Here is a 57671-nt window from a genome sequence, read left to right as displayed (position 1 = left end):
TGGCATCAGGCTGGAAAAGGTGCCAGAGAAGAAACGCAGAAAAAATATGAAAATTCAGTCAAATCTGAATTCAAGGTGACTGAATTTATTGATGATATGGCGCAAGCCTATGCGTGGGCTGATATTGTCGTATGCCGCTCTGGTGCGCTCACGGTCAGTGAAGTTTCCGCCGCGGGCTTACCGGCGATTTTTGTTCCTTTCCAGCATAAAGATCGCCAGCAATATTGGAATGCCTTGCCTTTGGAAAAAGCGGGAGCAGCAAAGATACTCGAACAATCCGAATTTACCGTTGATGCTGTCGCAAAATTATTAACTCAGTGGCAACGCCCACAGCTGTTAGAAATGGCAGAAAAAGCCCGTTCAGTCGCCATTATCAATGCCACTGAACGTGTAGCAGCAGCCTTGATCGATGCTGTAGAGAATTATTCAGGCCGTTCCAGATAGAGCGGTGACGTAAACATAACGAGTGAAGATTAAAACGTGAATACACAACAGTTGGCGAAATTAAGAACTTCAGTGCCTGAAATGAGAAAAGTCAGGCATATCCACTTTGTTGGCATCGGTGGTGCTGGCATGGGTGGTATCGCCGAGGTGTTGGCTAATGAAGGTTATCAGATAAGTGGTTCTGATCTGGCTCCCAATCCTGTCACACAGCAATTGATTGCATTGGGTGCAACGATTTATTTCAACCACCGTCCAGAAAATGTGCGGGGTGCCAGCGTTGTGGTGGCATCCACGGCCATTTCGACGGAAAACCCGGAAATTGTGGCTGCGCGTGAAGCCCGAATCCCTGTGATCCGCCGTGCAGAAATGTTGGCAGAACTGATGCGTTATCGCCACGGTATTGCGATTGCGGGAACCCATGGAAAAACCACGACAACGGCAATGATTGCTGGCATTTATGCACAGGCGGGTCTTGATCCTACCTTTGTTAATGGTGGGCTGGTCAAAGCGGCGGGCACACATGCTCGTTTAGGCAGCAGCCGCTATCTCATTGCAGAAGCCGATGAAAGTGATGCTTCATTTTTGCATTTGCAGCCCATGATGGCGGTTGTCACCAATATTGAAGCCGACCATATGGATACTTACCAAGGGGATTTCGAAAACCTAAAGCAAACGTTCGTTAACTTCCTGCATAACCTGCCATTTTATGGGCGTGCGGTGATGTGTATTGATGATCCGGTCGTGAAAGAACTTCTCCCCCGGATTGGACGTTATATCACGACCTACGGTTTCAGTGAGGAAGCAGATGTACGTATTACCCATTATGAGCAAAAGGGCGCACAGGGATTTTTCACCATCAGCCGATCTGAATTGCCCGATTTGCATGTCGTGCTAAATGCCCCTGGACGCCACAATGCGCTGAATGCAACGGCTGCTGTCGCTGTGGCGACAGAAGAAGGTATTGATGATACCGCTATTCTTGCGTCCCTGGCCGAATTTCAGGGAACCGGACGCCGCTTTGATTTTCTGGGGGATTTCCCTCTGAAACATATCAACGGCGAAGAAGGTAGCGTGATGTTGGTCGATGATTATGGTCATCATCCAACGGAGGTTGACGCCACAATTAAAGCCGCACGAGCGGGTTGGGGGAATAAGCGCATTGTCATGGTATTCCAGCCACACCGTTATACACGAACTCGTGATTTATATGATGATTTTGCCAATGTTCTGAGTCAGGTAGATGTTCTATTAATGCTGGATGTGTATGCCGCAGGTGAAGCGCCGATCCCTGGTGCGGATAGCCGTTCTCTATGCCGTACTATCCGTAGTCGTGGCAAGTTGGACCCGATTTTTGTATCAGATCCTGATCAACTTTCAACCATTTTGTCACAGGTGATAGAAAACAACGACTTAGTTCTGGTACAGGGGGCCGGTAATATCGGTAAAATAGCGCGCAATTTGGCTGAAACAAAATTACAGCCATCTTTTTATGAGGGAGGACATCATGGTTGATAAAGTTGCTGTTCTGTTGGGCGGAGCTTCTGCTGAACGCGAAGTTTCATTGCAATCAGGACAGGCGGTTACGGCAGGGCTGAAAGAAGCGGGTATTAATGCTTTTTCAGTTGATACAAAAGACTTTGATGTGACTAAACTCAAAGAGGAAGGATTCACTAAAGTCTTTATCGCACTGCATGGTCGCGGCGGTGAGGATGGTACGTTGCAAGGTTTGCTGGAGTTTTTGCAAATTCCTTATACCGGCAGCGGAGTGATGGCATCTGCCTTATCAATGGATAAATTGCGCACAAAACAGTTATGGCAGGGAGCAAAACTGCCAGTTTCACCTTATGTCGTAATTAATTCTCAAAAATTTGAACAACTTAATGATTTTCAACTCAAAGAGTATGTTCAAGAATTAGGTCTACCATTAATGGTTAAACCGAATCTGGAAGGCTCCAGTGTAGGCATGACCAAGGTGAATGGGTATGCCGAATTGCGCGGCGCATTGGCGCTGGCATTTAAATATGATACGGATGTGTTGGTTGAAAAATGGATGTTTGGCCCTGAATATACCGTAGGATTTTTGGGCGATAACGCGCTTCCCTCCATCCGTATTCAGGCTCCAGATACATTTTATGATTACGATGCGAAATATATTTCCGAGCAAACACAATACTTTTGTCCAAGTGGCTTGAGTCAGGAAAAAGAACAAGAGCTATTGGATATCGCATCAAAGGCGTATAAAGCGCTGGGATGTCGTGGTTGGGGGCGAGTCGATATCATGGATGATGGTCATGGTCATTTCTGCCTGTTGGAAGTGAATACTTCCCCAGGCATGACTAGCCATAGTCTTGTCCCCATCGCTGCACGTCAGGCTGGACTGAGTTTTTCTCAACTCGTCGCGAGAATTTTGGAGTTGGCTGATTAGTATGTCGCAAGCAGCCCGGAATAGCCGGGAGCGGGAGAGTGAAGCTCAGGGATCGCGTCCGAGTAATGGTTACTATCTGGCAGGGATTGGCTTCTTCTTGATGGTGGTAGGCACCATCATGTGGGGGGGCTGGATGACGCTAGACTGGATGAAAGATCCCAGCAGGTTACCGCTTTCAAAGCTGGTGTTGACGGGTGAACGCCATTACACCACAAATGATGATGTAAGGCAGGCTATTTTATCCCTGGGAGCGCCCGGAACGTTTACGACTCAGGATGTCAACGTCATTCAGGAAAAGATTGAACAACTGCCATGGATTCGGCAGGTCACTGTTCGTAAACAATGGCCTGATGAACTTAAAATTCATCTGGTAGAATATGTGCCTTATGCGCGCTGGAATGATACCCAACTGTTGGATGCTGAAGGTCGGGTATTCAGCTTACCGATAGAGCGCAGTGCCAATGGGCAGTATCCGATGTTATATGGGCCAGAAAGCAAAGAAAAAGACGTATTGAATGAATACCAGACAATGGCGGCTTTTCTTAAAAAACACCAGATGAAGTTAAAAGCAGTGATCATGACAGCACGTAATTCCTGGCAGCTAATCTTGGATAAAGATATCCGTTTAGAGCTTGGAAATCGAGATAAAATGACACGAATGAAACGTTTTGTTGAACTTTATCCTGTGTTACTGAGAAATACGGAAAAACGCGTGGATTATGTTGATTTACGTTATGACAGCGGTGCTGCGGTAGGTTGGGCTCCTTTATTAACTGATACGCCGGTTTTAATGAACGGGCAAGAAAACAAACAGTGACTGGTAATAATACAGAGACAGGCAGAATAACGATGATCAAATCAACGGACAGAAAATTGGTAGTTGGCCTTGAGATCGGTACAGCAAAGGTATCTGCCCTGGTTGGTGAGATTCTGCCCGATGGTATGGTGAATATTATCGGAGTAGGAAGTTGCCCATCCCGCGGCATGGATAAAGGCGGTGTCAACGATCTTGAATCGGTCGTCAAATGCGTACAACGTGCCATTGATCAGGCTGAACTCATGGCGGATTGCCAGATTTCCTCAGTCTATCTGGCACTTTCCGGCAAGCATATCAGTTGCCAGAATGAAATTGGCATGGTGCCGGTTTCGGAAGAAGAAGTGACACAGGATGATGTGGATAGTGTTGTCCATACCGCTAAGTCAGTTCGTGTTCGTGATGAACACCGTATTTTGCATGTGATCCCACAGGAATACGCGATTGACTATCAGGAAGGGATTAAAAATCCAGTTGGGCTATCTGGTGTGCGTATGCAGGCGAAAGTCCACTTGATTACCTGCCATAACGACATGGCGAAAAACATCGTGAAAGCGGTTGAACGTTGTGGATTGAAAGTCGATCAACTTATTTTTGCAGGACTGGCAGCAAGTTATGCTGTGTTGACAGAAGATGAGCGTGAATTGGGCGTCTGTGTCGTTGATATCGGCGGCGGGACAATGGATATCGCTGTCTATACTGGCGGTGCATTGCGTCATACCAAAGTTATTCCTTATGCCGGCAATGTCGTGACCAGTGATATCGCTTATGCGTTTGGTACTCCCCCAAGTGATGCTGAAACTATCAAGGTTCGTCATGGCTGCGCATTGGGTTCGATAGTCAGTAAGGATGAGAGTGTAGAAGTCCCCAGTGTGGGAGGACGCCCTCCTCGTAGCTTACAACGTCAAACACTGGCTGAAGTGATCGAACCCCGTTATACCGAACTGCTGAATTTAGTGAATGATGAAATTTTGCGATTGCAGGAGCAGTTGCGGCAGCAGGGAGTGAAACACCATCTGGCGGCAGGGATTGTCCTGACAGGGGGAGGAGCCCAGATTGATGGTCTGGCCGAGTGTGCTCAGCGGGTATTCCATACCCAAGTTCGCATTGGTCGTCCTCTGAACATCACTGGATTGACAGATTATGTGCAGGAGCCTTGCTACTCAACAGCGGTTGGACTTCTGCATTATGGCAAAGAATCCCAGCTTGGCGGCGATTCTGATGCCGATAAAAGAACGTCAGTGAGTGGCTGGTTTAAGAAAGTCAGCAACTGGCTGAAGAAAGAATTTTGATTTTTTATACAGAGGCCACGGCCTCGATATAAAGGCACAAAACGGAGAGAAATTATGTTTGAACCACTGGAATTAACCAACGACGCGGTGATTAAAGTCATCGGCGTCGGCGGCGGCGGCGGAAATGCTGTGGAGCACATGGTGCGTGAGCGTATTGAAGGAGTCGACTTCTTTGCGGTTAACACGGATGCTCAGGCACTGCGTAAGACGGCTGTTGGTCAGACTATCCAGATTGGCAACGGCATTACAAAAGGATTGGGCGCTGGTGCAAACCCTGAGGTTGGCCGTACTGCCGCGGAAGAGGATCGCGAATCACTGCGTACTGCACTGGAAGGCGCTGACATGGTATTTATTGCCGCCGGTATGGGAGGTGGTACGGGAACGGGTGCAGCACCTGTTGTGGCTGAAATTGCCAAAGAACTTGGCATCCTGACAGTCGCAGTCGTGACTAAGCCATTTAATTTTGAAGGCAAAAAACGGATGGCCTTCGCGGAGCAAGGGATCACTGAACTGTCCAAGCATGTGGACTCATTGATCACCATTCCAAATGACAAGCTATTGAAAGTACTGGGACGAGGTATTTCATTGTTGGATGCATTTGGTGCAGCCAATGATGTCCTGAAAGGTGCGGTTCAGGGTATTGCTGAACTGATTACTCGCCCAGGTCTGATGAACGTTGACTTCGCTGACGTACGTACCGTGATGTCGGAAATGGGTTATGCCATGATGGGTTCCGGTATCGCACAAGGTGAAGATCGTGCGGAAGAAGCCGCAGAAATGGCGATCTCCAGCCCATTGCTGGAAGATATTGATCTGTCTGGCGCCCGTGGCGTTCTGGTTAACATTACAGCAGGCTTTGACCTGCGTCTGGATGAATTTGAAACGGTGGGTAACACTATCCGTGCATTTGCTTCTGATAATGCAACGGTGGTTATCGGTACGTCACTGGATCCAGATATGAATGATGAGCTGCGTGTTACCGTTGTGGCAACGGGCATTGGGATGGACAAACGTCCAGAAATCACGCTGGTGACCAATAACAAGGCTCCTCAGGCAAACACGATGGATCGCCGTTACCAGCCGATGTCTGGCGGTATCTCTTCATTGCCTGATGAGAACAAAACAGCCGCAAAAGTTGTCAATGACCAAAACACACATACGAGCAAGGAGCCTGATTATCTAGACATTCCTGCTTTTTTGCGTAAGCAGGCTGACTAATTACTAATAAATTGGTTTCTCCGCTTTTTGTGTTAAACTATCCTGCCAGTCATACATTATAGTGATTGGCGGGATAAGTAACATTGCGAGATATAAACGATGATCAAACAAAGGACACTAAAACGTATTGTTCAAGCGACCGGCGTCGGTTTGCACACCGGTAAAAAAGTCACGCTGACAATGCGTCCAGCGCCGGCCAATACCGGGGTCATCTATCGTCGTACTGACTTGAATCCTCCAGTTGATTTTCCAGCAAATGCCAATTCTGTGCGTGATACTATGCTCTGTACTTGTCTGGTGAATGAGCACAATGTGCGTATTTCGACCGTTGAGCATTTGAATGCAGCGCTGGCAGGTTTAGGGATCGACAATATTGTTATTGAAGTCGATGCACCAGAGATCCCGATTATGGATGGCAGCGCTAGCCCGTTTGTTTTCCTGTTATTGGATGCGGGTATTGAAGAGCTGAATGTCGCGAAGAAATTCGTGCGAATGAAAGAAAGCGTTCGTGTGGAAGAAGGCGACAAATGGGCTGAACTGGCACCTTATCATGGTTTCAGTCTGGATTTTACTATCGACTTTAACCATCCGGCAATTGATGCCAGTTCACAGCGTTATAGTCTGGACTTTTCTGCGGATTCATTCGTTCGCCAAATTAGTCGCGCACGTACTTTTGGGTTTATGCGCGATATTGAGTATTTGCAATCTAAAGGCTTGTGCCTCGGTGGTAGCTTTGATTGTGCGATTGTTGTTGATGACTACCGTGTACTCAATGAAGATGGTTTGCGTTTTACCGATGAATTTGTCCGCCATAAGATGTTGGACGCCATCGGCGATCTGTTTATGTGTGGCTATAATATCATTGGTGCCTTTACTGCGTTCAAATCCGGTCATGCACTGAACAACAAGTTGCTGCAAACTGTCTTAGCGCAAGAAAGTGCCTGGGAATTTGTCACATTTGAAGATGAAGCTGAAATGCCATTGGCCTTCCGCGCTCCATCATTGGTGTTGGCGTAATGATTCACATGTGTATTGATAAAGAATGTTGAGAACATTCCTATGATGCATCAATGGGTTATGTTGTCTATTACGCTCATTTCGCTGATGTTTTTCGCTCAGCGTTAGCGCTTCTTTTTGGCTGTACTGGTATCCTCTCCGGCCAGCGCAGCCAACCGCTCCAATTTCCTTTTCAGTTTATCAGGGCAGTTTTCAGCCAACATCATTAATGTTTTTGCACTTTCATGAGTAAGCTGGCGCTTTGGTAATTCCTGATTATCATTACTGAATGCTTTTGTTGATAATATTGAGAATCCTTGTTCATTATTATCACACTTAACCATTAATGATGGGTTAATCCTGATGTCGATTGAGGATAAAGATGGTAGAATTTCTTGTCTTAAAGTAGACAACAAGACAGGAATTTCATAACGAAGCCGAGTCATCCAACTGGCATTTCCTGCTTCCAGTACCAGAATTTGTTTGCGATAATTGGCAACCCTGCACCACGGGTGCAATTGCGCAGGAAGCAAACTGAGAACGGCACGGTTGAGTTTCAATAATGCGATGGCATGTTGTTGAATAATTTGAAGTGGGCTTTTTCCGACAGTTGCCGCGTCTTCAAACAGCTTATCCAGTGATTGTGGGCGGCTATCTCGCATAATAGAGGCAGTTCCAGTATTTATTAATGAAGGATTAATGAGTATTTTAAATCTTTGGCGACAATTTGGTAGGCGTTATTTTTGGTCTCACCTTTTACTGGGCATGGTTGCTACAGGAATTGGTGTTCCTACTGTTTTCGCTGGAGTGGCAGAAAGCCTGCATCATACAAACACTTCTTCTGCCCAGGGAAGCCGTCACCAGGCACTTTCCTCCTTTGAACACTTATTTAAATTACATTTACTCCAATTAAAAAGTGTCCAGCGCCAACCCGCTAATTACTTAAATTACTGGCAACAACATGCTGTTCGTAATGTGATCCGTCAACTTTCTTTTGCTTTTTCGGTTGCAGAGCCAGTCAAATACGAAGGCGCAAAAGAAAGTCATCAGATTTCTTCTCCATCCATGCAACAACTGATGCTAGATACGTTGCATGCCATGCTGACACAAACACCAACGCTATTTGAGGCGATTATCGCAGATGTTGCGATGGTCGCTCTTGTGTTGCCTGATATCCATACTCCAGCGCTCTGGGTCGCTAAGATCCAGGGGATTAGGGCTGGGCCAATGTCCAATCATCTATTTTGCGTTAATACTGCTGTCTTATTTTAATCTAAATTAAATAAGACAATTTCTAAGGAATGATTGGTTGGCTACAACGATAGCCCTATCTGAGATGTACTAATTATGTTGATTAAATTACTGACAAAAATTTTTGGTAGCCGTAATGACCGTACCTTGCGCCGTCTGCGCAAAGCGGTTGATGAAATCAACCGCATGGAGCCGGATTTTGAAAAACTCTCTGATGAAGAACTGAAAGCGAAAACCGAGCAATTTCGTGCCCGCTTAAAAGAGGGAGAGTCGCTGGATAAAATTCTGCCAGAAGCGTTCGCGACTGTGCGTGAAGCCAGTAAACGTGTATTTGGTATGCGTCACTTTGATGTGCAGTTGTTGGGCGGGATGGTATTGAATGAACGCTGCATCGCAGAGATGCGTACCGGTGAAGGTAAGACATTGACTGCAACATTGCCAGCTTATCTTAACGCCCTAACTGGCAGAGGCGTTCACATTGTTACCGTGAACGATTATCTGGCACAGCGCGATGCGGAAAATAACCGCCCACTGTTTGAATTCCTTGGCTTGAGTGTTGGCATCAACTTACCCGGCATGCCAGCACCCGCAAAACGCGAGGCTTATGCTACAGATATTACTTACGGCACTAATAATGAGTTTGGTTTTGACTATTTGCGTGACAATATGGCATTTAGTCCAGAAGAGCGAGTCCAACGCAAACTGCACTATGCGCTGGTGGATGAGGTTGACTCGATCTTGATCGACGAAGCGCGTACCCCATTGATTATTTCGGGACCGGCGGAAGACAGCTCTGAACTTTATATCAAAGTGGACACACTGATCCCGAAACTGGTTCGTCAGGAAAAAGAGGACTCAGACACCTTCCAGGGGGAAGGACATTTCTCTGTTGATGAAAAAGCACGCCAAGTTAACCTGACAGAGCGTGGCCTGGTATTGGTTGAAGAGTTATTGGTGGATGCGAAATTAATGGATGAAGGCGATTCCTTGTATTCACCGACCAATATCATGCTGATGCACCATGTGACAGCCGCCCTGCGCGCCCATGTCCTGTTTACCCGTGATGTTGATTATATCGTTAAAGAAGGTGAGGTCATCATCGTTGATGAACATACCGGGCGTACTATGCAGGGGCGGCGCTGGTCTGATGGTCTGCATCAGGCTGTGGAAGCCAAAGAGGGTGTCGACATTCAGAATGAAAACCAGACGCTGGCTTCAATCACATTCCAGAACTATTTCCGTATATACGAAAAATTGGCCGGGATGACAGGAACGGCCGACACGGAAGCCTTTGAATTCAGATCCATTTATAAGCTAGATACCATTGTCATTCCAACCAATCGCCCAATGATCCGTCAGGACTTACCGGATCTGGTCTATATGACAGAGGCGGAAAAAATTGAGGCGATCATTGAAGATATCAGGGATCGGACCAATCGCGGTCAGCCTATCTTGGTAGGGACAATCTCGATTGAAAAATCGGAGCTGGTGTCCAAGGCATTAACGAAAGCGGGTATTGTGCATAACGTTCTGAATGCAAAATTCCATGCACTGGAAGCTGACATCATAGCGCAGGCTGGCCAGGCCGGCACAGTGACTATTGCAACCAACATGGCAGGACGTGGTACAGACATCATGTTGGGAGGAAGTTGGCAGGCGGAAGTCGCTAAATTGGAAGAGCCAACGGAAGAGCAAGTCGAGAAAATCAAGGCCGAATGGCAAGAGCGTCATGATGCGGTATTGGCCGCGGGCGGCTTACATATTATCGGTACAGAGCGTCATGAATCACGCCGTATTGATAACCAGTTACGTGGTCGTGCGGGACGTCAGGGGGATGCAGGCTCTTCACGTTTCTATCTCTCGATGGAAGATGCCCTGATGCGCATTTTTGCCTCTGATCGTGTGACGGGCATGATGCGTAAATTGGGTATGCAGCCAGGTGAAGCGATTGAACATCCGTGGGTGACTAAAGCGATTGCGAATGCCCAACGTAAAGTTGAGAGTCGTAACTTTGATATTCGTAAACAATTGTTGGAATATGATGACGTTGCGAATGATCAGCGCCGGGCGATTTATGCCCAGCGCAACGATTTGCTTGATGTGGGCGATGTCAGCGAAACTATCACCAGCATTCGCGAAGATGTCTTCAAAGTCACAATTGATGCTTATATTCCGCCACAATCACTGGAAGAAATGTGGGATGTTGAAGGCCTGCAAGAGCGTTTAGCCAACGATTTCGACTTGAATTTGCCAATTAAGGCGTGGTTGGACAAAGAGCCTCAATTACACGAAGAAACATTGCGTGAACGTATTCTTGAAAAGGCGATTGAAGTTTATCAGCAAAAAGAAGAAGTTGTCGGTACAGACATGATGCGTAATTTTGAGAAAGGCATCATGTTGCAAACTCTGGACACATTGTGGAAAGAGCATTTGGCCGCGATGGATTATTTGCGTCAAGGTATTCACCTGCGTGGTTATGCACAGAAAGATCCAAAACAGGAATACAAACGCGAATCTTTTGCCATGTTTGCCAATATGCTGGAATCGCTGAAATATGAAGTGATCAGTACCTTGAGCAAAGTTCAGGTCAGAATGCCAGAAGAAGTCGAGGCACTTGAACAACAGCGTCGTGAAGAAGCTGAGCGTTTGGCAAGACAACAACATTTGAGCCATGAAGTCGAGCAGGGTGCGTTGATGTCAAAAGCCGAAGCTCAAGTGGCCGCGGGAGAGCGTAAAGTCGGTCGCAATGATCCTTGTCCATGTGGCTCTGGTAAAAAATATAAGCACTGCCATGGTCGCTTATAAGTAAAGTGAGTGTATAAATAAAAAAAGTGTCAGTGGAAATCACTCATTCAGTGAGCATTGGCACTGATTGATGTAACGAGAACCCTCAAATTTTATTCTTTAATAAAACGTGCTTAAGGAATAGATTTGGGGGTTTTGTTATAAAACTAACTCCTGCATATTCCCCACACTTTCAATAAACTTATCGTCGTGGGAAATCAGTACCATCGCGCCCGTATAATCATGTAGTGCTTTTTGGAGTCGTTCACGTGACTCAATATCCAGATGATTGTCTGGTTCATCCAATAACAGCAGGGCTGGCGCATATGGTCCACAAAACAGGCAAGCCAGCGCAACCTTAAGTTGTTCTCCTCCACTGAGATAACCGACAGGTTTCAAGGCTTCATCACCACGAATACGTAATTGTGCCAATCGAGTACGGTAGTGATCTTCACTCCAGCCAGGTGACTGTAATTGAAAGTTATACAGCGCTGACTGGCTCTTATTGAGGAATGAAAAATGCTGATCCATCAGACTGTGGGATGGGGTGATACGACAGATACCCTGTTTCGGAACCTGTGAACCCGTCATGACCTTTAATAAGGTGGATTTTCCGCTGCCATTTTTACCTGTGATAGCGAGGCGATCACCATTATTGAGGGTTAAACTGATGGGCGTACCGGAGCCGAAGGGCAGAATGACATCCTGAAGATAAAGTAACGGAGAAGTTGCGGCTTGTGGCGTCGCAACAGCGATTGACAGCGGATCGATAATTTCGAGTTTTTCTCTGGCTTCTGTGGCTAATGAAGATCTGCGTTGTAATCGTTCTTCATTCTGTTTTGCTGTCCGTGATAATGTGGCTTCGGAGCGTCCTAGTGCATGATCAAGAAGGATTTTAGCCTGATTAGAGTTTTCCCGCCGTTGCTTACCCTGACTTTGCCGTTTGCTGGCTTTTTCACGATCTTTTTGCTTATCACGCAAAACTTGTTTCAAATTTTTTCTGGTTTGATCCACTTCACGTTGCACACCTAGCCGTAGCTGCTCTTTACTTTCCAACCAGGTTTCCCATCCACCGATACTGCGAGATAACCCTAACCCGTTGAGTTCGTAAACAACCGATACATGCTGTAATAGCTGAGTATCATGAGTGACCAGCAAAACGCCACCACTGAAATTTTCCAGCCATTGCGCCAGCCAAAAGCGGCCTTGTCGATCAAGATGATTGCTTGGTTCATCCAGGATCATAAAACCCGCACCCTGGCGTTTCAGTGCCAACAACCTAATCCGTGTTTGTTCTCCACCGCTCAGGGAATTAAAAGGTTGATTTAACACGTTTGGATTAAGTTCCCCCTCTGCCAGTAAAGACTCAACCTGAAATTGCCAATCCCAGTTACCCTCCATAACCTCAAAATCTGCTTCGTCCCCAATCCCCGCCAGAACACGCTCATTGGCTTTCATGATCTTAGTCAATCCCAGCATATCTGCGGTATTGCCGGCGAAAGATGACAAACCTTGTGACAAATAACCGACATCACAAAAATATTTTATGCTGCCTTCTGTGGGAGGGATTTGCTGTGCCAGTATTGATGCCAGCCAGGATTTACCAATACCATTGCGCCCAATTAGCGCATGTCGTTCTGTATTTAAAAACATATCAATACCAGAAAACAGAGGTGTTATTTCATCAGAAAATTGGTAGGTGATTTGCTTTGCTTCAATTAATGATTGAGCATCAGTTAGCATAGGCTGCACTTCCTTAATTTTTAAGCAGTTGAGTAGGTTAGATTATTACACTGTTTGCTGCTTGTTTTTTCATGCTAAGTTTTTTGCAGAGATAATGAGTAATAAAAAGTGATTACATTTTGGATGAAAGACAAATTTGCGGCTTAAACTCACTTTAATGTAATCTGCAAGAGATAGTTATTTAAGTTGAATAATAAACTGTAAGAAGAACGGTTATGGAAAAAAAACATCTGCATATTGCAGCAGGTATCATTAAAAATAGTCATGATGAAATTTTTATCACCCAGCGTAGTGCCGACTCACATATGGGTGGCTTTTGGGAGTTCCCTGGGGGAAAACTTGAAGGGGGAGAAACGCCAGAACAAGCATTGATTAGAGAGTTGAAGGAAGAAGTTGGGATCACGGTAACACACTGCGAATTAATTGATACCGTTAAACATGATTTTCCTGACAGAAGTATCACTCTTGACTTTTTTCTGGTTGATGAATGGAAAGATGAGCCATTTGGTAAAGAAGGGCAACCTTCCCGTTGGGTTTTACAATCAAAATTAGTTGCTGATGAATTTCCTCCAGCAAACCGTGGTATTGTCGATCTTCTGACCCGGAATGGTTTATATTAAAGAGTTATTAATAAATTAAGGTGTTTTAATTATTAAATATACCAGTCTCCTTTCAAGATGCGTCTTATATCTCCCCGCGCCGCGGGGAGATATAAATACTCTCATGGGTTTGCAACCTGCAACTTGAAGTTGGATTGGTATATACCGCGGCACCCAATAAAATAGGTGCCGCTAGTGATAATGTTACCTGTATTGTTCAGGCTCTTCGCTCCAGTTATCATTTTCTGCGCTGTCACTTTGGCTTGGTATTATTTTTTCCTCACTGGCCCATTCGCCCAAGTCAATTAATTGGCAGCGTTTACTGCAAAATGGGCGATATGGGCTAATTTCCCCCCATATTACCGTGTTGTCACAGGTTGGACATTTGACAGTCAATACTTCAGACATATTACTTTCTCCCGCTTGGTGTGAAGGCCGTACCCTCTATTTTTTATATCGCAGCTTTTTGGGTTTAACTCACTGTTTTAATGGTATATGTATAAATACAGAGTCATGTAAATACAGAATTAGCCATGCTATTGGGAATTCATTCCCTTCATTATCGTGCTGCAATTTGAAATTTATTGGGCATATATTAGCAACAGGCCAATTCAAATGACAAATGGGCAGGTACAACACCATGCTCACTATCCATTGGTAAGAAGCGGATGGCGAAACGCGTCTTATAACCGGAGATTTGTGGATAAACCAATGCACTTGGCTCAACGTCCAATTTCAATCTCAGCAAATCGGCTTCATCTGAATTCCCTTGATAAAATCCGTTGTGGCTGGTTTTTGGGGTGAAGATGGCAGAGTGGCGTATGAGTTTCAGAATGCTTTCCAAGGCTTGGTGTAATGGACGAAGGCTGTCTAGCCAAGCCTTGACAGATTCATCCCTGACAGATTGCGGTAAATGCAGCCATAAATGCAATGTTGGCAAGTCAAAACTGCAACAGCCTCCAGGAATACTGAGTCGCTGACGTATCATGCTGATCATACGATCTTCTTTAATGTATTGACTAAGCCGAGGGGCTTGGTTCAAGGTCGTACTACGTTCTTTAAGTTGCTCTGTCAAACTATGGATCATAGCCGTATCGGCATTCGGAGAGCTGAGCCATAGTTTTAATTTCGCCTGCTGGCGATCCAGCTCTTTCAGTAGCTCAGAACGGACTTCACCTCGTTCTAGGATCTCAATTAATTCGGCAATTGTACGGAAAAACGAGAGGCTACTGGCCTGAGAATCCAGATTGCGTTGTTTTTCTAACTGTTGCAGTGAAGACTCAATCCTCAACCATGAACGCATTTTTTCATTGAGTGGATGTTCGAAAATAATAGTGGAGGTTGCATCACTCATTACGGTTTTCCTGTCTGACTGATATTGCTTGTTTTAAATACTGTTGATGCAGTTCGACCACACGAGAGGTAATATCCTGTTCGCTGCTGTGGTTAACGATGACATCATCTGCCTTTTCCAGTCTATCCTGACGGCTGGCCTGTGCAGCCAGAATATTTGTTACTTGCTCACGGCTCACTCCATCACGAGCCATGGTGCGGTTAATCTGCACTTCAACTGGGACATCAACAACTAAAACACGGTCTGCCAAATGTATTAAATTATTTTCAATTAGCAAAGGAACGACCCATATGACATAAGGGGCAGTCACCTGGTTTAATTGCCGTTGTGTTTCTGCTTGGATCAGTGGATGTAAGAGGGTATTGAGCCACTGTTTTTCTTCTGGAGCCGCAAAAATTTTTTCACGCAACATTGCACGATTAAGGCTGCCATCGGGCAATAGTGTGTTGAACCCAAAGTGCTCTGTGATTGCTTGTAATGCGGGAGTGCCAGGAGCGACAACTTCTCTGGCGATAATATCTGCATCAACAAGCGGGACACCAAGGGATGAAAATACATTAGAGATAGTCGTTTTACCGCTACCAATTCCACCTGTCAGTGCAACAATATAAGTCATTCTATCCCTTTAAATATCTCTGATAGCATAATTAAATTGTAACCCAAGGGAAGCTAATGGGCTATAAACAAACACGTACAATCCCTGCTTTTGCAGCCTTGAAAAAAGATAACGAAATATGTAAATACCTTGTTAAGTTAATATTGTGCCTAATTGAAAAATAGGCAGGTACATAGCCAACAATAATAAACCGACAATCAAGGCCATTATCAGCATTAACAAAGGTTCTAATGATTGAACCAAACTGTCAGCAAGGTTGATTGATTTTTCTTGATACCATTTGGCAAGATTGAATAAAAATAATTCTAACTCTCCTGACTCTTCACCTATTGTGACAAATTGTTGGCATAGTGAAGGGAAATAGGCTGTTTGTTTTAATGCGTCACTCATTGGAATGCCTTGCTGAATTTGCCTGTGCAGGCTTTTCACGCCGGCGATAAAAACAGGGTGCTGGGTGGCGTTTAAGGCACATTCAAGCCCAGCCATCAGTGTCAACCCCGCTTTCTGTGTCATGAACAGGATATGAAATATCTGATTAGCCTGTTGATAAATTGTGAGTTGTTTAAAAATAGGGAGCCGCAGAAAGAGCATTTTTTCTTTTGCTTTAAATATGGGGAAACGGTGGCGCAACCCTAGATAACCAGTTAACAATGTAAATAGAATTAACAGGAGTAATACGCCATGGTGGAGTAATAAATCAGAACCTGATAAAACCCACTGCGTTAACAAAGGCAAAGTGGCATTTAATGAAGAATAGACTTGTCGAAATTCGGGTAAAACAAAAACTAACATCAGAATAATAACCAACAGGCTCACAAAAGCGACAATTAACGGATAGTGGTAAGCCTTCTGAATTTTCTTTCTCAACGTATTTTGCTGTTCCAACCGATTAAGGATTAATTGACAACAATTTTCAAGTTGCCCAGTTTGTTCTCCTACTGCGATAAGTTGGCAGAGCAAGGGGGAAAATAGCTTCGGATAATGTTCGAGTGTTGTAGAGAATGATTCTCCCTGACGAATTTTCTGAATCATATCTGCCAATACACATCGCCAGAGAGCATATTTACACTCTTGCAAAAGAATAGTCAGTCCTTTGAGTAAAGGGATGCCAGAAGCCAGCAATGTGCTTAATTGGTGAATAAAATGCAGGCGGTATGCAATTTCTTTTTTGCTGTAATAGATGATTTTTTTACATTTGATGGCATAGGGTTGAAGTTCGAGGTGGCTAAGGCGCTGAAATATATTTTTTTTGCTATGGCCAATACTCTCGCCTGTTATGGCTTTTCCATTCTTATTAATTGCCTGCCACTGGTAAATATATTCTATTTTCATACGATTTCATGACCTGTAATCTGATAAATTTCGTCAAGAGTGGTTATTCCTTTTTCCACTAATGTCAGTCCTGCTGAAAAAAGCGTTGCATCCTGTTGTGAGGCAAGTAAATGTGGGAGGCTAACGTTAGAACGTTCAGACAAGGCTTGCAGGAGTTCAGGTTTTATTTCGAGAAATTCATAAATGGCGGTTCTGCCATAATAACCAGAAAAACAGTGGTCACAACCAACCGCATTCCATTTTTTTATAGAGAACGATTGTTTTATAACCCCCGTTCTTACAGAAATAGACTCCTCTGTTGAGACAGTCATATTGGGGATCACCGTGGGAATACTGTCTTGTTGTCGGCAATGGGGACAGAGCTTACGAACTAATCTCTGTGCGATAATCAATTTCACACATGAGGCTGTGGTATAACCAGAAATTCCCAGATTGAGCAGACGGGATAACGTATCAACAGTGGAATTGGTATGCAGTGTTGATAAAACCAGATGGCCAGTTTGGGCGGCTTTCATTGATATTTCGGCAGTTTCATTATCACGGATCTCACCGACCATAATGATATCGGGATCTTGTCGCAATAATGCCCTAAGGACTTTGGCGAAATCTAGCCCAATTTTATTATTAACCGGTGTTTGGTTGATGCCATTTAAAGGAATTTCAACAGGATCTTCGACACTACAGATATTCTTTTTAGCCCGGTTTAAATATTGCAAGCAGCTATACAGTGTGACGGTTTTTCCGCTGCCAGTTGGACCAGTGACTAAAATCATCCCTTGTGGTAAATGGAGTTTCTGTTTTAACAGTTGTAATTGTGGTTCAGGCAGGCCCAATTGTTCCAGGGATAATTGGTGTATGGTATTTAAAATACGCAGGACGATTTTTTCTCCATGCAGTGTAGGTAGTGTTGATATACGGATAGCATAACGGTTTTTGTTATCACTCCAGTCGAATTGTCCATCTTGTGGTTGACGTTTTTCTGCAATGTTGAGCTTTGACATGATTTTTAAGCGGGCAGGAATACTCGCATTTATTTGAGGAGGTGGTGCCTGCATAGTATGCAATACACCATCAACCCGAATACGTATTTGATAGCCATGTTGAGACGGTTCAAAGTGAATATCTGAAGCCCTTTTTTGTATTGAAGTTAATATCGTCTGGTTAATTAATTGAATAACCGGTGTGTCTATTTCCTCATCATGGAGATCATTTTTTTGTCTTGCATCATGATAACGCGCATAGTTGCTATCATATTGATCTATATGGTACGGTTTCTCTTCATCATTTTCTGAGCAATAATTTGTTGCTGACATCAATGAATTTTCTTGCGTCAGCATCGATTCTATTTTTGCTTGTGGCCAAATATCGATATTAACGATCAAACCTGAAATAAATCTTAGTGCCGCGATGAAGTCTTCATTAGGTGCTCTACTACAGGCAATTGTGATTGTATGTAAATCTTTTTTTATAATAATAGCCTGGTGTCGTTGGCATAGCTCTTTTATTTCTTTTTCCAACAAAAGATGATCTTTATTTATCATTATTTTTATTCCTTGAGTATTGGTGTGAATTCATTGTTGTTTCTACAAATTAACGTTTATTTGGAATGAAAAGAGATGTTTAAAATTTCAGGGTCTCCTGACATTTTAGTTTTAACGATTCATCGTTAGATTCACAAATTGCTTTCCATTGAGTAAGACCTGTTTTGGTATCTTGAATAGGTTTTAACGTGGTGTGAAGCCCGTTGAGGTTTTGCTGGCCGACTATAGTTATCTCTCCATCTTTTACGGATATGGTACTGATATAGCGGCTATTATGGCCTGATGGAATAGAGGGATGACCAGAGTGGCAATTTTTGTAATTTTCAGCTTCAAAGCGGCATAATTCCACGCCAGATTTATAAGGCACAATAGCTTGTAGCACATCGGTTAACGCGGCTTTTTGGATATATCCCTGGTAACTGGGAATGGCAATTGCACCGAGAATAGACACGATAGCCATAACAACCATGACTTCAATTAATGTAAATCCTTGTTGCTTCATTTTTTCTCCTTGTATCTGTATTTGAATTGCTTGGCATGTTCAATGGCGGGTATCCTCTTCACCCTTTAAATTGCCATTTATTGGGTATGAATGTTGGTGCCAATAAGCATTGAAGAAAAAGGGAAAAAATAAAACAGGGTCAATAAAATTTATGAAGTTGGCTCGGAAAAATAATTTTGTGTTACATTTTTTTGCAAAAAATTTTCGAGCCTGTCCGTAAATAAAAAAACACCCGATTTATTGGCCGACTGAAAGTGCTAACATGCTCACTTGTTACACTTTAGGCGACCGTATTATGCTTAGAGAAGGTGATATTAAATATTAAGGGGGGAGTAAAAGAATGCAGCTACATGAAGGATGGATTGATAGTGCGAGAAAAGTTATTTCCCCACATTGTGATCTGCGTCCAGAAGGGGAAACACCATCATTACTGGTTATCCATAATATCAGCTTACCTCCTGGCAAGTTTGGCGGCCCTTATATTGACCAATTATTTATGGGAACACTCGATCCTAAAGGTGATCCTTTTTTTGATGAGATCAAGCATTTGCATGTTTCAGCTCACTGTTTAATCCGGCGTGATGGTGAGATTGTGCAATATGTTCCTTTCAATAAAAGAGCTTGGCATGCTGGTGTTTCCTGCTACTGTGACCGTGATAGATGTAATGATTTTTCGATAGGTATTGAGCTGGAAGGCACAGATTATGAGGAATTTACTGGCATTCAATACACTAAGTTAGCGGAAGTGACTGAGCTGCTTATTAACCAATATCCTGATATTCGGGACAATATTGCAGGACACAGTGATATCGCTCCGGGTAGGAAAACCGATCCTGGGCCTTATTTTTATTGGGAACATTACCATCAATTATTGAAGGAGCGAGTTGGATGACTCTCTTTATTCTATTGTTAATACTGGCATGGGAACGTGTTTTTAAGATGGGAGATCACTGGCAACTGGAATGCTATTTAGCCCCGTTTTTTGCCAGATTCAGATCACATGCACTATGGGGTAGTCTGGGCATGGCCTTTCTGGTCGCCTTATTGACATGGAAGCTGATTGATATTTTTGGCTCTGTTGCTTTCGGTATTCCCGCGATTGTGCTCGGTATCATCATCAGTCTGTTATGTATTGGCGCGGGTGGGTTGCGTCATGATTACCGTGGATATCTTCAAGCCGTACGTCAAGATGATCCAGAACAGCAGAATATGTATCTTGCTCGTCTGACAATGATCCAGGGAACATTGCCTGACACCACAAAAGATGAGCGATTGCGTGAGATACAGAATTCATTGATTTGGATAAACTTTCGCTATTATCTTGCCCCTATTTTCTGGTTGGCTATATTGGGTAAATTTGGTCCAGCCATTTTGATGGGATATGGTTGCCTCAGGGCTTATCAAGGCTGGTTGGCACAGCACGCAACGGCAGTGCAGAGGGCACAATCGGGAGTTGATGGCATACTGCATTGGCTGGATTGGCTCCCTGCGCGTTTGGCGGGTATTGCCTATGCTTTGTTGGGACATGGTGAGAAAGCCCTACCCGCTTGGATTGCATCACTCACTGATTTTCGGTCATCACAATACAAAGTAATCAGTCAATTGGCACAATTTGCATTAAGTAAAGATCCTCATCTTAACCCAATAAAAACGCCTGTTGCTGCTGTAACGTTAGCGAAAAAAGCGACCTTTACCATTGTGATTATTGTCGCATTGTTGACGATTTATGGGACATTAGTTTAACAGAAGAGATAGAGGGCTATATACCAGTCGCCTTTCAAGATGCGTTTTATATCTCCCCGCGCAGCGGAGAGATATAAGCACTTCCATTGGTTTGCAAACTGCAACTTGAAGTTGGATTGGTATATGCCCTTTATCTTTCTGGTTTGCTTTTTAAAATTATGTTGTTCTCAATATCCTGAATAATAGAGATGGGCATAAGGGCGCTGATATTAAGGAAATTGATACATTATTCTGGCAACAAGGAAAATGCTGAGGCATTTTTATGGATAGTGACTTGAGCTTACCAGTGGCATTGGGGGGCGCTATTTAAGTTTGGTTATTTTGGTTGACTTATAAGTTGCCTATATCAACTATTTTATTGAATTTTAATGCGTATTTTTTGCATATTTTTGGGTTTTTTATCTTGCTGTAACGTTTCGTTTTGCTTATGTATACGTTTAAAAAACGTTAAATCTCTCTTGTTTTTCCGCCCTTACAATCCTTTTTGGTTATAATTTTCTGATAAAATTTAAAATAATTTGTTAAAATTTGCAGATTTTTATGATTTAGCCCAAGGTCTTTATAGACAGCTAGTGAATACTTTGTTACTTTAAGACCCTGTATTCTAAATTGGTATTACCAATTGACTTTGACCCGTAAACTGGGCTTAATGCCTAAAGTTTAGTCACTAGGGCTGGGCTGAGTAGGGCATAGTCCGAAGCAACATTTACTTATTGAATGGCTTACAGCAGATATGGCCTATAGCAAGATTCGTCAACCAAAGTTATCAGATGTGATTGAGCAGCGTCTTGAACAGCTCATTCTCGAAGGTTCGCTACGCCCAGGAGAAAAACTGCTGCCTGAACGTGAGCTGGCGAAGCAGTTTGAAGTATCACGTCCTTCATTGCGTGAAGCCATTCAAAAACTGGAAGCCAAAGGCTTTCTTTTCCGTCGTCAAGGGGGAGGAACTTTCGTACAGAACAATCTGTGGCAAAGTTTCAGCGACCCACTTGCCCAACTTATTGCAGAAAATCAAGAATCCCAGTTCGATCTCCTTGAAGCACGTCATGCGTTAGAGGGGATTGCTGCTTATTATGCTGCCCTTAGGGGAACTGATGAGGATTTCAAACGCATTGAACAAACCCATCTTGCCATTCAAGAAGCCCAACAAGGTGGTGATGTCAATGCGGAATCTGATGCTGTCCTGCAATACCAGCTTGTTGTCACGGAAGCTGCCCATAATGTGGTATTGCTGCATTTATTGCGCTGTATGATCCCAATGTTAGAACAAAATATCAGGCGCAATTTTGAGGTCATCTATACCCGTAAAGAAATGTTGGCAGCCGTTAGTGACCATCGGGCTGAGATTTTTCGCTCGATCATGGCGAGAGAACCGGAAAAAGCCCGTGAGGCTTCCCATCGCCATTTGGCCTTTATTGAAGAAGTTTTATTGGATCTGACTCGTGAACGTACTCGTCGTGAGCGTTCACTGAGGCGGCTCCAGCAACATCAGGAATAAGAGCCCATCCCTTGGGACGTCATAGACAAATCAAATTCCCGTAAGGGGTGGGTTCTAAACTTGGCTGTACAGATCCTGACTGCTGCGTTTGTACAGTTCGTCAACTCTTTACCAAGAGTTTTAGCAGCAATATATAGCAGGGCCTATCTTCCGGTCATAACAGGCAGTTTCGTCAAAAGGTATGACCAGAAGATAGGCTCCAATAACCATTAGAAAATAGATAACAGATAAGGAATACACCATGTCAGATATTTTGAAAAATGACGTGGATCCGATCGAAACTCGCGATTGGTTACAGGCGATCGAATCGGTCATCCGTGAAGAAGGTGTTGAGCGTGCTCAGTTCCTGATTGATCAGGTTTTGAATGAAGCTCGTAAAGGTGGTGTAAACGTTGCTGCAGGTACTGCAAGCCGCGATTATATTAACACTATTCCTGCTGAGGATGAGCCTGCTTACCCTGGCAACCTGAATTTAGAGCGCCGTATCCGCTCTGCTATTCGCTGGAATGCGGTGATGACCGTTCTGCGTGCTTCTAAGAAAGATCTGGAACTGGGTGGTCACATGGCTTCATTCCAGTCTTCCGCTACTTTTTATGAAGTTTGTTTTAACCACTTCTTCCGCGCTCGTAATGAAAATGATGGCGGTGACTTGGTTTACTTCCAGGGCCACATTTCTCCAGGCGTTTACGCGCGTGCGTTCCTTGAAGGCCGTCTGACAGAAGAGCAGATGAATAATTTCCGCCAGGAAATCGGTGGTAATGGTCTGTCTTCTTACCCGCATCCAAAATTGATGCCTGATTTCTGGCAGTTCCCAACGGTTTCAATGGGTCTGGGTCCAATCTCCGCTATTTATCAGGCTAAGTTCCTGAAGTACCTTGAAAATCGCGGCCTGAAAGATACCTCTAAACAAACCGTTTATGCTTTCTTGGGCGACGGTGAAATGGATGAACCAGAATCTAAAGGTGCGATCACTATCGCAACTCGTGAAAAACTGGACAACCTGGTATTCGTTATCAACTGTAACTTGCAGCGCCTGGATGGTCCAGTCACCGGTAACGGCAAAATTGTTAACGAACTGGAAGGTATCTTCGAAGGTGCTGGCTGGCAGGTATTGAAAGTTCTGTGGGGTGAGCGTTGGGACGAACTGCTGCGTAAAGACACCAGCGGTAAACTGGTTCAGTTGATGAACGAAACGCTGGATGGCGACTATCAGACATTCAAGTCTAAAGATGGCGCTTATGTTCGTGAACACTTCTTCGGTCGTTACCCGGAAACGGCTGCATTGGTCAAGGATATGACTGATGACGAAATTTGGGCGTTGAACCGGGGTGGTCACGATCCGAAGAAAGTTTACGCTGCACTGAACAAAGCGCAGAATACCACGGGCAAACCAACTGTAATCTTGGCTCAGACCATCAAAGGTTACGGTATGGGTGATACCGCTGAAGGTAAGAACATTGCTCACCAGGTGAAGAAAATGAACATGGAAGGCGTTCGCCAATTCCGTGATCGTTTCAATGTGCCTGTCTCTGATGAGCAGATCGAAAGTTTGCCATACGTGACTTTCGACAAAGATTCTGATGAATCTAAATATCTGCATGAGCGTCGTAATGCACTGGGTGGTTATGTACCAAGCCGTCGCATTAACTTCGACGAAAAACTGGAAATCCCCGCTCTGGAAGAGTTCAGCTCTCTGCTGGAAGAACAATCCAAAGAAATTTCTACCACTATCGCTTTCGTTCGTGCGTTGAATGTCATGCTGAAGAACAAGTCGATCAAAGATCGCCTGGTTCCCATTATTGCGGACGAAGCCCGTACCTTCGGTATGGAAGGTCTGTTCCGTCAAATCGGCATCTACAGCCCTAATGGTCAGCAGTATACTCCGCAAGACCGTGAGCAGGTTGCATACTATAAGGAAGACGCAAAAGGTCAGATCCTGCAAGAAGGTATCAATGAGCTGGGTGCAGCTTCATCTTGGTTGGCTGCGGCAACTTCTTATAGCACCAACAACCTGCCAATGATCCCGTTCTACATCTACTACTCCATGTTCGGATTCCAGCGTATCGGTGATCTGTGCTGGGCGGCAGGTGACCAGCAGGCACGCGGCTTCCTGGTTGGTGGTACTTCTGGTCGTACGACTCTGAACGGTGAAGGTTTGCAGCATGAAGATGGTCATAGCCATATTCAGTCTCTGACTATTCCTAACTGTATCTCTTATGATCCAGCATTCGCTTATGAAGTTGCTGTTATCATGCAAGATGGTTTGGAGCGTATGTATGGTGAAAAGCAAGAGAATATCTATTATTACATCACCACACTGAACGAAAACTATCACATGCCAGCTATGCCTGAAGGTGTTGAAGAAGGTATCCGTAAAGGTATCTACAAGCTGGAAAGCCTGGAAGGCGCGAAAGGTAAAGTTCAGTTGCTCGGCTCTGGCTCTATTCTGCGCCATGTGCGTGAAGCAGCACAGATCTTGTCTGCTGAATATGGCATTGGTTCCGATGTGTACAGCGTAACTTCCTTCACTGAACTGGCTCGTGATGGTCAGGATTGTGAGCGTTGGAACATGCTGCACCCATCAGAAGAACCTCGCGTTCCTTATATTGCTCAGATCATGAACGAAACGCCAGCCGTTGCTTCTACTGACTACATGAAACTGTTTGCAGAGCAAGTCCGTAGCTTCGTTCCTGCAAGCGACTATCGTGTATTGGGCACTGACGGTTTCGGTCGTTCTGACAGCCGTGAAAACCTGCGTCATCACTTCGAAGTTGATGCTTCTTATGTGGTGGTTGCGGCTCTGGGTGAATTGGCTAAACGTGGCGAAGTTGATGTAAAAGTCGTTGAAGAAGCTATCAACAAATACAACATCAACCCAGAAAAAGTTAACCCACGTCTGGCATAAGAGGTAAAGATTAATGTCTATCGAAATTAACGTACCTGATATTGGTGCAGATGAAGTTGAAGTTACCGAGATTCTGGTGAAAGTCGGTGACGCAGTAGAAGCAGAACAGTCACTGATCACGGTTGAAGGTGACAAGGCTTCTATGGAAGTCCCTTCCCCACAAGCGGGCGTAGTGAAAGAAATTAAAGTGACGGTTGGTGACAAAGTTGCAACCGGCAAACTGATTATGATTTTCGAATCCGCAAACGGTGCCACAGAAGCGGCACCTGCACCGCAAACTGCGGCTGCTCCAGCGGCGGCACCAGCAGCGGTAGAAAGCAAAGAAGTGAATGTGCCCGATATCGGTGGTGATGAAGTTGAAGTGACCGAAATCATGGTAAAAGTCGGTGATACGGTGACTGAAGAACAGTCACTGATCACGGTGGAAGGCGACAAGGCTTCAATGGAAGTTCCAGCCCCATTCGCGGGTACGGTGAAAGAGATCAAAATCGCGACTGGCGATAAAGTGAAAACCGGCTCTCTGATCATGGTATTTGAAGTTGCAGGTTCTGGTACTGCTCCAGCGGCAGCATCGGCAGCGGCTCCAGCAGCAGCGCCTGCGGCATCTGCGGTAAAAGAAGTCAACGTACCCGATATCGGTGGTGATGAAGTTGAAGTGACCGAAATCATGGTAAAAGTGGGTGATACCATCGCTGAAGAGCAGTCACTGATCACGGTGGAAGGCGACAAGGCTTCGATGGAAGTTCCTGCCCCATTTGCGGGTACGGTGAAAGAGATCAAAATCGCGACTGGCGATAAAGTGAAAACCGGTTCTCTGATCATGGTATTCGAAGTTGCAGGCGCCGCCCCTGTAGCGGCGGCTCCGGCTCCTGCGGCTGAACCTGCGAAAGCCGCAGCGGCTCCGGCAGCAAGCCAGCCAGCAGAAGGCAAAACTGAATTTGCCGAAAATGACGCTTACGTTCATGCCACTCCGGTGATCCGTCGTCTGGCTCGCGAATTTGGCGTGAACCTGGCTAAAGTAAAAGGCACTGGCCGTAAAGGTCGCATCCTGCGTGAAGACGTTCAGGCTTACGTGAAAGAGGCGATTAAACGTGCGGAAGCGGCTCCTGCGGCTGCGGGCGGTGGTCTGCCAGGTATGTTGCCTTGGCCGAAAATTGATTTCAGCAAGTTTGGTGAAATAGAAGAAGTTGAACTGAGCCGTATTCAGAAAATTTCTGGTGCTAACCTCAGCCGTAACTGGGTCATGATCCCTCACGTTAATTTGTTTGATGAAGCGGATATCACGGAAGTTGAAGAATTCCGTAAACAGCAGAACAAAGAAGCTGAGAAGAAACAGCTTGGCATGAAGATCACTCCGCTGGTATTCGTCATGAAAGCCGCAGCGAAAGCATTGGAAGCCATGCCTCGTTTTAACAGCTCCATTTCTGAAGATGGCCAGAAGCTGATCCTGAAAAAATATATCAACATCGGTATCGCGGTTGATACACCGAACGGCCTGGTTGTTCCTGTATTCAAGGATGTCAACAAGAAAGGCATTCTGGAACTGTCCAGAGAATTGGCTGAAGTTTCCAAGAAAGCACGTGCTGGTAAGTTGACGGCTGCCGACATGCAGGGGGGTTGCTTCACCATCTCCAGCCTGGGTGGTATCGGTACTACCGGCTTTGCACCAATTGTGAATGCACCAGAAGTGGCAATCATGGGTCTGTCTCGCTCTTCCATGAAACCAGTCTGGAATGGCAAAGAGTTCGTTCCACGTCTGATTCTGCCTATGTCTCTGTCTTTCGATCACCGTGTGATCGACGGAGCAGATGGTGCACGCTTCATCACTTATATTAATCAATTGATGAGCGACATCCGCCGTTTGGTGATGTAATGCAAAGGCCGGTACATATACCGGCCTAATGATTACTTCCGTGACAGAAATTTTCGCCTTCCATCTGGTAGGTTGGGAGTTCTGTCACGTTAACGCGCTTTTCAGGTTATTTACAATTCTGTAAACTGCTCGCGGTGTGTACGTCCCGGTTGAATATGTTTTTTTTCGTCTGACTCGCCGGACAAACAATTAAGAGGTCATGATGAGTACTGAAATTAAAGCCCAGGTAGTGGTGCTTGGAGCAGGCCCGGCAGGGTATTCTGCTGCTTTCCGTTGTGCGGATTTAGGTTTGGAAACTGTTTTGGTTGAACGTTACTCTACTTTGGGTGGTGTTTGCCTTAATGTTGGTTGTATCCCATCCAAGGCTCTGCTCCATGTTGCAAAAGTCATTGAAGAAGCAAAAGCACTGGCACAGCATGGTATCGTATTTGGTGAGCCACAAACTGATATCGATAAGATCCGTCTCTGGAAAGAAAAAGTTATTTCTCAGTTGACAGGTGGTCTGGGCGGCATGGCTAAGGGCCGTAAAGTTAATGTTGTTAACGGTTTTGGCAAATTCACAGGTGCTAACACTCTGGTAGTAGAAGGCGAGAACGGCACAACAACGATTAATTTTGATAATGCCATTATCGCAGCGGGTTCACGCCCAATTCAATTGCCATTCATTCCACATGATGATCCTCGTGTATGGGATTCTACCGATGCACTGGAACTGAAAACGGTTCCGGGACGCCTGTTGGTCATGGGGGGTGGTATTATCGGTCTGGAAATGGGGACGGTTTATCACGCTCTGGGTTCTCAGATCGACGTGGTGGAAATGTTCGATCAGGTTATTCCTGCGGCAGATAAAGACGTTGTTAAAGTGTTCACTAAGCGCATCAGCAAGAAGTTCAACTTGATGCTGGAAACGAAAGTGACCGCGGTAGAAGCTAAAGAAGATGGCATCTACGTAACAATGGAAGGTAAGAAAGCGCCGGCAGAGCCACAGCGTTATGACGCGGTTCTGGTTGCTATCGGCCGTGTACCAAACGGTAAATTGCTTGATGCCGGCAAAGCGGGCGTTGAAGTTGATGAGCGTGGCTTTATCCATGTGGATAAACAAATGCGCACTAATGTGCCTCACATCTTTGCTATCGGTGATATCGTTGGCCAGCCAATGCTGGCGCACAAAGGTGTCCACGAAGGCCATGTTGCTGCTGAAGTTATTTCTGGTAAGAAACATTACTTCGATCCGAAAGTTATTCCATCTATCGCTTACACTGAGCCAGAAGTAGCATGGGTTGGCCTGACTGAGAAAGAAGCGAAAGAAAAAGGTATCAGCTACGAAACCGCGACCTTCCCGTGGGCAGCATCCGGTCGTGCAATTGCATCTGATTGTTCAGATGGTATGACTAAGCTGATTTTCGATAAAGAAACGAACCGTATTATCGGTGGTGCTGTTGTTGGTACTAACGGCGGTGAACTGCTGGGTGAAATCGGTCTGGCTATCGAAATGGGTTGTGATGCAGAAGATATCGCGCTGACTATCCACGCTCACCCAACACTGTACGAATCCATTGGCATGGCTGCGGAAATTTACGAAGGCAGCATTACTGACTTGCCAAACCCTAAGGCAAAGAAAAAGAAATAATTCTTTAGATTTTGCAGTGGATAAAGCGGCTTCTATTATGGAAGCCGTTTTACTGCCAATTGATTATCTTAATTATACAGTTAGTCACGTCATTAAATTGACAACCTGCTTTTTCAGGCGATAAGTCTTTATTAATGTGATAAATATCGACTAAGGCGATAAGTATTGCCGATAAATACCCACTCATTTCTTTCTGATGGATATACTATCATTGAGGTTGTTGCAAAGTCAGAAATTCCATGAACCTCAAACCCCAAATTTTTATAGAAAGGAACCGCATAATGCTTTGCACTGACTAGCAATTCACCACCATTGCCTAGACTACAAGAAATTTCTACTGCTTTTTCAACCAGTAAACTTCCACAACCTTGACTACCAGGATGAGTGAGCATAAATCCTATTTTATCATTGGATTCATTGCAATAACGGGAGCCTCCTGGGACAAAAGTCATCACGCCTATGGGAATGTTTTGCACTAAGCAGATAAAGTAGCGATGACAATTTGTCGCATTTATTTGCTGGGGATCTTGGTAGATTTGCTCTATTTCATGAGAGACGGTAATGAAAGTATTGTACCTTTCTGTATCTGGATATGCAGGGGAATTTAATGTTGCATACCAATCATATGTGTTACCTTTAATTTGAGCGAGCGCAATAAACATTTCATCTTGGCTGACTTCTTTTATTATTGTTTGAAATAATTTGGTATATCTTTCTTTTGGGGATTCTCTGATACGTATCTTGGAGAAAATATTGTGAAATAGCTCTCTGGTTTTCATGATATATCTCCTCTATGTATGTTCTAATAATTTTAAGGTAATAAATTTAATTTACAGTAAATGGCATTGCCAATTTGTATTACGTGGACGAGGGATTCTTTTTAATTGATATTTTCCATTGATTCGATGCCATTTATCACTAGTGTCAGGATCTAAACTCATTTGTTTCAAGCTCAAAAAGTTATTACTTTTAATATAGTTAAAACCTAATTTTTGGTAAAAAATTTCGGCATCATGTTCTGCCCTAACATTTAATATGCCTTTATGGTCTGATTCGAGGGATATATTAACCACATGTTGAACCAGCAGGCCACCATAACCATAACCGTTAGGATAGGTTAATATGAATGCTATTTGGTCAACGTTATTATTAGGTATATTGGATTTGGCAGGATTAAATATTATGATCCCAACGACCTTACCGGAAATTAAACATGAACAGATAAAATGGCGATAGACCTGTAGCCCCCCGATAACATTTTCCGAATCAAAAATTCCTTTTATGGATCTATATATATTGCAAAATATAGCATGCCTATTGTTAAATATTGCACCTATTGTCGATTGATAAGACCAACTGGATTCATTTGTTTGGATTTCGTTAAGTGCAGATAGCATATCATGTTGGTTAACCTCCTTAATTTTGGCTTGATATGTGGGATAGAGTTTTTCTTCCATGATAATTGCAGGATGATAATCAGTTTCTGCTATAGCGTTATGTTCTTCTTCTCTATTGGGCATGATGAGATCCTTTTAAAAGATATTGATATTGAAAGGTTTTTGATCTACGAACCCTGCTCAGGAATGTGTTAAGAAAAAATTTGATGTGAAAGACTGCATGTTCAATAAAGGTTTTGAGAAAAATTAAGGTATTTTCAGGTCGAAATAGCAACAAACAGCATTTTAAACTTTAATACACCTTTCAAGCCTATTTAGCCAGAATTTTATCATGGTTCGATGTTGATTTTATGTGAATGAATTAACATACTATTCAAATTTTGGTATGCTAAGTGCCCGAAGCTAAGCATAATTCTGATGTTATGCGAGCAAAATCCTCTGACCTGACACCCTGGGTGATTGTTTTAGATGATCGTTTTAGGTGATCGTTTTTAGATAATCGTTATCGGGTGCTGACAGCCGGGTATATAAAATGACAATGAGAGCGAGGAGAAAGTCGTGCTAGAAGAATACCGCAAGCACGTGGCCGAGCGTGCAGCTCAAGGCATCGTCCCTAAGCCATTAGACGCAGCTCAAGTAGCAGGGCTGGTCGAATTACTGAAGAATCCACCTAAAGGTGAAGACGATTTTCTGGTCGATCTACTGACCAATCGTGTTCCTCCTGGTGTAGATGAAGCCGCTTATGTTAAAGCGGGCTTCCTTGCTGCCGTCGCTAAGGGAGAAACGGCTTCTCCTTTGATTACACAAGAAAAAGCTATTGAATTATTAGGAACCATGCAGGGTGGGTATAATATCCACGCTTTAATTGATGCCCTGGATAATGAACAGTTGGCTCCGATTGCGGCGAAAGCACTTTCTCATACTTTGCTGATGTTCGACAGTTTCTATGATGTAGAAGAAAAAGCAAAAGAGGGCAATGTTCATGCCGAACGGGTTCTGCAATCATGGGCTAATGCAGAATGGTTCCTTGAACGCCCTGAATTAGCAGAAAAAATCACCGTTACCGTTTTTAAGGTCACGGGTGAAACCAATACCGATGATCTTTCTCCTGCTCCTGATGCATGGTCACGCCCGGATATTCCCCTACATGCTTTGGCAATGCTTAAAAATACCCGTGAAGGTATTGAACCTGATCAAGTCAGTACTATTGGTCCGATTAAGCAAATTGAAGCGCTGGGCAAGAAAGGTTACCCGTTGGCCTACGTTGGTGATGTTGTTGGTACAGGTTCTTCCCGCAAATCGGCAACTAACTCTGTATTGTGGTTTATGGGCGAAGATATTCCGTTTGTCCCCAATAAACGTGGTGCAGGCGTCGTGTTGGGCGGAAAAATTGCCCCAATTTTCTTCAACACGATGGAAGATGCGGGGGCGCTGCCGATTGAGGTCGAGGTTTCTAAGCTGAATATGGGTGATGTGATTGATATCTATCCCTATAAAGGCGAAGTCCGCCATCACGAAACGAATGAGTTACTGGCTACTTTTGCACTGAAAACCGATGTACTGCTTGATGAAGTACGTGCCGGTGGTCGTATTCCATTGATTATTGGCCGTGGTTTGACGGGTAAAGCGCGTGAATCGCTGGGTTTGCCACCCAGTGATGTATTCCGTCAGGCAAAAGCCGTTGCGGAAAGTGATCGTGGCTTCTCATTAGCCCAGAAAATGGTTGGTCGTGCGTGCGGTAAAACCGGTGTTCGTCCAGGAGAATATTGTGAACCTAAGATGACTTCTGTGGGTTCTCAGGATACCACTGGGCCAATGACGCGGGATGAATTGAAGGATTTGGCGTGTCTGGGCTTCTCTGCGGATCTGGTCATGCAATCCTTCTGTCATACTGCTGCCTATCCAAAACCTGTTGATGTGACAACGCACCATACTCTGCCTGATTTCATTATGAACCGTGGTGGGGTATCGCTGCGTCCGGGAGATGGCATTATCCACTCATGGCTAAATCGCATGTTGTTGCCAGATACGGTAGGCACAGGCGGGGATTCCCATACCCGTTTCCCTATTGGCATTTCTTTTCCGGCGGGTTCTGGGCTGGTGGCATTTGCTGCGGCAACGGGCGTAATGCCGCTGGATATGCCAGAATCCGTACTGGTTCGTTTTAAAGGAAAAATGCAACCTGGGATAACCTTGCGTGATTTGGTTCATGCTATTCCTTATTATGCGATTCAACAAGGTTTGCTGACTGTTGAGAAGAAAGGCAAGAAAAACATCTTCTCTGGCCGTATTCTTGAGATTGAAGGTTTGCCAGAGCTCAAAGTTGAGCAGGCATTCGAGTTGGCGGATGCCTCTGCGGAACGTTCTGCGGCAGGATGTACCATTAAACTGGATAAAGAGCCAATCATTGAATACTTGCAGTCGAATATCGTCTTGTTGAAGTGGATGATTGCGGAAGGTTACGGTGATCGCCGGACATTAGAGCGCCGTATTATTGGCATGGAAAACTGGCTGAAAGATCCTCAGTTGTTGCAAGCGGATGCCGATGCTGAATACGCGGCCGTTATTGATATCGATCTGGCAGACATTAAAGAGCCTATTTTGTGCGCGCCTAATGATCCCGATGATGCCCGCCTGTTATCTAAAGTGGCTAACAGTAAAATTGACGAAGTTTTCATTGGCTCTTGCATGACGAATATTGGTCATTTCCGTGCAGCGGGTAAATTGCTGGATCAGCATAAAGGCCAGCTACCGACTCGCTTGTGGGTTGCCCCGCCGACTAAGATGGACGCCGCCCAATTAACGGAAGAAGGTTATTACAGCATTTTTGGCAAGAGTGGAGCCCGCGTTGAGATCCCCGGTTGCTCATTGTGTATGGGGAATCAGGCGCGTGTGGCGGACGGTGCGACCGTGGTTTCTACGTCCACCCGTAACTTCCCTAATCGCCTTGGCAGCGGTGCAAATGTTTACCTTGCTTCGGCAGAGTTGGCGGCGGTGGCTTCACTGTTAGGCCGCTTGCCAATGCCAGAAGAGTATTTACAGTTTATGGCTAAGGTCGATGAAACCGCAGTAGATACTTATCGCTACCTCAATTTTGATCAATTGAATCAATACACAGAAAAAGCGGATGATGTGATCTTCCAAACCGCAGTATAAAAAAGTATATTGCAAGAAATGGGGAGGCAAATGCCTCCCCATTTTTGTATCTATCGTTTTATAACCGCTTTTTATGCCAATTTCGTGGTAATTTTTGTATCAGTTTGTGGACTATCTCAGAGGTGGGGGTAACCGAAATGTTTAAAATCCAAATGGAATTATTTGGTATCTGTAAGGATCGTGAGGGGGTATGTGATGGAATATGAATTTATGCAGGATGTTACCGGCCAAGTAACAACCGCCTTTTCGATGGATCATGAGGCCATTGGTCATTGGTTGAATGAAGAAGTGAAAGGCGATTTGCGTGTATTGGATAAAATCACTGTGGCCTTGCAAGAAATTAAAGGGAGTGAGCGTCAGTGGCAGTTGGCGGGTCATGAGTATACGCTATTAATGAGTGAAGATGAGATCATGGTCAGGGCTAATCAACTCCAATTTGATACAGAGGGGGTAGAAGAAGGAATGAGTTACTATGATAACGAGAGTTTGGCTTTTTGCGGAACAGATGATTTTATTGATATGTTGGCTAACTACAGAGAATTTATTTTGCAAAAAATTAAAACATAAGTATCCGCTCATTTTTAAACAGAAACCTATTTTTGAATAAGAGCTTATACCTGCTGGTGTGGTGGTATGCGTTGCAAATCATGGCATTGAATGGGAATGGGCTCCAACAGTAACGGTGGGCTTTGTATGAAAGAGATCAATCTGTCACATGAGATTGATAAAGCAGCAAACTGGTTTACCAACAATCAGGATTTACTGATTCAGTATGCGGTAAACATTGTATCTGCCATTTTGATTCTTATCGTTGGCTTATTTGTTGCCAAGTTGGCTAATAAAGCCGTTAAGCGCGTTATGTCATTGCGTGGCGTTGATGTCACCATTTCTGATTTTCTCTCCGCGATTGTTCGTTATGCCATTGTAGCGTTTACGATTATCGCAGTTCTTGGGAAATTGGGTATTCAGACGGCATCTGTGATTGCAGTAATCGGTGCCGCAGGTTTGGCGGTAGGCCTTGCATTACAAGGCTCGCTGTCTAATTTTGCTGCCGGTGTTTTATTGGTACTTTTCCGTCCACTTCGTACTGGAGAATATGTCATTATTGGCGCGGTGGAAGGCACTGTCATGCAAGTACAGATTTTCTCGACCACATTGCGTACGGCAGATGGCCGTATCGTTGTGATCCCCAATGGTAAAATCATTGCGAACAATATTATCAATACCAGCCGTGAACCTGATCGCCGTACCCAGATTATCGTGGGGGTTGCGTACAACGCAGATATTGATGAAGTGAAAAGAGTGTTGGGTGATGTGATTGAAGAAGATAAGCGCATTCAACATGAAAAAGGTGTCACGATCCGCTTGCATGAAATGGCTCCTTCATCATTGAACTTTGTTGTGCGTGTGTGGACCACCAATAGTGACGCCTGGAGTGTCTATTGGGATTTGATGGAAAACTTCAAGCGTGCTTTGGATAAGCACAATATCGGCATTCCATTCCCACAAATGGATGTTTATCTGCACCCGCAAAATACTGCCTTACAGCAGAAGTCAGACGAGTAACCGAGCTATCATGGTGTGAGAATGTCTGCTTTTCTCACACCAAATTTGACTTCTTTTCCTGGTTACAAGCCCAAATACAGCTATCATCACTTTTCCTAATGATAGATTAGAATCATTCATTTTTACTAATGTGTGATCTTGCTTAATATGCATTGATATCGTAACTAATTGAATAATTATTAGGAATCTTTGCATGTTTTCAACATTTATTCAGGGCTTTTTTCTCAGTGCCGCGATGATCCTTCCACTTGGTCCACAAAACGTATTTGTCATGCAGCAAGGGAGCAGGAAGCAGTTCCATTTAATGAGTGCAACGTTATGTTCCACCAGTGATGCGTTTCTGATCACCGCGGGGATATTTGGTGGCAGCGCCTTGCTGGGACAATCGATATTTTTACTGCAAGCTGTGACATGGGGCGGTGTTGCATTTTTACTATGGTATGGGTGGGGCGCTTTGCGAACAGCGCTAGCGACAAAAGTCGAACTTTCCCGTGCTGAAAAAATTATCCAAAGCCGTTGGCGCGTCATCGCCACGTTATTCGCCGTGACATGGCTTAATCCCCATGTTTATTTGGATACCTTTGTCGTGTTGGGCAGCATAGGAGGGCAATTGTCAGCCGAGCTTCGGCCCTGGTTTACCACCGGAGCGGTATTGGCATCGATCAGTTGGTTTTTTGCATTGTCATTGTTATCCGCGTGGTTTGCGCCTGTGCTTAATCAGCCCAGGGCGCAACGGATCATCAATATCTTCGTGGGTTGTGTGATGTGGTATATCGCGTGGCGTTTAATTCAGCAAGGATATCAATTTTTTATTGATTACAATACTTCTCTATAGATTACTATCTCCATAAATAGTGTGCTAATGTTTCTGAAAGTACCTTATTCATGTCATTTTGGAGGTTTTGTGAAAAGTAAATCACTGGTATTGGCCGTGATAATGGCCGTGGGAAGTTTGTCTTGCATGACGGCTTTTGCTGCTGAATCACTCTCTATTCCACATATTTCCACCTCTGGCAACGCGGTAGTTAAAGCAACACCCGATATGGCTACCCTGGTGATCCATGTGAGTCAAACTCAAAAAAGTGCGGCAGAAGCAAAGAAAAAAGTGGATGAGCGTGTTGCGAAATATTTTGATTTTCTGAAAAACAGTGGCATCGAAAAGAAAGATATTGATGCTGCCAATTTGCGTACCCAACCGGAATATCAATATGAACAAAAGACCGGAAAATCAAGTATTACGGGCTATAGGGCATCGCGTTCAGTTGAGGTGAAAGTTCACAAGCTGGAGCAATTGAATACCTTATTGGATGGTGCCCTGCAAGCAGGGTTGAATGAAATTAATTCCGTCCAGTTTGGTGTCAGCAACCCGCAACGCTATCGTGATGAAGCCAGACAAAAGGCCATCGAGAATGCCATTCAACAGGCAACGGTATTGGCAAAAGGGTTTAACAGTAAATTAGGTCCTGTCTATAGCGTTAATTACCGTGCACCTGAAGCTGAGCCTATGCCAATGAACCGCCTGAAATATCAGACAGCCCTGTTGGCAGCGCCCGCTTCTGACTCAGCCAGTGAGACTTACGAACCACAGAGCATTGAGTTTGCTGATCACGTTGATGCCGTTTTTGAATTACAACGTTAATTAATTTCATCTTCCTGACGTAACATCTGGCGTCCTCGTTTTAACAGGGCGTCAGTGACTTTTCTCATCGCTCTGCTTTCAGGGGCAAAACGATGCCAATAAAGCATCCGGCGTTGGTACAGCCCTGGCGTGAGATCGATTAACTCACCGGCTTTTAGCTCCTTGTCAATTTGCAAGTGTGGGATCATACAACAAGTCGAGCCTTGTTTTGCCAATTGCACGAATGCCTCGGAAGAGTTCACGATATGGCAGGGCACACTTCCTGGCGATAAATCAAAATTCTGTTGTAAGAATGCCTGATGCATATCATCTAAATGGTCAAATGCAACGGCAGGTGCTTTCAGTAATGCCGAACGCGTGACCCCATTCGGGAAAAAACGGTTTGCAAATCCCGGAGAGGCGACAAACAGATAATCCAGGGCGCCTAATTTATCAACCAAACAGCTTGGCAGGGGTTGGGACTGAATACTAATCGCCCCGACAACTTCACCGCGCCTTAAACGTTCTTGGGTACGGGTTTCGTCTTCCACTTGAATATTGAGTCGAATAGGCAAATCAGACAAAACAGGATTGAGAGCCGGTAAAAGCCACGTTGCCAGGCTATCCGCATTAACCGCCAGGGAAAGCAATAACGGGATCTCATTACCATTTTCATCGCCAAGCCATTGCGCCTCCAGCATTTCCACCTGATGTAATAGCGCCAGCAGCTTTTGCCCTTGTTCTGTAGGGTGGGGAGGTACAGTGCGTACCAATAGCGGTTGACCAAACATATTTTCCAATTGCTTGATCCGCTGAGATACCGCTGATTGGGTAATACAAAGTTTTTGCGCTGCGCGCTCGAAGCCACGTTCTTTGATCACTGCATCCAATGCTTGCAATGATCGGTAATCAGGACGTTTCATTGAAAATAAGGTTCTCCGTGTTTGCTCTTTTTGTGATACGGCTCAAGGTTAAAACCATTATGTGGCCTAATTAGCACTATGCCATATTTTTTCATGGGATGAGCCAATATTGTTTATACTAGCCGTCAGATTTTTCCTTGTAACTGATGATAGGTTGTGATCAATATGACTCAGGACGAACTGAAAAAAGCAGTAGGTTGGGCGGCATTGGAATACGTTAAACCAGACACCATTGTCGGCGTTGGTACAGGTTCTACAGCGGCGCATTTTATTGATGCGTTAGGCACTATCAAAGCCAAAATTAAAGGTGCGGTGTCGAGTTCAGAAGCCTCGACTGAGAAATTGAAAAGTCTCGGCATTCCTGTGTTCGACTGTAATGAAGTTGACACCCTGGACATTTATGTTGATGGTGCTGATGAAATTAATGGTCAAATGCAGATGATCAAAGGCGGCGGGGCGGCGTTAACCAGAGAAAAAATCATTGCAGCGGTTGCGAAGAAATTTATCTGTATTATTGATTCGTCTAAGCAAGTCGATGTGTTAGGCAAATTCCCTTTGCCCGTTGAAGTCATCCCAATGGCGCGCTCTTATGTCGCTCGTGAGTTGGTGAAATTGGGAGGAACACCGGTTTATCGTGAAAATATCGTGACAGACAATGGTAATCATATTCTGGATGTTCACAACCTCTCTATTGTTGATCCCATTGCGTTAGAAAATAAGCTCAATGGGATTGCTGGCGTGGTCACCGTGGGGCTCTTTGCTAATCGGGGAGCGAACGTGGTACTGGTCGGTGTTGCGGATGGCGTTAAGACGCTCACTGAATAATCATTTATTGAGGGCAGAATAATCTGCCCCCAAAATATTTTTCTTTTTATTCAAAACAGAAAATTTAGTGATATATATCACAATATTGTCTAATTAAACCGCAAAATCCTGCCGTTATCCCATAACGAATTATTTTACTTTGCATAACAACTTATTTACTGTTGCTTATTCTGTGATATAAGCAATCGATTGTATTGCTGTTACTGTGTTTTTTGTTATTTTGGTGCAATCGATATGCATTATGAAAGTGAGTACAACTAGGGCGGGTAAATGATTAAGGTATCTTTAGAAAAGGATAAAATTAAATTTCTGCTGCTGGAAGGCGTTCACCAAAGCGCAGTAGAAAACTTAAAAGCAGCAGGGTACAGCAATATTGAATATCACAAAGGGGCATTAGAGCCTGAAGCGCTGAAAGAGGCGATTCGTGATGCCCGATTTGTCGGAATTCGTTCCCGTACCCAGTTGACCGAAGAGGTCTTCGCCGCAGCGGAAAAGCTCGTTGCAGTTGGGTGTTTTTGTATTGGCACTAACCAGGTTGACCTGAAGGCCGCAACAAAACGTGGTATTCCGGTATTTAATGCCCCTTTCTCCAATACCCGTTCGGTAGCTGAAATGGTATTGGGTGAACTGTTGTTGTTATTGCGCCGTATCCCTGAGGCAAATGCAAAAGCGCACAATGGCGTATGGGATAAGCAGGCAAAAGGTTGTTATGAAGCGCGTGGAAAAAAATTAGGGATCATCGGATACGGGCACATCGGCACACAGCTTGGCATTTTGGCTGAAAATATTGGCCTGAATGTCTATTTCTATGATATTGAAAATAAATTGCCATTAGGTAATGCGCAGCAAGTTCATCATCTCTCTGAATTATTAAATATGAGTGATGTCGTCAGCTTGCATGTCCCTGAAACGGCTTCGACCAAAAATATGATTGGTGAGGCAGAATTAGAGCGGATGAAGCCAGGTTCAATTTTGATTAATGCGTCACGGGGTACAGTGGTCGATATTGAGGCACTTAGCAAAGCGTTGGAAAGTGGGCACCTCTCTGGCGCCGCGATTGACGTTTTTCCTCATGAACCCGCAACAAACACCGATCCTTTCATCTCACCATTAAGCAAGTTTGATAACGTCCTGTTGACGCCCCATATTGGGGGATCGACGCAAGAAGCCCAGCAAAATATTGGTTATGAAGTATCAGGTAAACTGGCCAAATATTCTGATAATGGTTCGACATTATCCGCGGTCAATTTCCCCGAAGTATCGCTCCCTGTTCCTGCCAAGGATACTAACCGATTACTGCATATCCATGAAAATCGGCCAGGGATCTTGACCAGCATTAACCAGGTGTTTACTGAGCAAGCGATCAATATTGATGCGCAATATTTGCGTACTGACAGTGATATTGGTTATGTGGTGATTGATATTACGGCGCAAAATTCAACCCAGACTGAATTAGTTTTGCAGAAATTGAAAGCCTTGCCAGGCACAATCCGTTCTCGTTTGCTTTACTAAGAATCACTGCCTGTTAACACAGGTCCTTATTGATTAAGACGAGATGCATTAAAAATAAGGGGCTATTGACGGTATCATAGTCCCTGTTAATCACTGAGTGGAGTCGTTGTTCATATCCATCGCCAGACTTTTTCTGGCGTAATGATCTCTGGCAGAGGGATATCCCAACTCGCACAGGGGAGTTTTTCCACTAACTGAAAATTGTGAGCCAATCCAATCGGGTAAAAATTCTGTTGTTGCCATTTAGCCAGAGTTCGATCGTAGAAACCGCCTCCCATCCCCAAACGTTGCCCGGTAGCGTCAAAAGCAACCAAGGGTATCAGCATGACATCAAGTTCAGAGATGGGTAAAACCTGTCGGACATCCAACTGAGGTTCTTCTATATTAAAGCGGTTACGAATAAGGGGAGTATCGGCACAATAATGAAGAAACAGCAGGTGATTCCGGCTAAAAGGATGCAATATTGGCAAGTAGACTTGTTTATTTTGCTGCCAAAGTTGTTGAATGAGCGGACGTGTGTCTAATTCTCCATCAAAGGAGAGATAGACCGCAATTTTGTCAGCTTGCTGGATCTTTGGGTGAGCCATCGCCTGTTCAACGGCTTGCCTGGCAAACTGATATTGTTGTTCGGGGGATAGGTTTTGGCGTCGTTGCCGAATTTTTTTTCTAATGGTGCTGCGTAGAAAAGAGGAAGAATCTGATTGCATGATACCTGCCTATTAATTAACGCAGAAAAGGATACAAAACAGATAAAAAAGGGGGGTTCTCCAAGATGCCGTTGCAGGTTGTAACCCTTGAACCCTTGGTTCAAGGTGAACGTAGAGTCGTTGCCATTAGGCTTCTTGGTCTAGCCAAGCTTGCTCACAAGAAACGTAGCACTACATTCTATGGAGATGAAATATCGGCTCAGGGGACTGACCTGCTCACGAACACCTCAGAGAAATTTTTGTTGCTTAAACTACCTAATAGGCTCTAAGCAATGCTATGAAGCCTATTGTATGGAACTAAATGAAGAAAGCAACTGCTTATATTAATCTATCGTGACTACTGCCTGATTTATCAACAAGATTCAGTTGACGGGTAGGAGTATCAGGTAACTTTACCTTGCTCTAACAGCGCCTTTTCAATGGTCTGCTGGAGCATTTTTATTTTTTGTTCCATATTGTAAGCATAATCACGGGTTTTCATCTTCTCCTGTGCCAACTCGTGACAGACATTCAGTGCCACAATAAAAACCAGTTGCTCAGTGTTAGTGACTCTGGTGCGTTCTTTGAGGTTATGCAAACGCTGATCAAGTTCCTCAGCCGCAGCTTGCAATGCTTCAACCTGCTCTGTTGGACAATTGACACGTAATGACCGCCCAAAAATCTGAATATCTACTGGTTGTGCAGACATGACACCTTCCTGATTTATTACTGTGCCGATACCTTGATGTTGACATTTATCCCCTATCTTTCAAACTGTGGCTTTGTTGGCAGCGCGACAACTTGAAATCGATTAGGCATAAAGTAAATTATGGTATAAAACAAGGCCGACACCAATCATTACTGTACAAATACCAAAAGCCCCCTTTTTCTTCCCTTCATCTTTCAAGTTGCCGCTTTTGAACAATGTTCACTTATCCCAGTCAATTTTAGAGATACAAAGTATCTGAGATTGGGTCTTTGCTATCATGCTGCAACTCGAAATCTATTGGGGATATATCGGTGTGTGCTGTCTGGTATAGCGACTCCCCTTGATGGTAGCATAGCATGAACTTATATCGCCAATGATGATCAATATACATGTCTATACAAAACACATTACCTAATTATCAATCATTTGATGAAATTTTGCATCAACAGTCCGTTGCACTGACCGCAGCAGAAATGCATGGCTTAATCAGCGGGTTACTCTGTAGTGGAAACCATAATAATCAGGATAGTCGTTGGCTGGCATTGGTGCATGATCTTGCGAATGATGGTCTGGCATTTTCTCAGGTTTTGGTTCAGCCGCTTAGGGCATTATACGAAACAACATTTGAATTGCTGGATGACAGTCATTTCACGTTTCATCTGTTACTGCCTGATGAAGAAGCGGGGGTGTTTGAATGCGCAGATGCATTAGCGGGATGGGTGAATCATTTTCTACTTGGGCTAGGCGTAGCAAATCCCAAATTAACAGAAAAACCAGAACTGAAGGAAATTATCACTGATTTACGTAACATTGGCATGTTGGGTTATGATGAAAGCGAAGATCAGGAAGAGCTATCTCAAGCCCTGGAAGAAGTTTTGGAATATGTTCGTGTTGCGGTTCAACTCTGCTATATCGCGTTAATGACACCTAAAACCGCAGGCAGTGCAAAAAATGAAAAACCCACATTGCACTGATTGGCGGTATTCACCCCATAAATTTCAAGTTGCAGTGTAATGGCAAAGAAATGAACTCGCAGAAATGAACTCGCAGGAATATTCATTGGGAGAGTAGGCACGACCACCAAGCAGTAACTTGAAAAATAAGGGGTATCCCAACTAATAATAATGGAATTGCAGGAGAGGGTATGACTAAACAAGAATATTTATCCCGTCGTCAGGCATTATTGTCAAAAATGGCGCCAGCCAGTGCGGCCATTATTTTCTCGGCATTGCCTGCGACACGTAATTCAGATAGTGAATATCCCTACCGTCAGCACAGTGATTTTCTGTATCTGACAGGGTTCAGTGAGCCGGAAGCGGTTCTGATACTGATCAAAAGCGATGAAACCCACAATCACAGTGTGTTGTTTAATCGTGTTCGCGATTTGACTGCGGAAATTTGGTTTGGTCGTCGTCTTGGGCAAGAAGCCGCACTGGAGAAATTGGGGGTGGATCGTGCCCTGCCATTCGAGGATCTCGATGAACAACTCTATTTGTTGTTGAATGGATTGGAAGTGGTTTATCACGCTCAAGGCGAATTTGAGTATGCTGATAACATCGTCTTTAAGGCCTTGGATAAATTGCGCCAAAATAGCCGGCGTAATTTCAAAGCGCCAACGGTCATGGCAGATTGGCGCCCGTGGCTACATGAAATGCGCCTGTTTAAATCAGAAGCTGAATTAGACATCATGCGCAAAGCCGGGGAGATCAGTGCCCAGGCGCACATCAGGGCGATGCAGGCATGTCGGCCTGATATGTTTGAATATCAGCTTGAAGCCGAAATTCACTACGAATTTACCCGCCAGGGCGCACGTTACCCTGCCTATAACACCATTGTTGGTGCAGGCGAAAACGCGTGTATCCTGCATTACACTGAAAATGAACGTCGCATGAGCGATGGCGATTTAGTGTTGATCGACGCGGGATGTGAATATGACGGTTATGCCGGTGATATTACGCGGACATTTCCGGTCAATGGCAAGTTTACGCGTCCCCAACGTGAAATTTATGACATTGTGCTGGAAGCCATCAACCTTTCCCTTGAATTGTACAAACCCGGTATCAGCATCAACGAAGTGACAGGGCAAGTTGTCCGCATCATGGTGAAAGGATTGGTCAAACTGGGAATTATGCATGGTGAAGTCGAACAATTGATCGAAGCCAATGCTTATCGCCAATTTTTCATGCATGGTTTAAGCCACTGGCTGGGGCTGGATGTGCATGATGTCGGTCATTATGGCATTGATCGTGATCGTACTCTGGAACCTGGCATGGTGCTGACTGTAGAGCCGGGGCTTTACATTGCACCAGATGCAGATGTCCCGCCGGAATACCGTGGTATCGGCATCCGTATTGAAGATGACATTGTCATCACGGAAACAGGAAATGAAAACCTGACTGAGTTTGTCGTGAAAGATCCGGATGAGATAGAAGCTCTGATGGCACAGGCAAAGCACAGTTAAGTTTAAAGTAATCAGGAAGTTATCATGAACGTGATTATTGTGGGCGGGGGAATGACAGGGGCTACATTGGCTCTGGCTATTGCTTCGCTGAGTCGGGGGCAATTGCAAGTCTCCTTGATTGAAGCGGCAGAACCTGCCAGGGAACATCCTGGTTTTGATGCGAGGGCGATAGCCTTGGCTTATGGGACATGTCAGCGCTTGAATCAGATCGGTATCTGGCCGGCACTGCAACACCGTGTTACCCCAATAACTCACGTTCACGTCAGCGACCGTGGTCATAGCGGTTTCGTCAACATTCATGCCAGTGACTATGATATTCCGGCATTAGGTCATGTGATTGAATTGCATGATGCTGGAATTCATCTTTTTGATTTATTAAAAAAGTCACCAAATATTAAACTTTATTGTCCGGCTAAAGTGGATGCCGTTGAACGTTTGGAAAATTCGGTGGTGGTGTCGCTGGATAATGGCGAGAAACTGACAGGAGAGTTGTTGGTCGCTGCGGATGGTAGTCACTCTGCGATAGCCCAAGCGTGCAATATACCATTCCAACGACGATCTTATGAGCAGACAGCCGTTATTGCCAATGTGCTGACTTCTGAACATCCCCAAGGAAGGGCATTCGAACGTTTTACCCAACACGGGCCATTAGCGTTGTTACCCATGTCGGAAGGGCGCAGTTCACTGGTCTGGTGTCATCCATTGGAAAAACAGTCAGAAATCAATAAATGGCGCCAGCATGAATTCCTCCAGCACCTGCAAAAAGCATTTGGCTGGCGGTTGGGGAAAATGTTAGATGCCAGTCAACGACATAGTTATCCCTTGGCATTGTCTACAGCCAGCCGGCAAATTAGCCACCGTTTGGCTTTGGTAGGCAATGCCGCCCAAACGTTGCATCCGATTGCTGGACAAGGCTTTAACTTAGGAATGCGCGATGTCATGGCCTTGGCACAAATCATTTCAGCCGCCGCCGCTGCAGGGCACGATATTGGCGCCTATAAGGTACTGACGCAATATCAGCAACAGCGTCAGGCAGATCGTGAAACCACCATTGGGATCACGGATGGATTGATTAGGTTATTTGCCAATGACAACTTGCCGTTAAAAATTGGGCGTCATCTTGGCTTGATGGCAATGGAAAGCGTCCCCCCAATGCGGGATCGGCTTGCCCGTCAGACATTAGGTTGGGTTGCACAGTCACCATTGGCAGATTAAGAGGAAAGAAAAAATGCAATCATTTGATGTGGTGATCGCAGGGGGCGGAATGGTTGGCCTTGCGCTGGCTTGTGGTTTGCAAGGGAGCGGTTTGCGCATCGCGATTGTAGAAGCGCACCCACCGACAAAGCCATTTGGTGCCAATGATGAATATGCGTTGCGGGTTTCGGCCATCAATGCAGCCAGTGAACGATTACTCACTCACCTTGGTGTCTGGCAGGATATTCTTGCGATGCGAGCCAGTCCCTATCAGGGGATGGAAGTTTGGGATCGGGATAGTTTTGGCCGCATTCAATTTAATGCGGCGGAAAATGGCCTGACACACCTCGGCCATATCATCGAAAATGATGTGCTCCGGCAAGCACTCTGGCAACGTGCGGAAAATTTGCCAGATGTGATGATTTTGACTCCCTCCTCCCTTAAGCATGTTGCCTGGGGAGAAAACGAAGCCTTTATCACGTTATCTGACGGCAGAATGCTGACTTCACGGCTGGTTGTTGGCGCAGATGGGGCACACTCTTGGCTGCGGCAACATGCGGATATACCGTTGACCTTCTGGGATTATGAACACCATGCGTTGGTCGCGACAATTCACACTGAAGAGCCTCATGAAAGTGTTGCGCGTCAGGTTTTCCATGGTGATGGAATACTGGCTTTCCTGCCATTGTCAGATCCTCACCGATGTTCGATTGTGTGGTCACTACCGGCTGAATTAGCACAACAGCGTAAATCTATCGAACCAGTGCAGTTTAATCGGCAATTGAGTGCGGCATTTGATTTGCGTCTTGGTCAATGTGAACTGATAAGTGAGCGGCAGACCATTCCCTTGATGGGACGTTATGCCCGCAATTTTGCTGCCCATCGATTGGCTCTATTGGGTGATGCGGCACACACCGTCCACCCACTGGCAGGGCAGGGCGTTAACCTTGGATTTATGGATGTGGCAGAGCTGATAGGTGAATTGAGCCGCTTAAATCAGCAAGGAAAAGATATCGGCCAGTATCTCTATTTGGGGCGTTATGAACGTCGCCGTAAACACAGTGCGGCGGTCATGCTTGCCGGTATGCAGGGTTTCCGTCAGCTATTTGCGGGCAATAACCCCGCTAAAAAAGTATTGCGTGGTATTGGGTTAACACTGGCTGATCACTTGCCGGGAATGAAGCCACAATTGCTTCGCCATGCAATGGGACTCAATGACCTCCCTGATTGGCTCATTTCTCACACCGCTTCGGTTGAAAAAATCTAATTTAGCTTGCTATTTAGCATTATTTTTTCTCATATTAGGCTAAGGTGTGTTCAGCCAGTTTACTTCACACTTTGGCCTTTTTTTAATCGAAAAAGAGTGTTTTTTGCCATTAATTTGAAATTTTCAGTGTTTATTGCGTAATAAATTAGGCAAAAATTCTACATGGCAGTAAACCTCTTTTCAGGCCATCACATCAACACAGCCAATTTATTTTATGGTTCATTTCCTGTTTCAGTGATAACTTCTGATCCCAAGGTATCGTTTGCGTGATTAACCGCTTCTTTGCTTCATGATCCAACATCTGCCGGTTAATACGCCGTACATTTTTCAGGTCACGAATGTTTTCATGTCAAGAAAGTAAAGAGGGAAATAATGTCAAAACACACCCCACTCTATGATCAACATCTGGCATGCGGGGCACGCATGGTAGATTTTCATGGCTGGATGATGCCCCTGCACTATGGTTCACAAATCGACGAGCACCATACAGTGCGTACTGATGCCGGTATGTTCGACGTTTCCCACATGACAATTGTGGATTTACAGGGTTCAGGTTGCCGTGATTTTCTCCGTTACCTTTTGGCTAATGATATCGCCAAACTCACTGAACAGGGCAAGGCGCTGTATACCGCAATATTAACCGCTTCTGGCGGCGTCATTGATGACCTGATTGTCTACTTCTTCACTCATAACGCCTATCGTATGGTGGTTAACTCAGCAACCCGTGAGAAAGATCTGGCATGGATTAACCAACATGCTGAGAAATATGACGTTGAGATCACCGTGCGTGATGATTTGGCCCTGATTGCTGTCCAGGGACCAAATGCGCAAGTCAAAGTTCAATCTCTGTTCAGTGATGAACAAAAGCAAGCGGTAATGGGTATGAAGCCTTTCTTTGGTGTCCAGTCGGGAGCGCTATTTATTGCAACGACGGGTTATACCGGTGAAGCCGGTTATGAAATTGCCTTGCCTAAAGAACAAGCGGAAGGTTTTTGGCAGCAGCTATTAGCCGCCGGTGTGAAGCCTGCCGGATTGGGGGCGCGTGACACATTGCGCCTTGAAGCCGGTATGAACCTTTATGGCCAGGAAATGGATGAAACGGTTTCACCGCTGGCCGCCAATATGGGGTGGACAATTGCCTGGAAACCGGAAGATCGCCAGTTTATTGGACGTGAAGCATTGGAAAGACAACGTGAAACCGGTACTGAGCAATTAGTGGGACTGGTGATGCGTGAAAAAGGGGTATTGCGCGGTGGCTTAACGGTCAGCTTCACTGATGATTCCGGTGAACTGCGTTCTGGCGTGATTACCAGTGGGACATTCTCCCCAACCCTAGGATTTAGTATCGCCCTTGCACGTGTGCCACAAGGTATTGGCGAACAGGCGATTGTCCAGATCCGTAATCGTGAAATGCCTGTTCAGGTTGTTAAACCCGGTTTTGTGCGGATGGGTAAACCACTTGTCGCGTGATTTTTAGTTTTAATGTTTTGATTATTGTCACTTTTTATTGTTGTAGCTTTTGCTCAATGAACAAAAAACAAGGAGAAGGCAACGATGAGTCATGTACCAGCAGAATTGAAATATACAGAATCACATGAATGGGTTCGCTCGGAAGGAAATGGTGAATATACCGTAGGTATTACCGAACATGCCCAGAAGTTATTGGGAGATATGGTGTTTGTTGATTTGCCCGAAATCGGGACAGAGGTCAACAGCGGTGATGATTGTGCCGTTGTCGAGTCAGTTAAAGCAGCCTCTGATATTTACGCGCCAGTGAGTGGTAAGATTATCGCTGTTAACCCTGATCTGGAAAGTACGCCCGAATTAGTGAACAGTGAACCCTATAACGAAGGTTGGTTGTTCCGCATTAAAATAGCGGATGAAAGTGAACTCGATAATTTGCTTAATGCCGAAAGTTATCAGTCACTCTTGGAAGAAGACGAGTAATGGCTTTTAAATCGCCCCATATCACACCGTGACTGGGGCGTTTTTTTTGTGTCGTTTTTTTATCGCCGATAGATTTCAAGTGATAGACAACAAAGCGGTGACTTGGAAGACAAAGGCATAGCCAGTTTCAGGAAATTATCATCAATGACCCAGACACTAATCCAACTTGAAAATCAAGGTGAATTCATTCGTCGCCATATTGGTTCTTCTGCCGCACAGCAAACAGAGATGCTGGCGATAGTAGGCGCAAATTCTCTTGATGATCTGACCTATAAAATCGTTCCCCGTGATATCGCATTACCAGAACCTCCTGCGATCGGTGAAAGCGCGACTGAACAACAGGCATTGACTGAACTGAAAGCGATGGCAAGCCAAAACCAGCGCTATCAATCGTATATCGGTATGGGATATTCACCTGCAATACTTCCCCCCGTCATTTTGCGTAATTTACTGGAAAATCCGGGCTGGTATACCGCGTATACCCCTTATCAACCGGAGGTTTCCCAAGGCCGGTTAGAAGCCTTGCTGAATTTCCAGCAAGTCACGATTGACCTGACGGGCTTGGATCTGGCTTCTGCTTCATTGCTGGATGAAGCCACGGCAGCCGCAGAAGCGATGGCAATGGCAAAGCGGATCAGCAAGCTGAAAGGGGCTGAGCGTTTCTTTGTGGCTGATGATATTCATCCACAAACGTTAGATGTTGTACTGACCCGTGCTGAAACATTTGGGTTTGAAGTCATTGTTGATAAAGCAGAAAAAGTACTGGAGCTGGAAGGGATTTTTGGTGTCCTGCTGCAACAAGTCGGAACGACGGGCGAAGTCCATAACTACAGTAACCTGATTGAAAAACTGAAAGCGCGTAAAATCATTGTCAGCGTTGCCGCAGATTTCATGGCGCTGGTCACCCTGACTGCGCCGGGTAAACAAGGTGCGGATATTGTGTTTGGTTCTGCGCAGCGTTTTGGTGTCCCCATGGGCTATGGTGGCCCTCATGCTGCCTTCTTTGCTTGCCGGGATGAATTCAAACGCTCTATGCCTGGCCGTATTATCGGTGTTTCCCGTGATGCAGCGGGTAACCGGGCATTGCGTATGGCGATGCAAACACGTGAACAACATATTCGCCGTGAAAAAGCGAATTCCAATATCTGCACTTCGCAAGTCTTACTGGCCAATATTGCAGGCATGTATGCTGTTTACCATGGTGCAAAAGGCTTGAAGCGTATTGCTAACCGAATCCACCGACTGACAGACATTCTGGCCGCTGGCTTGCAAAAAGCGGGTATCACACTGCGTCATAAAACCTGGTTTGATACATTGTCTATTGAAGTGGCAGACAAGGCGCAGGTACTGGCAAGGGCGGCGAAAGCACAAATTAACCTACGAACCGATATTCTTGGTGCCGTTGGCGTATCCTTGAGTGAAAAGACTGACCGCGATGATTTGATAACCTTATATCAAGTGATAACGGGTTCTGACTCAGTACTGGATATCGATACCCTTGATCGTGAAGTTGCGACAAACAGCCAATCTATTCCGGCCTCCATGTTGCGTAATGACGAAATTTTGACACATGACAATTTCCGCCGTTACCACAGCGAAACCGACATGATGCGTTATATGCACAGTCTGGAGCGCAAAGATCTGGCTCTCAACCAAGCCATGATCCCGCTGGGTTCATGTACCATGAAACTGAATGCCGCAGCGGAAATCATGCCGATTACCTGGCCTGAATTCACCGACATGCATCCTTTCTGTCCACCGGAACAAGCACAGGGTTATCACCAGCTAATCAGCCAGCTTTCCCATTGGCTGGTATTGCTGACCGGATATGACGCCTTCTGTATGCAACCTAACTCTGGTGCACAGGGGGAGTATGCTGGCTTGCTGGCAATTCGTCGCTATTATGCCAGCCGTGATGAACAACATCGGCATATTTGCCTCATCCCAAGCTCTGCGCATGGCACAAACCCGGCTTCTGCCCATATGGCTGGGATGACGGTTGTTGTCGTGGATTGTGACAAAGAAGGCAATATTGATCGGGCTGATCTGCGTGAAAAAGCGGAAAAACACAGTGATAATCTGGCTTGTATCATGGTGACTTACCCATCAACTCATGGGGTGTACGAAGAAACCATCCGTGAAATTTGCGAAATCATTCATCAAAACGGTGGGCAGGTTTACTTGGATGGCGCGAATATGAACGCCCAAGTGGGTATTACGACACCGGGCTTTATTGGTGCAGATGTTTCGCACCTGAACCTGCACAAAACCTTCTGTATTCCCCACGGCGGTGGTGGCCCAGGTATGGGGCCGATTGGCGTGAAAAAACATCTTGCGCCATTTGTGCCTGGTCATTCAGTCGTTGAAATGGATGGTGTCACTGTATTAGGTGCGGTATCCGCAGCGCCGTTTGGTAGCGCATCCATTCTGCCAATTAGCTGGATGTATATTCGCATGATGGGGGCAAAAGGGCTGAAACAAGCCAGCCAGGTTGCGATTTTGAATGCAAACTACATTGCAACCCGCCTGAAAGGGGCTTATGAAATCCTCTATACCGGACGTGGTGGGTACGTTGCCCATGAATGTATTCTGGACATTCGCCCACTGAAAGACGAATTTGGTATCAGTGAGATGGATATCGCCAAGCGCCTGATTGACTACGGTTTCCATGCCCCAACCATGTCATTCCCGGTTGCGGGAACCTTGATGGTCGAGCCAACGGAATCAGAAAGCAAAGTTGAAATCGATCGCTTTATTGACGCGATGCTGGCCATTCGGGAAGAGATCAATAAAGTGGCAAGTGGCGAGTGGCCTTTGGAAGATAACCCTTTGGTTAATGCCCCACACGTTCAGGCTGAACTCATTTCAGATTGGGATCATGCATACAGCCGTGAAATTGCCGTTTTCCCAACCGCGGAAACCAAAGCCAATAAATATTGGTCGACGGTTAAACGTCTTGATGATGTTTACGGTGATCGCAATTTACATTGCTCTTGTGCACCCATTGACGATTATCGTTAGTTATATACCAATCCAACTTCAAGTTGCAGTTTGCAAGCCAATGAAAGTGTTTATATCTCCCCGCGCAGCGGGAAGATATAAGGCGCATCTTGAAAGGCAATTGGTATAAATTAACGAAACTCAATGAAAGCCGTGTTAGGGGATTTCTCTAACACGGCTTTTTTTATCAAGAAAATGATAACTCAATTAATATCCTGTATCTGTATGTTTAAAAAACAGATGTATTTTAAAATTGAAACGCTATCACTGCGGGTAATTTGACGATCAATTTAATTGAGGGTCTAAAATATCTATTACCTTAGCTAAGATTTCATCTACGATATTAGGTTCAGCTTGTGCCGAATAAGTCGCTTTGCGTTCATTCAAATCCAGTGAGCGAATCTGGTAGCAAAGTACGACACCCGTAATTTTTCCGGTGTCGGTATTTGAACCATCGAGATATACGGTAATCGCTTCAGAGCGTGCTAGCCCTCCACCACTGGTAATTGGAACACAAAGCGCAGTGCCTAATTTTTGATTCAGTGCAAATTCAGAGATAACCAGATAGTAATGTGCCCCTTTAAACTCTCTGCCGCTAACAGGATCGCCATTAGCATGCCAGATTTCACCTTTGCCTGGGATGTTCTTTCTACGCGGCATTAAATCACCTCATTACCAACAGGATGAGAATTTAGATCGTCGGCTGTTGCTTCGTTGAAAGCTCGAACTTCTGCATCATCAATGCCTTGCAACAATTCAGAAAGAGACTTCCGGCCTCTGGCAATTCTACCTGCTGGTTTGATGCTGATTCCGTCGCCAGACGTTGTGATATCCAATTTGATACCTACTGACCACCCCGTTACTGCTGCAACTTCACTGGGAATTGTGACAACCACTGCCCCGCCTTGTTGACGCAAACGTGTTATTGCCATAATAACCTCCTAATCAATGTGTAACTTTATCTCATCTATTGATTCTATCACAGAGTTTCACAAAGTCACACTTTATGCTTTTAATAAGGGGTCAAACAGAAGATTATGATTCCAAGGTGTTGTAATGATGTTTTTAATAGTCATCCCCCCAAAAACTGATGGGTTCATAAATAGACATTTCTCGCGACAAAATGAAAATACTCCACAATGCATTGATACGAATGGGGGCAGTTCAGGAAGGAATAAAAACGCATTCAATCATTGAGTTGACGAATCCACAAATTGATTAGGTTTCTCTGGTTTATGGAACTTCAAGCTGCCAGTTTTACCCGACAGCTTGATTTAGAAAAGAAAGGCGGGGGTTATTTCAACCAGCCTTTTTCTTTTGCTGCTTCCAATTGTGGCAGCAGGTATTTCCATAGTTCAGGATAACTTTCGGCAACAAAATCGAGCAGGTTGTAAACTTGCTCAAAGCGAATGCTATTCTCAACCCAACTCTGCCCTTGGTTATGCAGGTTCATGAATACGGGCATAATTCTATCAAGGGTTTTGGCAAAACGCGCTTCGGGAGTGATGGCATCTTCATATTCGTACCAAAGTTCCAGAAAATATTCTCTCTGGGTTGGTGGTAGTAAGCCAAAAATACGGTCAGCCGCTTTAACCTCTTGTTCGTGAATGGCTTCACGGGCAGCCAGATCGAACGCGATAACATCACCGGCATCTATCTCAACAATGTCATGAATCAAGGCCATCTGCATGACGCGGCTAATGTTCACATCTCCGGCATAAGGTGCAAAGCCAAGCACCGCAACAGCAAAATGCCAGCTATGTTCAGCGGAGTTTTCATGGCGTGTATTATTCAATAACTTCGTCTTACGATGGACATATTTTAATTTATCCAGCTCCATAATAAACGCAATAACATCGGTGAAAGGGCCGAAATCAACAGGAGGTACAGCTAATAACATATAGAAACCTCAATAATTATTTTTCTTCGTCGAGTGAGTAAGGCAATGTTTGCACAGTAAGAACACTGCCTTCATCTTCACGGATACGGAATACACTCTCTGCTCCCATATCATTATTCATGACAACTTGTACCCAGGTTAAACCATCAGCCATTTTGACCGCCGCCAACACAGACCCCGTCCGACGCCATTTATCACCCAATTGCCATTCCAAATCATCGCCAACGGCCGGCAGAGAAGCGGCCGTACCTGCCAGCCAGTACATGGCTCGCTTGTTTGCCCCGCGATATTTGGCTCGCGCCACCATTTCCTGACCGGTATAACAGCCTTTCTTAAAGCTGATACTGTTTTCGATTGCCTGGAGGTTAGTGGCTTGGGGAATAAATTGTGCACTACTGGCGGCATCAATCACGGGGAAACCGGCTTCAATCTCCAGCGCCAGCCATTGCTGGCTGTCATTCAACTGCGATTGAAACTCTTCGACTAACGTTTCAGTTAATTTAGCGGCAGTTGTTTTGTCCGTGACGATAAGAAAACGTTCAGCGGGAAGCGCCAAGTGGAGAAGGGTGGTGGTTTCGTGTTGGATAACCGGAGATTCGGTATCGGGCAAGGTTGGGAAGCGTGTTGTCAGTGCCTCCCGACTGCCCATACCGGCGACACCGAGCAAGATATTTTCTTCATCTTTGGCAAACGTTACCTTGGAAAACACCGCATACTTTTTCAATTCGGTTAACTGTGTTTCCAATAATGAGCGGCGTTCAATATAGGCAAAACCTTCACCACGTTGAAACAGCCGTAAGTTACTCCACATCTTGCCTTTGGCATCACAATGGGCAGTTAACACATGCTGGTTATCATTCAGGGAGGTAAGATCGGCTGTAATTTGGCCTTGCAGATATTTTTTTGCATCAGCACCAATCGCTGTCACTATCCCCCAATCATCAAGGGAAATTAAAGTCAAAGGGAGTGTTGCAGAAGGGGATGGATATTGTGCAGAAAACGGAATTTGGTAAGCCATAACAGCTCCTGCTAGTAAACTGACGAAGAAATAACACTAATGGTAAAAGAGAAGCGGCTCAATGCAAAGGGGTTATTCTTGTTATTGATAGATAATGTGTGCATTGTCAGTTTGTTGCGATGCGCTTCGCATCTTGCCGATATATCTGGTGTTCTTACCGGTGCAGATGATGAAAAACAGGCCAGAATCGTTGATAATCTTATCGCCGTCTTATGGCACGACTGAAAAATGATAAAGAGGCTTTTTAAACATGGATATTGACAATAAAGCACGTATTCACTGGGCTTGTCGTCGTGGAATGCGTGAACTGGATATTTCTATCATGCCATTTTTTGAATATGAATATGATTCATTAAGTGATGATGACAAACGGGTTTTCGTTCGTTTGCTGGAGTGCCCGGATCCGGATCTTTTCAATTGGCTCATGAATCATGGACGGCCCGAAGACGATGAGTTTTACCAGATGGTGAAATTGATCCAGAGCAGAAACCAAGCCCGTGGTCCTGTGGAACAATAAATTAAGGGCGTCTCGCTATACTCGCCTGTTTTCTACCGGCGTACATGGCGTCGCCATAATAGCGGCTTTATTGGCACCTTGGCCGATTAACAGCACTGGGTTCTGGCTTCCATTTTTCTGGTTTCCACTGTTTGCCATCACCATAAGGAGTTGGGTATGGAGCCAGAAAAATATCCGGCTGTGTCAGGGCAGGTTGGTCCTGTTTAAAGGCAACAAAGTGTATTGGCAAAAAGCCGCCTGGCGCATCGCTCAGCCACCGTGGTTCCATCGTTATGGAATGGTTGTTATGCTCCATGCATTTAATCAGACAGAAAATTCACGCCACCCGCCGCCCATGCGATTATGGATAGCATCCGATAGTGTGTCGCCTGCTGCGTGGCGTCATTTGAATCAACTGATGCGCCAGTACCCTGATGGTGACAAACGCTAAAACAGTGCTTCCATTTCAGCCAATATCTGCATGCACCATTCGCTTAAACGTTCATCTGTTTGTTCAAATTGGTTCACATCATCCAATGCCAGCCCGACAAAATATTTACCCTCTTCGGACAGCGGTTTCGGGCTGGTAAATTCATAACCCTCTGTCGGCCAGAACCCAATAAACTGTACCCCGGTTGGCAACAGATGGTGATACAACATGCCTAATGCATCCAAAAACCACTCGCTATAATCGATTTGATCACCCATTCCATACATGGCAACGATTTTTCCTGCCAGATCCAACGAAGGGAGTTGATCCCAAATAGCCAGCCAATCTTCCTGCAATTCACCGAAATCCCAGGTGGGAATACCGAGGATCAGGACAGAATATTCTTCCATTAAACAGGGATCGCAATCCTTGACATTATGCAACTCAATCAGATCTTCACCGAGTATATCGCGTATTTTTTCTGCTACCATTTCTGTATAGCATGTGCTGGAACCGTAAAATAGACCAATTTTCATCATTATTTATCAGGGAATTTCGATTATCAGGGGTGCTATTGTAACAGAATAATTGCTTTTTCAGGCATAATAGCCGATTGGAAGGCACAGATCAGCAGATAAAAAGGAGGCGTTGTGCCAAGAAAACACAACCGGTCAGACAACCCATTATCGGAAAATAATTCGATTAAACCGCATTCATCGGATAATCCCCTGATAGAACAATTTCTCGATACCATCTGGCTGGAAAAAGGTTTGGCTGAAAATACCCTGGCATCTTATCGGCTTGATTTACAAGCCTTGAACAATTGGCTGGTACATTATGGTCACGATTTACTTTCAGTGCAGCCGATAGAATTACAATCATTTTTGGCTGAACGCGTGGATGGCGGCTATAAAGCCAGTAGTTCAGCCCGCTTGCTGAGTGCAATGCGGCGGTTGTTTCAGTACCTATATCGTGAAAGAATGCGGGAAGATGATCCGACTGCATTATTATCTGCACCTAAATTGCCTAAACGTTTGCCTAAGGATCTCAGCGAAAAGCAAGTTGAAGATCTGCTTAACACGCCTTTGGTTGACCAACCCATTGAACTGCGGGATAAGGCCATGCTGGAAGTCCTTTATGCTTGCGGATTGCGAGTATCAGAATTGGTTAGCCTGACTTTATCTGATGTGAGCTTACGCCAGGGCGTGGTCAGAATAGTGGGAAAGGGAAATAAGGAAAGATTGGTTCCTTTGGGAGAAGAAGCGGTTTATTGGCTGGAAAAATATTTGGAACATGGACGCCCGTGGTTATTGAATGGGGCCGTATCCGATGTGTTTTTCCCCAGTAAGCGGGGAACACAGATGACACGGCAGACGTTTTGGCATCGGATCAAACACTATGCTGTATTGACGGGCATTAATGCTGAACGTTTATCACCCCATGTCTTACGCCATGCTTTTGCAACCCACTTACTTAATCATGGCGCTGACTTACGTGTTGTGCAGATGTTATTAGGCCATAGCGACCTCTCCACAACCCAGATTTACACCCATGTAGCAACTGAACGTCTCAAAATGCTGCATCAACAACATCATCCCCGTGGTTAGCTGCGGAGTCAGATGACAATTAAGGAACAAATAATGAAGAAAATTGCGTTTTGCCTTTCATTACTGTTGACTGCTGTTGCCAACAATGCCTTTGCGGATGAGAACGCTATCAATAAGTCACTCTCTAAAATGGGGCTTAAGGCAGAAAGTATCACGCCATCAAAACTGTCAGGTGTGAATGCCGTTTTAACCGATCAGGGCATTGTATACGTGTCTGATGATGGTAACTACCTGTTACAAGGGCCACTTTACGATATTCGTGGCGAAGTCCCAAAAAATGTCAGTAATCAGGTTCTGGTTAAAAAACTGGAGGCTTTGAAAAATCAAATGATTATTTACAAAGCGCCAAAAGAAAAACATGTTGTGACTGTTTTTACTGACATTACCTGTGGTTATTGCCGCAAATTGCACGAGAACATGAAAGAATATAACGACTTAGGGATCACTGTCCGTTATCTGGCATTCCCTCGTCATGGTTTGGAACACTCATCAGCCAAAGATATGCAATCCATTTGGTGCAGTGCGACGCCAAACAAATCACTGAACGCTGCTTTCAAAGGCGAGAAAGTTTCCCCAATTAAAGCGTGCAAGACAGATATCGCGAAACAATATCAGCTAGGCTTGCAGTTTAACGTCCGAGGGACACCGGCGATCGTTCTAAAAGATGGCACTGTACTTGGTGGTTATTTGTCACCCCAAGATTTGCTGGCTGCATTGACACAACATGGCGAATGATCGAAATCGATCAGGTATCCCATGTCGTGAAGATGAGTGGGTAAATTAAAAACGAGTTAATAAAAATCAGTGAATAAAAAACTGTGAGTAGAGAAATACAACTCCGCCGCCGACTGGCGGCGGCTTCTGATCATCTTCCTGACACTATTCATCCACTATTGCGCCGCTTATACGCTATGCGTGGCATACGTCAAGCTGATGAACTGGAACGTAGTGCAAAGGGACTTCTTAATTACCAATCCCTCAACGGCATTGAGCAGGCGGTTGCCTTGCTGGTCACTGCATTACATGAACATTGGCGCATTGTGATTGTTGGCGATTTTGATGCAGATGGCGCGACCAGCACCGCATTGAGCATCCGTGCCCTACAGGCAATGGGATATCGTAACCTTGATTACCTTGTTCCAAACCGTTTTGAAGATGGTTATGGGTTAAGTGTTCAGGTGGTTGATGAAGTTGTCAAAAGAAATGCAGACTTAATTATCACCGTGGATAACGGGATCTCATCCCACGATGGGGTCGCCGCAGCCCATCAACATGGCATTAAGGTCATCGTGACTGATCACCATTTACCGGGTGAAACACTGCCCGCCGCAGATGCCATGATCAATCCCAACTTAGTTGACTGTGTTTTTCCTTCTAAGTCCTTGGCAGGGGTTGGCGT

Annotated in this window: 54 protein-coding genes and 1 other RNA gene (2 of these 55 cut by a window edge); 36 read left to right on the top strand and 19 right to left on the bottom strand. The window is 44.9% G+C overall.

All coding sequences use genetic code 11. From position 1 onward, the window contains the following. The 7 genes from murG to lpxC all read left to right on the top strand — a co-directional run. Positions 1–444: the 3' end of an undecaprenyldiphospho-muramoylpentapeptide beta-N-acetylglucosaminyltransferase gene (gene murG / locus Xkoz_RS04695; protein WP_099141020.1), read on the top strand. The gene continues 642 nt to the left of window position 1, outside the view; only the last 444 of its 1086 coding nucleotides appear in the window; its start codon lies beyond the left edge, outside the window; the stop codon is at positions 442–444. A gap of 36 nt (positions 445–480) precedes the next feature. Beyond that, positions 481–1956: a UDP-N-acetylmuramate--L-alanine ligase gene (murC, locus tag Xkoz_RS04690; protein ID WP_099141018.1), complete on the top strand. Its 1476-nt coding sequence runs from the start codon at positions 481–483 to the stop codon at positions 1954–1956. Continuing rightward, positions 1949–2869 (top strand): D-alanine--D-alanine ligase, encoded by a 921-nt coding sequence (locus tag Xkoz_RS04685; RefSeq protein WP_099141017.1) that lies wholly within the window; start codon positions 1949–1951, stop codon positions 2867–2869. The genes murC and Xkoz_RS04685 overlap by 8 nt, the downstream gene beginning before the upstream one ends. A gap of 1 nt (position 2870) precedes the next feature. After that, positions 2871–3686: a cell division protein FtsQ gene (gene ftsQ / locus Xkoz_RS04680; RefSeq protein WP_099141015.1), complete on the top strand. Its 816-nt coding sequence runs from the start codon at positions 2871–2873 to the stop codon at positions 3684–3686. A gap of 32 nt (positions 3687–3718) precedes the next feature. After that, positions 3719–4975, top strand: coding sequence for a cell division protein FtsA (gene ftsA / locus Xkoz_RS04675; protein WP_099141013.1), 1257 nt, complete (start codon positions 3719–3721; stop codon positions 4973–4975). 54 nt (positions 4976–5029) lie between these two features. Then, complete coding sequence (ftsZ, locus tag Xkoz_RS04670) at positions 5030–6193, top strand: cell division protein FtsZ (RefSeq protein ID WP_099141011.1); 1164 nt, start codon at positions 5030–5032, stop codon at positions 6191–6193. Positions 6194–6292: 99 nt separating this feature from the next. Continuing rightward, positions 6293–7210: a UDP-3-O-acyl-N-acetylglucosamine deacetylase gene (gene lpxC / locus Xkoz_RS04665; protein ID WP_099141009.1), complete on the top strand. Its 918-nt coding sequence runs from the start codon at positions 6293–6295 to the stop codon at positions 7208–7210. A 104-nt stretch (positions 7211–7314) separates the two neighbouring features. Here the strand turns inward: lpxC and Xkoz_RS04660 are convergent, their stop codons facing one another. Beyond that, the gene (locus Xkoz_RS04660; RefSeq protein WP_099141007.1) at positions 7315–7851 is read right to left on the bottom strand and encodes a DUF721 domain-containing protein; all 537 of its coding nucleotides are present in this window, start codon (positions 7849–7851) and stop codon (positions 7315–7317) included. Between the two features lie 37 nt (positions 7852–7888). Here Xkoz_RS04660 and secM point away from each other — a divergent pair, with 37 nt between their 5' ends. Both secM and secA read left to right on the top strand, forming a co-directional pair. After that, positions 7889–8461: a secA translation cis-regulator SecM gene (secM, locus tag Xkoz_RS04655; RefSeq protein ID WP_099141005.1), complete on the top strand. Its 573-nt coding sequence runs from the start codon at positions 7889–7891 to the stop codon at positions 8459–8461. 75 nt (positions 8462–8536) lie between these two features. Continuing rightward, positions 8537–11245, top strand: coding sequence for a preprotein translocase subunit SecA (secA, locus tag Xkoz_RS04650; RefSeq protein ID WP_099141003.1), 2709 nt, complete (start codon positions 8537–8539; stop codon positions 11243–11245). A 138-nt stretch (positions 11246–11383) separates the two neighbouring features. Here secA and Xkoz_RS04645 read toward each other — a convergent pair whose 3' ends face one another. Further along, positions 11384–12967, bottom strand: coding sequence for an ATP-binding cassette domain-containing protein (locus Xkoz_RS04645; RefSeq protein ID WP_099141001.1), 1584 nt, complete (start codon positions 12965–12967; stop codon positions 11384–11386). 215 nt (positions 12968–13182) lie between these two features. Between Xkoz_RS04645 and mutT the strand changes: the two genes are divergently transcribed. Continuing rightward, entirely contained in the window at positions 13183–13587 is a 405-nt protein-coding gene (mutT, locus tag Xkoz_RS04640) for an 8-oxo-dGTP diphosphatase MutT (protein WP_099140999.1), read from the top strand. A gap of 183 nt (positions 13588–13770) precedes the next feature. On the opposite strand, the gene yacG is transcribed toward mutT, so the two are convergent. The 6 genes from yacG to ppdD all read right to left on the bottom strand — a co-directional run bounded on the left by yacG (position 13771) and on the right by ppdD (position 18911). Further along, positions 13771–13974, bottom strand: a complete 204-nt coding sequence (gene yacG / locus Xkoz_RS04635; protein ID WP_099140997.1) for a DNA gyrase inhibitor YacG — start codon at positions 13972–13974, stop codon at positions 13771–13773. A gap of 187 nt (positions 13975–14161) precedes the next feature. Continuing rightward, on the bottom strand, positions 14162–14920 hold the full coding sequence (zapD, locus tag Xkoz_RS04630; protein WP_099140995.1) for a cell division protein ZapD: 759 nt from the start codon (positions 14918–14920) through the stop codon (positions 14162–14164). Then, entirely contained in the window at positions 14913–15536 is a 624-nt protein-coding gene (gene coaE / locus Xkoz_RS04625; RefSeq protein ID WP_099140993.1) for a dephospho-CoA kinase, read from the bottom strand. The genes zapD and coaE overlap by 8 nt, the downstream gene beginning before the upstream one ends. Positions 15537–15668: 132 nt before the next feature. Beyond that, positions 15669–16868, bottom strand: coding sequence for a protein transport protein HofC (gene hofC / locus Xkoz_RS04620; RefSeq protein ID WP_099140991.1), 1200 nt, complete (start codon positions 16866–16868; stop codon positions 15669–15671). Then, positions 16865–18409 (bottom strand): type II secretion system protein GspE, encoded by a 1545-nt coding sequence (gene gspE / locus Xkoz_RS04615; RefSeq protein WP_099140990.1) that lies wholly within the window; start codon positions 18407–18409, stop codon positions 16865–16867. Before gspE ends, hofC begins: the two co-directional genes overlap by 4 nt. Positions 18410–18488: 79 nt before the next feature. Beyond that, positions 18489–18911 (bottom strand): prepilin peptidase-dependent pilin, encoded by a 423-nt coding sequence (ppdD, locus tag Xkoz_RS04610; RefSeq protein ID WP_099140988.1) that lies wholly within the window; start codon positions 18909–18911, stop codon positions 18489–18491. Positions 18912–19251: 340 nt separating this feature from the next. Between ppdD and ampD the strand changes: the two genes are divergently transcribed. The 6 genes from ampD (at position 19252) to lpdA (ending at position 28560) form a co-directional block, all read left to right on the top strand. After that, positions 19252–19803 (top strand): 1,6-anhydro-N-acetylmuramyl-L-alanine amidase AmpD, encoded by a 552-nt coding sequence (gene ampD / locus Xkoz_RS04605; protein ID WP_099140986.1) that lies wholly within the window; start codon positions 19252–19254, stop codon positions 19801–19803. Then, entirely contained in the window at positions 19800–20654 is an 855-nt protein-coding gene (ampE, locus tag Xkoz_RS04600; protein ID WP_099140984.1) for a beta-lactamase regulator AmpE, read from the top strand. The genes ampD and ampE overlap by 4 nt, the downstream gene beginning before the upstream one ends. Before the next feature lie 733 nt (positions 20655–21387). Then, the gene (gene pdhR, locus Xkoz_RS04595) at positions 21388–22152 is read left to right on the top strand and encodes a pyruvate dehydrogenase complex transcriptional repressor PdhR (RefSeq protein WP_099140982.1); all 765 of its coding nucleotides are present in this window, start codon (positions 21388–21390) and stop codon (positions 22150–22152) included. Between the two features lie 241 nt (positions 22153–22393). Then, complete coding sequence (aceE, locus tag Xkoz_RS04590; RefSeq protein ID WP_099140980.1) at positions 22394–25057, top strand: pyruvate dehydrogenase (acetyl-transferring), homodimeric type; 2664 nt, start codon at positions 22394–22396, stop codon at positions 25055–25057. 13 nt (positions 25058–25070) lie between these two features. Further along, positions 25071–26930: a pyruvate dehydrogenase complex dihydrolipoyllysine-residue acetyltransferase gene (aceF, locus tag Xkoz_RS04585; RefSeq protein WP_099140978.1), complete on the top strand. Its 1860-nt coding sequence runs from the start codon at positions 25071–25073 to the stop codon at positions 26928–26930. Positions 26931–27132: 202 nt separating this feature from the next. Further along, positions 27133–28560, top strand: coding sequence for a dihydrolipoyl dehydrogenase (gene lpdA, locus Xkoz_RS04580; RefSeq protein WP_167386555.1), 1428 nt, complete (start codon positions 27133–27135; stop codon positions 28558–28560). A gap of 131 nt (positions 28561–28691) precedes the next feature. Here lpdA and Xkoz_RS04575 read toward each other — a convergent pair whose 3' ends face one another. Further along, on the bottom strand, positions 28692–29339 hold the full coding sequence (locus tag Xkoz_RS04575) for a GNAT family N-acetyltransferase (RefSeq protein WP_099140975.1): 648 nt from the start codon (positions 29337–29339) through the stop codon (positions 28692–28694). A 51-nt stretch (positions 29340–29390) separates the two neighbouring features. Then, positions 29391–30080 carry a GNAT family N-acetyltransferase gene (locus Xkoz_RS04570; RefSeq protein WP_099140973.1) on the bottom strand — a complete coding sequence of 230 codons (690 nt, stop codon included), beginning with the start codon at positions 30078–30080 and terminating at the stop codon, positions 29391–29393. A 435-nt stretch (positions 30081–30515) separates the two neighbouring features. Here Xkoz_RS04570 and acnB point away from each other — a divergent pair, with 435 nt between their 5' ends. The 5 genes from acnB to Xkoz_RS04545 all read left to right on the top strand — a co-directional run bounded on the left by acnB (position 30516) and on the right by Xkoz_RS04545 (position 36318). Continuing rightward, on the top strand, positions 30516–33113 hold the full coding sequence (acnB, locus tag Xkoz_RS04565; protein ID WP_099140971.1) for a bifunctional aconitate hydratase 2/2-methylisocitrate dehydratase: 2598 nt from the start codon (positions 30516–30518) through the stop codon (positions 33111–33113). A gap of 195 nt (positions 33114–33308) precedes the next feature. Next, the gene (locus Xkoz_RS04560; RefSeq protein ID WP_099140969.1) at positions 33309–33680 is read left to right on the top strand and encodes a YacL family protein; all 372 of its coding nucleotides are present in this window, start codon (positions 33309–33311) and stop codon (positions 33678–33680) included. Positions 33681–33806: 126 nt separating this feature from the next. Beyond that, complete coding sequence (mscS, locus tag Xkoz_RS04555; protein ID WP_099141120.1) at positions 33807–34679, top strand: small-conductance mechanosensitive channel MscS; 873 nt, start codon at positions 33807–33809, stop codon at positions 34677–34679. A gap of 193 nt (positions 34680–34872) precedes the next feature. Then, positions 34873–35514 carry an arginine exporter ArgO gene (argO, locus tag Xkoz_RS04550; protein ID WP_099140967.1) on the top strand — a complete coding sequence of 214 codons (642 nt, stop codon included), beginning with the start codon at positions 34873–34875 and terminating at the stop codon, positions 35512–35514. Between the two features lie 69 nt (positions 35515–35583). Next, positions 35584–36318 carry an oxidative stress defense protein gene (locus Xkoz_RS04545; RefSeq protein WP_099140966.1) on the top strand — a complete coding sequence of 245 codons (735 nt, stop codon included), beginning with the start codon at positions 35584–35586 and terminating at the stop codon, positions 36316–36318. Here Xkoz_RS04545 and Xkoz_RS04540 read toward each other — a convergent pair. Continuing rightward, positions 36315–37220 carry a LysR family transcriptional regulator ArgP gene (locus Xkoz_RS04540; RefSeq protein ID WP_099140965.1) on the bottom strand — a complete coding sequence of 302 codons (906 nt, stop codon included), beginning with the start codon at positions 37218–37220 and terminating at the stop codon, positions 36315–36317. The genes Xkoz_RS04545 and Xkoz_RS04540 overlap by 4 nt on opposite strands. A gap of 165 nt (positions 37221–37385) precedes the next feature. On the opposite strand from Xkoz_RS04540, the gene rpiA reads away from it, so the two are divergent. Together rpiA and serA are read left to right on the top strand one after the other, a co-directional pair. Further along, positions 37386–38045, top strand: a complete 660-nt coding sequence (gene rpiA, locus Xkoz_RS04535) for a ribose-5-phosphate isomerase RpiA (RefSeq protein ID WP_099140964.1) — start codon at positions 37386–37388, stop codon at positions 38043–38045. A gap of 270 nt (positions 38046–38315) precedes the next feature. Beyond that, entirely contained in the window at positions 38316–39557 is a 1242-nt protein-coding gene (serA, locus tag Xkoz_RS04525) for a phosphoglycerate dehydrogenase (RefSeq protein WP_099140963.1), read from the top strand. Between the two features lie 110 nt (positions 39558–39667). On the opposite strand, the gene Xkoz_RS04520 is transcribed toward serA, so the two are convergent. From Xkoz_RS04520 to zapA, 3 genes are all read right to left on the bottom strand, one after another. Next, positions 39668–40264, bottom strand: coding sequence for a 5-formyltetrahydrofolate cyclo-ligase (locus Xkoz_RS04520; protein WP_099140962.1), 597 nt, complete (start codon positions 40262–40264; stop codon positions 39668–39670). A gap of 53 nt (positions 40265–40317) precedes the next feature. Further along, a non-coding RNA gene (gene ssrS / locus Xkoz_RS04515) (6S RNA) lies at positions 40318–40501 on the bottom strand. Between the two features lie 145 nt (positions 40502–40646). Then, a complete protein-coding gene (gene zapA, locus Xkoz_RS04510; RefSeq protein WP_099140961.1) occupies positions 40647–40952 on the bottom strand; it encodes a cell division protein ZapA in 306 nt (101 codons plus the stop codon). A 389-nt stretch (positions 40953–41341) separates the two neighbouring features. Here zapA and Xkoz_RS04505 point away from each other — a divergent pair, with 389 nt between their 5' ends. The 7 genes from Xkoz_RS04505 (at position 41342) to gcvP (ending at position 50842) form a co-directional block, all read left to right on the top strand. Next, positions 41342–41926: a YecA/YgfB family protein gene (locus tag Xkoz_RS04505; RefSeq protein WP_099140960.1), complete on the top strand. Its 585-nt coding sequence runs from the start codon at positions 41342–41344 to the stop codon at positions 41924–41926. Between the two features lie 170 nt (positions 41927–42096). Beyond that, a complete protein-coding gene (gene pepP, locus Xkoz_RS04500) occupies positions 42097–43413 on the top strand; it encodes a Xaa-Pro aminopeptidase (RefSeq protein WP_099140959.1) in 1317 nt (438 codons plus the stop codon). Positions 43414–43437: 24 nt separating this feature from the next. Continuing rightward, positions 43438–44628, top strand: a complete 1191-nt coding sequence (gene ubiH, locus Xkoz_RS04495) for a 2-octaprenyl-6-methoxyphenyl hydroxylase (protein WP_099140958.1) — start codon at positions 43438–43440, stop codon at positions 44626–44628. A gap of 13 nt (positions 44629–44641) precedes the next feature. Further along, positions 44642–45874: an FAD-dependent 2-octaprenylphenol hydroxylase gene (gene ubiI / locus Xkoz_RS04490; protein ID WP_099140957.1), complete on the top strand. Its 1233-nt coding sequence runs from the start codon at positions 44642–44644 to the stop codon at positions 45872–45874. Between the two features lie 372 nt (positions 45875–46246). Next, a complete protein-coding gene (gene gcvT, locus Xkoz_RS04485) occupies positions 46247–47344 on the top strand; it encodes a glycine cleavage system aminomethyltransferase GcvT (protein WP_099140956.1) in 1098 nt (365 codons plus the stop codon). An 84-nt stretch (positions 47345–47428) separates the two neighbouring features. Further along, positions 47429–47821, top strand: coding sequence for a glycine cleavage system protein GcvH (gene gcvH, locus Xkoz_RS04480; RefSeq protein ID WP_099140955.1), 393 nt, complete (start codon positions 47429–47431; stop codon positions 47819–47821). A 144-nt stretch (positions 47822–47965) separates the two neighbouring features. After that, entirely contained in the window at positions 47966–50842 is a 2877-nt protein-coding gene (gcvP, locus tag Xkoz_RS04475; RefSeq protein WP_099140954.1) for an aminomethyl-transferring glycine dehydrogenase, read from the top strand. Between the two features lie 264 nt (positions 50843–51106). On the opposite strand, the gene Xkoz_RS04470 is transcribed toward gcvP, so the two are convergent. The 4 genes from Xkoz_RS04470 to ygfZ form a co-directional block, all read right to left on the bottom strand. Then, the gene (locus Xkoz_RS04470) at positions 51107–51481 is read right to left on the bottom strand and encodes a type II toxin-antitoxin system PemK/MazF family toxin (RefSeq protein WP_099140953.1); all 375 of its coding nucleotides are present in this window, start codon (positions 51479–51481) and stop codon (positions 51107–51109) included. After that, a complete protein-coding gene (locus tag Xkoz_RS04465) occupies positions 51481–51753 on the bottom strand; it encodes an AbrB/MazE/SpoVT family DNA-binding domain-containing protein (protein WP_099140952.1) in 273 nt (90 codons plus the stop codon). The genes Xkoz_RS04470 and Xkoz_RS04465 overlap by 1 nt, the downstream gene beginning before the upstream one ends. A gap of 362 nt (positions 51754–52115) precedes the next feature. Then, on the bottom strand, positions 52116–52721 hold the full coding sequence (locus tag Xkoz_RS04460; protein ID WP_099140951.1) for an HD domain-containing protein: 606 nt from the start codon (positions 52719–52721) through the stop codon (positions 52116–52118). A gap of 16 nt (positions 52722–52737) precedes the next feature. After that, positions 52738–53739 (bottom strand): tRNA-modifying protein YgfZ, encoded by a 1002-nt coding sequence (ygfZ, locus tag Xkoz_RS04455; RefSeq protein WP_099140950.1) that lies wholly within the window; start codon positions 53737–53739, stop codon positions 52738–52740. Between the two features lie 39 nt (positions 53740–53778). Here ygfZ and Xkoz_RS04450 point away from each other — a divergent pair, with 39 nt between their 5' ends. Genes Xkoz_RS04450 through Xkoz_RS04440 form a run of 3 tightly spaced genes read left to right on the top strand, consistent with a single transcriptional unit; the run spans position 53779 to position 54686 of the window. Further along, a complete protein-coding gene (locus Xkoz_RS04450) occupies positions 53779–53964 on the top strand; it encodes a hypothetical protein (RefSeq protein ID WP_099140949.1) in 186 nt (61 codons plus the stop codon). 25 nt (positions 53965–53989) lie between these two features. After that, positions 53990–54256 carry an FAD assembly factor SdhE gene (gene sdhE / locus Xkoz_RS04445; RefSeq protein WP_099140948.1) on the top strand — a complete coding sequence of 89 codons (267 nt, stop codon included), beginning with the start codon at positions 53990–53992 and terminating at the stop codon, positions 54254–54256. After that, positions 54237–54686, top strand: a complete 450-nt coding sequence (locus Xkoz_RS04440) for a protein YgfX (RefSeq protein ID WP_099140947.1) — start codon at positions 54237–54239, stop codon at positions 54684–54686. Before sdhE ends, Xkoz_RS04440 begins: the two co-directional genes overlap by 20 nt. Here Xkoz_RS04440 and fldB read toward each other — a convergent pair. Next, positions 54683–55201: a flavodoxin FldB gene (gene fldB, locus Xkoz_RS04435; RefSeq protein ID WP_099140946.1), complete on the bottom strand. Its 519-nt coding sequence runs from the start codon at positions 55199–55201 to the stop codon at positions 54683–54685. The genes Xkoz_RS04440 and fldB overlap by 4 nt on opposite strands. A gap of 165 nt (positions 55202–55366) precedes the next feature. Here fldB and xerD point away from each other — a divergent pair, with 165 nt between their 5' ends. The 3 genes from xerD to recJ all read left to right on the top strand — a co-directional run. Beyond that, positions 55367–56272: a site-specific tyrosine recombinase XerD gene (gene xerD / locus Xkoz_RS04430; protein WP_099141119.1), complete on the top strand. Its 906-nt coding sequence runs from the start codon at positions 55367–55369 to the stop codon at positions 56270–56272. 33 nt (positions 56273–56305) lie between these two features. Continuing rightward, positions 56306–57007 (top strand): bifunctional protein-disulfide isomerase/oxidoreductase DsbC, encoded by a 702-nt coding sequence (dsbC, locus tag Xkoz_RS04425; RefSeq protein WP_099140945.1) that lies wholly within the window; start codon positions 56306–56308, stop codon positions 57005–57007. An 83-nt stretch (positions 57008–57090) separates the two neighbouring features. Beyond that, positions 57091–57671, top strand: partial view of a single-stranded-DNA-specific exonuclease RecJ gene (gene recJ / locus Xkoz_RS04420; protein WP_099140944.1) — the start only. It continues 1153 nt past the right edge of the window; only the first 581 of its 1734 coding nucleotides appear in the window; it begins with the start codon at positions 57091–57093; the stop codon falls past the right edge of the window.

The organism is Xenorhabdus kozodoii, assembly GCF_002632875.1.
Classification (GTDB): Bacteria; Pseudomonadota; Gammaproteobacteria; order Enterobacterales; family Enterobacteriaceae; genus Xenorhabdus; species Xenorhabdus kozodoii.
Note: the sequence above shows the minus strand (reverse complement) of the source record. Positions and strands in the feature narration are given on the sequence as shown.

What these genes read in the sequence shown, in the direction of transcription:
- Xkoz_RS04685 (WP_099141017.1), top strand. Translation starts at nt 1,949, where the DNA reads ATGGTTGATAAAGTTGCTGTTCTGTTGGGCGGAGCTTCTGCTGAACGC.
- ftsQ (WP_099141015.1), top strand. Translation starts at nt 2,871, where the DNA reads ATGTCGCAAGCAGCCCGGAATAGCCGGGAGCGGGAGAGTGAAGCTCAG.
- ftsA (WP_099141013.1), top strand. Translation starts at nt 3,719, where the DNA reads ATGATCAAATCAACGGACAGAAAATTGGTAGTTGGCCTTGAGATCGGT.
- ftsZ (WP_099141011.1), top strand. Translation starts at nt 5,030, where the DNA reads ATGTTTGAACCACTGGAATTAACCAACGACGCGGTGATTAAAGTCATC.
- lpxC (WP_099141009.1), top strand. Translation starts at nt 6,293, where the DNA reads ATGATCAAACAAAGGACACTAAAACGTATTGTTCAAGCGACCGGCGTC.
- Xkoz_RS04660 (WP_099141007.1), bottom strand. Translation starts at nt 7,851, where the DNA reads ATGCGAGATAGCCGCCCACAATCACTGGATAAGCTGTTTGAAGACGCG.
- secM (WP_099141005.1), top strand. Translation starts at nt 7,889, where the DNA reads ATGAGTATTTTAAATCTTTGGCGACAATTTGGTAGGCGTTATTTTTGG.
- secA (WP_099141003.1), top strand. Translation starts at nt 8,537, where the DNA reads ATGTTGATTAAATTACTGACAAAAATTTTTGGTAGCCGTAATGACCGT.
- Xkoz_RS04645 (WP_099141001.1), bottom strand. Translation starts at nt 12,967, where the DNA reads ATGCTAACTGATGCTCAATCATTAATTGAAGCAAAGCAAATCACCTAC.
- mutT (WP_099140999.1), top strand. Translation starts at nt 13,183, where the DNA reads ATGGAAAAAAAACATCTGCATATTGCAGCAGGTATCATTAAAAATAGT.
- yacG (WP_099140997.1), bottom strand. Translation starts at nt 13,974, where the DNA reads ATGTCTGAAGTATTGACTGTCAAATGTCCAACCTGTGACAACACGGTA.
- zapD (WP_099140995.1), bottom strand. Translation starts at nt 14,920, where the DNA reads ATGAGTGATGCAACCTCCACTATTATTTTCGAACATCCACTCAATGAA.
- coaE (WP_099140993.1), bottom strand. Translation starts at nt 15,536, where the DNA reads ATGACTTATATTGTTGCACTGACAGGTGGAATTGGTAGCGGTAAAACG.
- hofC (WP_099140991.1), bottom strand. Translation starts at nt 16,868, where the DNA reads ATGAAAATAGAATATATTTACCAGTGGCAGGCAATTAATAAGAATGGA.
- gspE (WP_099140990.1), bottom strand. Translation starts at nt 18,409, where the DNA reads ATGATAAATAAAGATCATCTTTTGTTGGAAAAAGAAATAAAAGAGCTA.
- ppdD (WP_099140988.1), bottom strand. Translation starts at nt 18,911, where the DNA reads ATGAAGCAACAAGGATTTACATTAATTGAAGTCATGGTTGTTATGGCT.
- ampD (WP_099140986.1), top strand. Translation starts at nt 19,252, where the DNA reads ATGCAGCTACATGAAGGATGGATTGATAGTGCGAGAAAAGTTATTTCC.
- ampE (WP_099140984.1), top strand. Translation starts at nt 19,800, where the DNA reads ATGACTCTCTTTATTCTATTGTTAATACTGGCATGGGAACGTGTTTTT.
- pdhR (WP_099140982.1), top strand. Translation starts at nt 21,388, where the DNA reads ATGGCCTATAGCAAGATTCGTCAACCAAAGTTATCAGATGTGATTGAG.
- aceE (WP_099140980.1), top strand. Translation starts at nt 22,394, where the DNA reads ATGTCAGATATTTTGAAAAATGACGTGGATCCGATCGAAACTCGCGAT.
- aceF (WP_099140978.1), top strand. Translation starts at nt 25,071, where the DNA reads ATGTCTATCGAAATTAACGTACCTGATATTGGTGCAGATGAAGTTGAA.
- lpdA (WP_167386555.1), top strand. Translation starts at nt 27,133, where the DNA reads ATGAGTACTGAAATTAAAGCCCAGGTAGTGGTGCTTGGAGCAGGCCCG.
- Xkoz_RS04575 (WP_099140975.1), bottom strand. Translation starts at nt 29,339, where the DNA reads ATGAAAACCAGAGAGCTATTTCACAATATTTTCTCCAAGATACGTATC.
- Xkoz_RS04570 (WP_099140973.1), bottom strand. Translation starts at nt 30,080, where the DNA reads ATGCCCAATAGAGAAGAAGAACATAACGCTATAGCAGAAACTGATTAT.
- Xkoz_RS04560 (WP_099140969.1), top strand. Translation starts at nt 33,309, where the DNA reads ATGGAATATGAATTTATGCAGGATGTTACCGGCCAAGTAACAACCGCC.
- mscS (WP_099141120.1), top strand. Translation starts at nt 33,807, where the DNA reads ATGAAAGAGATCAATCTGTCACATGAGATTGATAAAGCAGCAAACTGG.
- argO (WP_099140967.1), top strand. Translation starts at nt 34,873, where the DNA reads ATGTTTTCAACATTTATTCAGGGCTTTTTTCTCAGTGCCGCGATGATC.
- Xkoz_RS04540 (WP_099140965.1), bottom strand. Translation starts at nt 37,220, where the DNA reads ATGAAACGTCCTGATTACCGATCATTGCAAGCATTGGATGCAGTGATC.
- rpiA (WP_099140964.1), top strand. Translation starts at nt 37,386, where the DNA reads ATGACTCAGGACGAACTGAAAAAAGCAGTAGGTTGGGCGGCATTGGAA.
- serA (WP_099140963.1), top strand. Translation starts at nt 38,316, where the DNA reads ATGATTAAGGTATCTTTAGAAAAGGATAAAATTAAATTTCTGCTGCTG.
- Xkoz_RS04520 (WP_099140962.1), bottom strand. Translation starts at nt 40,264, where the DNA reads ATGCAATCAGATTCTTCCTCTTTTCTACGCAGCACCATTAGAAAAAAA.
- zapA (WP_099140961.1), bottom strand. Translation starts at nt 40,952, where the DNA reads ATGTCTGCACAACCAGTAGATATTCAGATTTTTGGGCGGTCATTACGT.
- Xkoz_RS04505 (WP_099140960.1), top strand. Translation starts at nt 41,342, where the DNA reads ATGTCTATACAAAACACATTACCTAATTATCAATCATTTGATGAAATT.
- pepP (WP_099140959.1), top strand. Translation starts at nt 42,097, where the DNA reads ATGACTAAACAAGAATATTTATCCCGTCGTCAGGCATTATTGTCAAAA.
- ubiH (WP_099140958.1), top strand. Translation starts at nt 43,438, where the DNA reads ATGAACGTGATTATTGTGGGCGGGGGAATGACAGGGGCTACATTGGCT.
- ubiI (WP_099140957.1), top strand. Translation starts at nt 44,642, where the DNA reads ATGCAATCATTTGATGTGGTGATCGCAGGGGGCGGAATGGTTGGCCTT.
- gcvT (WP_099140956.1), top strand. Translation starts at nt 46,247, where the DNA reads ATGTCAAAACACACCCCACTCTATGATCAACATCTGGCATGCGGGGCA.
- gcvH (WP_099140955.1), top strand. Translation starts at nt 47,429, where the DNA reads ATGAGTCATGTACCAGCAGAATTGAAATATACAGAATCACATGAATGG.
- gcvP (WP_099140954.1), top strand. Translation starts at nt 47,966, where the DNA reads ATGACCCAGACACTAATCCAACTTGAAAATCAAGGTGAATTCATTCGT.
- Xkoz_RS04470 (WP_099140953.1), bottom strand. Translation starts at nt 51,481, where the DNA reads ATGCCGCGTAGAAAGAACATCCCAGGCAAAGGTGAAATCTGGCATGCT.
- Xkoz_RS04465 (WP_099140952.1), bottom strand. Translation starts at nt 51,753, where the DNA reads ATGGCAATAACACGTTTGCGTCAACAAGGCGGGGCAGTGGTTGTCACA.
- Xkoz_RS04460 (WP_099140951.1), bottom strand. Translation starts at nt 52,721, where the DNA reads ATGTTATTAGCTGTACCTCCTGTTGATTTCGGCCCTTTCACCGATGTT.
- ygfZ (WP_099140950.1), bottom strand. Translation starts at nt 53,739, where the DNA reads ATGGCTTACCAAATTCCGTTTTCTGCACAATATCCATCCCCTTCTGCA.
- Xkoz_RS04450 (WP_099140949.1), top strand. Translation starts at nt 53,779, where the DNA reads ATGGTAAAAGAGAAGCGGCTCAATGCAAAGGGGTTATTCTTGTTATTG.
- sdhE (WP_099140948.1), top strand. Translation starts at nt 53,990, where the DNA reads ATGGATATTGACAATAAAGCACGTATTCACTGGGCTTGTCGTCGTGGA.
- fldB (WP_099140946.1), bottom strand. Translation starts at nt 55,201, where the DNA reads ATGAAAATTGGTCTATTTTACGGTTCCAGCACATGCTATACAGAAATG.
- dsbC (WP_099140945.1), top strand. Translation starts at nt 56,306, where the DNA reads ATGAAGAAAATTGCGTTTTGCCTTTCATTACTGTTGACTGCTGTTGCC.